Origin of the sequence: Isoptericola jiangsuensis, from assembly GCF_048320105.1 — a bacterium.
In the GTDB taxonomy this organism is placed as follows: domain Bacteria; phylum Actinomycetota; class Actinomycetes; order Actinomycetales; family Cellulomonadaceae; genus Isoptericola; species Isoptericola jiangsuensis_A.
Genome location: NZ_CP182942.1, coordinates 3295861 through 3353531, shown reverse-complemented (window position 1 = coordinate 3353531; position 57671 = coordinate 3295861). Strand labels below are relative to the sequence as shown.

The 57671-nt window shown below is 72.7% G+C and carries 44 protein-coding genes and 5 pseudogenes (2 of these 49 only partly in view); 24 read left to right on the top strand and 25 right to left on the bottom strand.

All coding sequences use genetic code 11. The features are described from left to right. The 3 genes in view from ACNHYB_RS15320 to mtrA are tightly spaced (each overlapping or abutting the next) and all read right to left on the bottom strand, a layout consistent with a single transcriptional unit that may run on beyond the window. On the bottom strand, window positions 1–1569 hold the 5' portion of the coding sequence (locus tag ACNHYB_RS15320) for an LpqB family beta-propeller domain-containing protein (RefSeq protein ID WP_418276219.1). It extends 210 nt beyond the left edge of the window; the window shows 1569 of its 1779 coding nt (coding positions 1–1569); its start codon is at window positions 1567–1569; its stop codon lies off the left edge, out of view. Beyond that, complete coding sequence (gene mtrB / locus ACNHYB_RS15315) at window positions 1566–3338, bottom strand: MtrAB system histidine kinase MtrB (RefSeq protein WP_418276218.1); 1773 nt, start codon at window positions 3336–3338, stop codon at window positions 1566–1568. The genes ACNHYB_RS15320 and mtrB overlap by 4 nt, the downstream gene beginning before the upstream one ends. After that, on the bottom strand, window positions 3325–4005 hold the full coding sequence (gene mtrA, locus ACNHYB_RS15310; RefSeq protein ID WP_418276217.1) for an MtrAB system response regulator MtrA: 681 nt from the start codon (window positions 4003–4005) through the stop codon (window positions 3325–3327). Before mtrA ends, mtrB begins: the two co-directional genes overlap by 14 nt. Window positions 4006–4131: 126 nt before the next feature. On the opposite strand from mtrA, the gene ACNHYB_RS15305 reads away from it, so the two are divergent. The 5 genes and pseudogenes from ACNHYB_RS15305 (at window position 4132) to ACNHYB_RS15285 (ending at window position 9669) form a co-directional block, all read left to right on the top strand. Next, window positions 4132–5349, top strand: a complete 1218-nt coding sequence (locus ACNHYB_RS15305; protein WP_418276215.1) for a hypothetical protein — start codon at window positions 4132–4134, stop codon at window positions 5347–5349. Continuing rightward, complete coding sequence (locus ACNHYB_RS15300; protein ID WP_418276214.1) at window positions 5346–5999, top strand: DUF4129 domain-containing protein; 654 nt, start codon at window positions 5346–5348, stop codon at window positions 5997–5999. Before ACNHYB_RS15305 ends, ACNHYB_RS15300 begins: the two co-directional genes overlap by 4 nt. Further along, window positions 5996–7201 carry a DUF4350 domain-containing protein gene (locus ACNHYB_RS15295; RefSeq protein WP_418276212.1) on the top strand — a complete coding sequence of 402 codons (1206 nt, stop codon included), beginning with the start codon at window positions 5996–5998 and terminating at the stop codon, window positions 7199–7201. The genes ACNHYB_RS15300 and ACNHYB_RS15295 overlap by 4 nt, the downstream gene beginning before the upstream one ends. A 149-nt stretch (window positions 7202–7350) precedes the next feature. Further along, window positions 7351–8297: pseudogene (locus ACNHYB_RS15290) on the top strand (AAA family ATPase). 1 nt (window position 8298) lies between these two features. Continuing rightward, window positions 8299–9669: a DUF58 domain-containing protein gene (locus tag ACNHYB_RS15285; RefSeq protein ID WP_418276210.1), complete on the top strand. Its 1371-nt coding sequence runs from the start codon at window positions 8299–8301 to the stop codon at window positions 9667–9669. Window positions 9670–9681: 12 nt separating this feature from the next. Here the strand turns inward: ACNHYB_RS15285 and ACNHYB_RS15280 are convergent, their stop codons facing one another. Beyond that, window positions 9682–10671 (bottom strand): stage II sporulation protein M, encoded by a 990-nt coding sequence (locus ACNHYB_RS15280; RefSeq protein WP_418276208.1) that lies wholly within the window; start codon window positions 10669–10671, stop codon window positions 9682–9684. A gap of 71 nt (window positions 10672–10742) precedes the next feature. Between ACNHYB_RS15280 and ACNHYB_RS15275 the strand changes: the two genes are divergently transcribed. Together ACNHYB_RS15275 and ACNHYB_RS15270 are read left to right on the top strand one after the other, a co-directional pair. After that, window positions 10743–11558, top strand: coding sequence for an RDD family protein (locus ACNHYB_RS15275; RefSeq protein ID WP_418276207.1), 816 nt, complete (start codon window positions 10743–10745; stop codon window positions 11556–11558). Window positions 11559–11648: 90 nt separating this feature from the next. Further along, entirely contained in the window at window positions 11649–12062 is a 414-nt protein-coding gene (locus ACNHYB_RS15270) for a hypothetical protein (protein WP_418276206.1), read from the top strand. Between the two features lie 124 nt (window positions 12063–12186). Here the strand turns inward: ACNHYB_RS15270 and ahcY are convergent, their stop codons facing one another. Then, on the bottom strand, window positions 12187–13716 hold the full coding sequence (ahcY, locus tag ACNHYB_RS15265; protein WP_418276205.1) for an adenosylhomocysteinase: 1530 nt from the start codon (window positions 13714–13716) through the stop codon (window positions 12187–12189). Window positions 13717–13909: 193 nt separating this feature from the next. Beyond that, window positions 13910–14542, bottom strand: coding sequence for a hypothetical protein (locus ACNHYB_RS15260; RefSeq protein WP_418276204.1), 633 nt, complete (start codon window positions 14540–14542; stop codon window positions 13910–13912). 248 nt (window positions 14543–14790) lie between these two features. On the opposite strand from ACNHYB_RS15260, the gene ACNHYB_RS15255 reads away from it, so the two are divergent. The 6 genes and pseudogenes from ACNHYB_RS15255 to ACNHYB_RS15230 all read left to right on the top strand — a co-directional run bounded on the left by ACNHYB_RS15255 (window position 14791) and on the right by ACNHYB_RS15230 (window position 20602). Beyond that, window positions 14791–16185 (top strand): acyltransferase family protein, encoded by a 1395-nt coding sequence (locus ACNHYB_RS15255; RefSeq protein WP_418276203.1) that lies wholly within the window; start codon window positions 14791–14793, stop codon window positions 16183–16185. Window positions 16186–16572: 387 nt separating this feature from the next. Then, the gene (locus tag ACNHYB_RS15250; RefSeq protein ID WP_418276201.1) at window positions 16573–17751 is read left to right on the top strand and encodes a quaternary amine ABC transporter ATP-binding protein; all 1179 of its coding nucleotides are present in this window, start codon (window positions 16573–16575) and stop codon (window positions 17749–17751) included. Then, entirely contained in the window at window positions 17748–18632 is an 885-nt protein-coding gene (locus ACNHYB_RS15245) for an ABC transporter permease (RefSeq protein WP_418276200.1), read from the top strand. Before ACNHYB_RS15250 ends, ACNHYB_RS15245 begins: the two co-directional genes overlap by 4 nt. A 95-nt stretch (window positions 18633–18727) precedes the next feature. After that, the gene (locus ACNHYB_RS15240) at window positions 18728–19654 is read left to right on the top strand and encodes a glycine betaine ABC transporter substrate-binding protein (RefSeq protein ID WP_418276199.1); all 927 of its coding nucleotides are present in this window, start codon (window positions 18728–18730) and stop codon (window positions 19652–19654) included. Window positions 19655–19925: 271 nt separating this feature from the next. Next, a pseudogene (locus tag ACNHYB_RS15235) lies at window positions 19926–20213 on the top strand (IS1380 family transposase); the annotation flags it as partial. Window positions 20214–20239: 26 nt separating this feature from the next. After that, window positions 20240–20602, top strand: coding sequence for an NAD-dependent epimerase/dehydratase family protein (locus ACNHYB_RS15230; protein ID WP_418276198.1), 363 nt, complete (start codon window positions 20240–20242; stop codon window positions 20600–20602). 395 nt (window positions 20603–20997) lie between these two features. Here the strand turns inward: ACNHYB_RS15230 and cysN are convergent, their stop codons facing one another. The 3 genes from cysN to ACNHYB_RS15215 are packed head-to-tail and all read right to left on the bottom strand — an operon-like array spanning window position 20998 to window position 24095. Next, complete coding sequence (gene cysN, locus ACNHYB_RS15225) at window positions 20998–22308, bottom strand: sulfate adenylyltransferase subunit CysN (protein ID WP_418276197.1); 1311 nt, start codon at window positions 22306–22308, stop codon at window positions 20998–21000. A gap of 3 nt (window positions 22309–22311) precedes the next feature. Next, window positions 22312–23214 carry a sulfate adenylyltransferase subunit CysD gene (cysD, locus tag ACNHYB_RS15220; RefSeq protein WP_418276195.1) on the bottom strand — a complete coding sequence of 301 codons (903 nt, stop codon included), beginning with the start codon at window positions 23212–23214 and terminating at the stop codon, window positions 22312–22314. Next, on the bottom strand, window positions 23211–24095 hold the full coding sequence (locus ACNHYB_RS15215; protein ID WP_418276194.1) for an inositol monophosphatase family protein: 885 nt from the start codon (window positions 24093–24095) through the stop codon (window positions 23211–23213). The genes cysD and ACNHYB_RS15215 overlap by 4 nt, the downstream gene beginning before the upstream one ends. 218 nt (window positions 24096–24313) lie before the next feature. Here ACNHYB_RS15215 and cysC point away from each other — a divergent pair, with 218 nt between their 5' ends. Then, window positions 24314–25558 carry an adenylyl-sulfate kinase gene (gene cysC / locus ACNHYB_RS15210; RefSeq protein WP_418276193.1) on the top strand — a complete coding sequence of 415 codons (1245 nt, stop codon included), beginning with the start codon at window positions 24314–24316 and terminating at the stop codon, window positions 25556–25558. Between the two features lie 20 nt (window positions 25559–25578). Here cysC and ACNHYB_RS15205 read toward each other — a convergent pair whose 3' ends face one another. Both ACNHYB_RS15205 and ACNHYB_RS15200 read right to left on the bottom strand, forming a co-directional pair. Beyond that, window positions 25579–26532, bottom strand: coding sequence for an ABC transporter ATP-binding protein (locus ACNHYB_RS15205; protein WP_418276191.1), 954 nt, complete (start codon window positions 26530–26532; stop codon window positions 25579–25581). Next, window positions 26525–27427 (bottom strand): ABC transporter permease, encoded by a 903-nt coding sequence (locus ACNHYB_RS15200; RefSeq protein WP_418276190.1) that lies wholly within the window; start codon window positions 27425–27427, stop codon window positions 26525–26527. Before ACNHYB_RS15200 ends, ACNHYB_RS15205 begins: the two co-directional genes overlap by 8 nt. A gap of 308 nt (window positions 27428–27735) precedes the next feature. Between ACNHYB_RS15200 and ACNHYB_RS15195 the strand changes: the two genes are divergently transcribed. Continuing rightward, window positions 27736–29064, top strand: a complete 1329-nt coding sequence (locus tag ACNHYB_RS15195; protein ID WP_418276189.1) for a CDP-glycerol glycerophosphotransferase family protein — start codon at window positions 27736–27738, stop codon at window positions 29062–29064. Here the strand turns inward: ACNHYB_RS15195 and ACNHYB_RS15190 are convergent. Further along, a complete protein-coding gene (locus tag ACNHYB_RS15190) occupies window positions 29061–30332 on the bottom strand; it encodes a CDP-glycerol glycerophosphotransferase family protein (RefSeq protein WP_418276188.1) in 1272 nt (423 codons plus the stop codon). The two genes, ACNHYB_RS15195 and ACNHYB_RS15190, sit on opposite strands and share 4 nt — an antisense overlap. Window positions 30333–30383: 51 nt before the next feature. Continuing rightward, entirely contained in the window at window positions 30384–31790 is a 1407-nt protein-coding gene (locus ACNHYB_RS15185) for a glycosyltransferase (RefSeq protein ID WP_418276187.1), read from the bottom strand. Window positions 31791–31914: 124 nt separating this feature from the next. Between ACNHYB_RS15185 and ACNHYB_RS15180 the strand changes: the two genes are divergently transcribed. Beyond that, on the top strand, window positions 31915–34371 hold the full coding sequence (locus ACNHYB_RS15180; protein ID WP_418276186.1) for a glycosyltransferase: 2457 nt from the start codon (window positions 31915–31917) through the stop codon (window positions 34369–34371). Between the two features lie 27 nt (window positions 34372–34398). Here ACNHYB_RS15180 and ACNHYB_RS15175 read toward each other — a convergent pair whose 3' ends face one another. Further along, window positions 34399–35220, bottom strand: a complete 822-nt coding sequence (locus ACNHYB_RS15175) for a TylF/MycF/NovP-related O-methyltransferase (protein WP_418276185.1) — start codon at window positions 35218–35220, stop codon at window positions 34399–34401. Window positions 35221–35357: 137 nt separating this feature from the next. Here ACNHYB_RS15175 and ACNHYB_RS15170 point away from each other — a divergent pair, with 137 nt between their 5' ends. Both ACNHYB_RS15170 and ACNHYB_RS15165 read left to right on the top strand, forming a co-directional pair. Beyond that, window positions 35358–36362 (top strand): hypothetical protein, encoded by a 1005-nt coding sequence (locus ACNHYB_RS15170; RefSeq protein ID WP_418276184.1) that lies wholly within the window; start codon window positions 35358–35360, stop codon window positions 36360–36362. Next, window positions 36359–37564, top strand: a complete 1206-nt coding sequence (locus ACNHYB_RS15165; RefSeq protein ID WP_418276183.1) for a DUF6716 putative glycosyltransferase — start codon at window positions 36359–36361, stop codon at window positions 37562–37564. Before ACNHYB_RS15170 ends, ACNHYB_RS15165 begins: the two co-directional genes overlap by 4 nt. A gap of 21 nt (window positions 37565–37585) precedes the next feature. On the opposite strand, the gene ACNHYB_RS15160 is transcribed toward ACNHYB_RS15165, so the two are convergent. The 5 genes and pseudogenes from ACNHYB_RS15160 to ACNHYB_RS15140 all read right to left on the bottom strand — a co-directional run. Then, window positions 37586–38662 carry a glycosyltransferase family 2 protein gene (locus ACNHYB_RS15160; protein ID WP_418276182.1) on the bottom strand — a complete coding sequence of 359 codons (1077 nt, stop codon included), beginning with the start codon at window positions 38660–38662 and terminating at the stop codon, window positions 37586–37588. Next, window positions 38655–40130: a polysialyltransferase family glycosyltransferase gene (locus tag ACNHYB_RS15155; protein ID WP_418276181.1), complete on the bottom strand. Its 1476-nt coding sequence runs from the start codon at window positions 40128–40130 to the stop codon at window positions 38655–38657. Before ACNHYB_RS15155 ends, ACNHYB_RS15160 begins: the two co-directional genes overlap by 8 nt. Then, complete coding sequence (locus ACNHYB_RS15150) at window positions 40127–41101, bottom strand: glycosyltransferase family 2 protein (protein ID WP_418276180.1); 975 nt, start codon at window positions 41099–41101, stop codon at window positions 40127–40129. Before ACNHYB_RS15150 ends, ACNHYB_RS15155 begins: the two co-directional genes overlap by 4 nt. Window positions 41102–41117: 16 nt before the next feature. Next, window positions 41118–42007 (bottom strand): annotated as a pseudogene (locus ACNHYB_RS15145) (N-acetylneuraminate synthase family protein). Between the two features lie 129 nt (window positions 42008–42136). Continuing rightward, a pseudogene (locus tag ACNHYB_RS15140) lies at window positions 42137–43201 on the bottom strand (cytidylyltransferase domain-containing protein); the annotation flags it as partial. Window positions 43202–43397: 196 nt separating this feature from the next. Between ACNHYB_RS15140 and ACNHYB_RS15135 the strand changes: the two are divergent. Both ACNHYB_RS15135 and ACNHYB_RS15130 read left to right on the top strand, forming a co-directional pair. Next, window positions 43398–44315: a hypothetical protein gene (locus ACNHYB_RS15135; RefSeq protein WP_418276179.1), complete on the top strand. Its 918-nt coding sequence runs from the start codon at window positions 43398–43400 to the stop codon at window positions 44313–44315. Continuing rightward, window positions 44312–45274 carry a hypothetical protein gene (locus ACNHYB_RS15130; RefSeq protein ID WP_418276178.1) on the top strand — a complete coding sequence of 321 codons (963 nt, stop codon included), beginning with the start codon at window positions 44312–44314 and terminating at the stop codon, window positions 45272–45274. Before ACNHYB_RS15135 ends, ACNHYB_RS15130 begins: the two co-directional genes overlap by 4 nt. Here ACNHYB_RS15130 and ACNHYB_RS15125 read toward each other — a convergent pair. Beyond that, the gene (locus ACNHYB_RS15125; protein ID WP_418276177.1) at window positions 45226–45999 is read right to left on the bottom strand and encodes a hypothetical protein; all 774 of its coding nucleotides are present in this window, start codon (window positions 45997–45999) and stop codon (window positions 45226–45228) included. The genes ACNHYB_RS15130 and ACNHYB_RS15125 overlap by 49 nt on opposite strands. Window positions 46000–46001: 2 nt before the next feature. Between ACNHYB_RS15125 and manA the strand changes: the two are divergent. Further along, window positions 46002–47180, top strand: a pseudogene (gene manA, locus ACNHYB_RS15120) (mannose-6-phosphate isomerase, class I); the annotation flags it as partial. 191 nt (window positions 47181–47371) lie between these two features. On the opposite strand, the gene glf reads toward manA, so the two are convergent. Genes glf through ACNHYB_RS15100 form a run of 4 tightly spaced genes read right to left on the bottom strand, consistent with a single transcriptional unit; the run spans window position 47372 to window position 53518 of the window. Further along, window positions 47372–48511 carry a UDP-galactopyranose mutase gene (gene glf, locus ACNHYB_RS15115; protein ID WP_418276176.1) on the bottom strand — a complete coding sequence of 380 codons (1140 nt, stop codon included), beginning with the start codon at window positions 48509–48511 and terminating at the stop codon, window positions 47372–47374. A 13-nt stretch (window positions 48512–48524) separates the two neighbouring features. After that, window positions 48525–50384 (bottom strand): glycosyltransferase, encoded by a 1860-nt coding sequence (locus tag ACNHYB_RS15110; RefSeq protein ID WP_418276175.1) that lies wholly within the window; start codon window positions 50382–50384, stop codon window positions 48525–48527. Window positions 50385–50394: 10 nt separating this feature from the next. Next, on the bottom strand, window positions 50395–52209 hold the full coding sequence (locus ACNHYB_RS15105; protein WP_418276174.1) for a glycosyltransferase: 1815 nt from the start codon (window positions 52207–52209) through the stop codon (window positions 50395–50397). Between the two features lie 10 nt (window positions 52210–52219). Then, window positions 52220–53518 (bottom strand): hypothetical protein, encoded by a 1299-nt coding sequence (locus ACNHYB_RS15100; protein ID WP_418276173.1) that lies wholly within the window; start codon window positions 53516–53518, stop codon window positions 52220–52222. A 150-nt stretch (window positions 53519–53668) separates the two neighbouring features. Here ACNHYB_RS15100 and ACNHYB_RS15095 point away from each other — a divergent pair, with 150 nt between their 5' ends. The 3 genes from ACNHYB_RS15095 (at window position 53669) to ACNHYB_RS15085 (ending at window position 57492) form a co-directional block, all read left to right on the top strand. After that, window positions 53669–54976 carry a SpoIID/LytB domain-containing protein gene (locus ACNHYB_RS15095; protein WP_418276172.1) on the top strand — a complete coding sequence of 436 codons (1308 nt, stop codon included), beginning with the start codon at window positions 53669–53671 and terminating at the stop codon, window positions 54974–54976. Between the two features lie 87 nt (window positions 54977–55063). Further along, complete coding sequence (locus ACNHYB_RS15090; protein WP_418276171.1) at window positions 55064–56119, top strand: glycosyltransferase family 2 protein; 1056 nt, start codon at window positions 55064–55066, stop codon at window positions 56117–56119. Next, on the top strand, window positions 56116–57492 hold the full coding sequence (locus tag ACNHYB_RS15085) for a polysialyltransferase family glycosyltransferase (protein ID WP_418276170.1): 1377 nt from the start codon (window positions 56116–56118) through the stop codon (window positions 57490–57492). Before ACNHYB_RS15090 ends, ACNHYB_RS15085 begins: the two co-directional genes overlap by 4 nt. A gap of 27 nt (window positions 57493–57519) precedes the next feature. Here the strand turns inward: ACNHYB_RS15085 and ACNHYB_RS15080 are convergent, their stop codons facing one another. Next, window positions 57520–57671: the 3' portion of a Trm112 family protein gene (locus ACNHYB_RS15080; RefSeq protein WP_418276169.1), read on the bottom strand. 46 nt of this gene lie beyond the right edge of the window; 152 of the gene's 198 nt are visible here — the last part of the coding sequence; its start codon lies off the right edge, out of view — the gene reads right to left on this strand; it ends in the stop codon at window positions 57520–57522.

Sequence of the window (57671 nt, the reverse complement as noted above, 5' to 3'; positions counted from 1 at the left end):
ACGGGCGCCGTCGACGTCCCGCCCGAGCAGCAGCAGCGCGGACTCCTCGTACCAGTCCGCCGACGTCACCGAGGCGACCGTGCCGCCGACCCGCAACGGCTCGGACAGGCCGGTCGGGACGTCGGCCGCGTCCCGCTCGATCCCGGCCACCCACACCTCGGCGCCGTCGGCGCCGTCCAGGACCACGGCGACCCTCGTCGCCTCCGGCGACACCCGCAGCGACAGCAACCGCTGCTCACCCACCCAGTCCGCCGGGACCTCGACCTGCGTCCCGTCGTCCAGGACGGCCCACAGGGCGTCGTCCACGGCCGTCCAGACCGCGCCGAACCGGTCGACCGACGGGGCCAGCACGTCCTGCCCGCGCAGCAGCTCCGACCGGGCGTCCGCGGACACCCGCACGAGCCGGTCCGCGCCGTCGCGCACCACGACCGTCGAGGAGTCGTCCGGACCCGTCGCGACCGCCGTCGGGTCCAGGCCCGCGAGGTCCACCGGCTCCGGCGTGTCGGTCAGCTCGCGCCCGACCACGCGGCGCAGGACCGGCTCGGTCTGCCCGTCCTGAGGCCCCAGGACGGCGACCGCGTCGCCCACGGTGAGCGGCCGGGACGGCTCCGACGCCGGGGTCACCGCGAGCGGCGAGGTGCCGTCCGACAGCGTGACGCTGCGCCCCTCGCCGTCCCGCAGCGTCTCCTCGAGCTGGGCGACGAACATCGCGCGCTCGTCCGCGGTCGCCCCGGTGATCGCGGACGTCACCGGGACCTCGATGACACCCTCGGCGTCCACGGTCACCGCGTCGATCGCGAGCGTCGTGCCGTCCGGGACCACGGACACCGCGGACTGCGCCAGGGCTTCCGGCGGCCCGGACAGCAGCTCGCGGGTCGCCTCGGTGCGCCACGACTGCGACGGGAACCAGCGCACGTCCGGCACCCACCAGTCGAAGTCCGGGGTGGGGTAGTACAGCGTGGTGCGGTGGAACGCGTCGCTGAGGAAGTTCGCCAGCACGAGCATGCCGTCGTCCATCCCGGAGATCCGCCACTGTCCGTCGGTGTCGCGTGCGAGGTCGTAGGACACGTCGACCTCGCTGGGCTCGGCGAGCTCGGTGTAGACGCCCCCCTCGTCGAGGGTCGCCACCACCTCCGCGCGGCCGCTGACCGTGGTCGTGGTGGTGCTGTCGTCGACCTCCGGCACCACCCACTCGGGGTACTGCGCGAGCACCAGCACCCGCGCGTACCGGTCCCACTGCGACCAGGTGTCCGGCTGCACGTACTCCCGGGCCACGTTCGCGGTGCTCACCGAGGCCGGACCGAGCTGCGCCACGGACACGAAGCCGCTGACGAGCTGCTCGGGCTCGGCGTCCGCCGCCGGGCCCTGGACGTTGAAGCCCACCTCGACGGCGGTGCTCACCTCGGCGTCGCCGTCCATGACCGGGCCCGACGTCGGCATGCTGGCGCACGACGTCGACAGGGCCACCACCAGGCAGGCCAGCGCGGCACCCGCCCCGCGCCCCGGACGGCCGTGCCCCGGGTCGCGGGGACGCGCGGCGCGGGAGGTCGGTCGGTCGGTGGTGCTCACGACAGCTCCTCCTGGGTCGAGGACAGGTCGGGGATCGCCGACGGCGTCGGACCCGTCGGCGGGTTGACGACGGGGACCTGCCCCGTGGGCACGTGGTGCCCACCGGCGCGCGACGGTCCCTCCAGGGGCAGCGGGGACGCCTCGACGACGATGCCCGCCCGGCGGGGCAGCGTCAGGCGGAAGCTCGCGCCGGCTCCGGGCCTGCCCCAGACCTCGAGCCGCCCGGCGTGCAGCCGCGCGTCCTCCTGCGAGATCGCCAGACCCAGACCGGTGCCACCGGTGGTGCGGGCCCGCGCCGGGTCGGCCCGCCAGAACCGGTCGAAGACGTGGTTCATCTCGTCCGGCGTCAGACCCACCCCGTGGTCGCGCACGACCACCGCGACCGCCCGGTCGTCCCCGTCGACGGTGACCTCCACCGGCTTGCCCTCGGCGTGCTCGATCGCGTTGACCACGAGGTTGCGCAGCACCCGCTCCACGCGCCGCGGGTCGATGTCCGCCTCGACCCGGTGGTCCGGCATCGACACGGACAGGAAGATCTCCTTGCGTTCCGCCAACGGCGCGGCGGTATCCACGACGGCCGTCACGACGTCGCGCACGTCGCGCGGCTCGACGTCGAGCACGGCCGCGCCGGCGTCGAACCGGCTGATCTCCAGCAGGTCGGTGAGCAGGTCCTCGAACCGGTCCAGCTGGGTCTGCATCAGCTCCGCGGACCGTCGGGGCGCGGGCGGCAGGTCGTCGCGGGAGCCGTGGATGACCTCCGCGGCCATGCGGATCGTCGTCAACGGGGTGCGCAGCTCGTGCGACACGTCGGAGACGAACCGTCGCTGCGCGGCGGACAGCTCCTCCATCCGCGCGATCTGGAGCTCCAGGCTGGCCGCCATTTCGTTGAACGTCCGGGCGAGCGTGGCCATCTCGTCCGCGCCGCGCGAACCGGGCACGCGCACGTCGAGACGCCCCTCCCCCAGTCGTGCGGCGGCGGTCGCCGCCCGACGCACCGGCACCACCGTCTGCCGGGTGAAGATCCAGGTGAGACCGCCCAGCATCGCCAGGATCGCGAGCGCGCCGAGCAGCAGGGTGCGCTGGACGAACCGGAGCGTCTCCTGCTGCGACGCCAACGAGTACAGCGAGTACAGCTCGAACGTGCCGGCCGACGGCACCTCCACCGTCGAGGCGACCACCACGCCGGGCTCGTCCTGCCCCGACTCCGTCGAGTCACCGGGCACCAGCACCGACTGCAGGACCTGACCGTCCGTCGCGAGCGTCGCGGCCCGCAGCTCGGGCGTCACGACGTCGTCCACCGACAGCGTGCGGCTGGACGCCGGGTCCACGAGCGTCAGGCTCTGCCCGGGCGCCTGCCGCAGGAAGTAGTCCTGGGCGCTCGACCCGACGGTGCTGAGGTTGAGGATGACGTCGCGCAGCAGCGACTGCTGGTCTCCGGGGCTCGTGGCCGCCGAGCCGGCGAGCGTGGTGCGCACCTGCTGGGTGAGGGCGGCGTTCTCCGTCTCGATCTGGTCGACGCGCTGCTCGAACAGCCCGTCCCGGATCGAGTACGAGAGGTAGACGCCCAGCACCGCGACGGCGACGAAGCCCAGAGCCAGCGCGGTGGTGACCACGCGCACCTGCATGGAGGAGCGCCAGCGCCGCGCGAGCGAGCGGAACCACGTCGCGAGCGTCTCGGTCAGCCCGCCGAGCGTCTGACCCCACCGGGCGGACGCCGTCGGCGGCGTCGCCGGAGCGCGCCCCGACGCGTCCGGCTCAGCGGGGGGCACCGGCCTTGTATCCGACGCCGCGTACCGTCTGGACGACCTCGGGGCTCTCCGGGTCCTTCTCGATCTTGGACCGCAGGCGCTGCACGTGGACGTTCACCAGGCGGGTGTCGGCACTGTGCCGGTAGCCCCAGACCTTCTCGAGCAGGACCTCCCGGGTGAACACCTGCCACGGCTTGCGGGCGAGCTCCACCAGCAGGTCGAACTCCAGCGGCGTCAGACTGATGCGTTCGCCGTCGCGGGTGACGGCGTGACCCGTCACGTCGATCTCCACGTCGCCGATCTTGAGGCGTTCCGGGCCGGGCTCGTCGGTACGGCGCAACCGGGCGCGCACGCGGGCGACGAGCTCCTTGGGCTTGAACGGCTTGGTCATGTAGTCGTCGGCGCCGGACTCGAGCCCCAGCACCACGTCCACGGTGTCCGTCTTGGCGGTGAGCATGATGATGGGGACGCCCGACTCCCCCCGGATCTCCCGGGCGATCTCGATGCCGTCCTTGCCGGGCAGCATGAGGTCGAGCAGGACGAGGTCGGGCTGGGTCGAGCGGAACGCGCCGACCGCGTCGTCACCGTCGGCGCAGAAGCTGGGCTCGAACCCTTCGGACTCGAGCACGATGCCGATCATCTCGGCCAGCGCAGTATCGTCGTCGACCACCAGAACTCGGGACTTCATGACCACAGTCTGCCAGCCGTCGCGCCCTCGGTGTCCCGGACGCGCCCGGGCCGCGCCGACGGGCCGGTGGAGGCTATAGGGTCGTGGCGGTCCCATGCCCGTCAGTCCGCGCCTCAGGGAGGCCGCATGAGCACGCCCGACCAGCCGACCCCGCCGTCCGGTTGGGGTGAGGCGCCGCGCCCGCCCGCCTACGGCCAGTACGGCGGCGGCCAGTACGGCGGCGGCCAGTACGGGGCGGGCCAGCACGGGCAGCCCACCGGCGCACCGCAGCAGCCAGGAGCACCCGGGCCCTACCCGCCCCACCCCTACGGCCCCGGCGCGCAGAAGCCGGGCGTGGTCCCCCTGCGACCGCTGTCCCTCGGCGAGATCTACGACGGCGCCTTCACCTCCGTGCGACACAACCCTCGCGTCATGCTCGGGCTGGTGACCGTCGTCGTCGCCGTGACCACCGTGCTCGCGACGGTCCTCGCCCAGTTCGTGGTGCCGCTGCTCACCCCCTTCATCAGCGACCTGCTGACCGCCGACCCGCTCGTCTCGGACGTCTACGGCTCCGACGCCGGCATCATCGCCCAGCTCTTCGCCGTGTCGGCCACGCTGAGCCTCACCCTGCTCGTCGCCCAGCCGATCTGCGAGGGCATCGTCACCGTCTCGGTGAGCCAGTCGGTCATCGGCCGCAAGCTCGCGCCGCGTGAGGTCTGGTCCCGGCTCCGCCCCCGGGTCTGGGTGCTCGTGGCGTGGATGCTGCTGCGGTCGCTGGCCGTCGCCGTCGGGACGTTCGTGCTGGCCGCGGGGTGGCTGCTGCTCATCGCGGGTGTCGTCCAGGGGACCGGGTCCGTGGGCCTGTCGATCCTCGTCGCGATCGTCGGGTTCCTCGGCTGCGCCGTCCTGGCGGGCTGGATCATCGTGCGCACGCTGCTCGTCACCCCGGCGCTCGCCCTGGAGAAGAAGGGCCTGGGGTCGACGATCGCGCGCGCCTGGCGACTGACCCGGGGGAACTTCTGGCGCGTGCTCGGCACCACGCTGCTGGCGGGGATCATCGCCTCCGTCGCCGGTCAGATCGTCGCCTATCCCCTGAGCTTCGTCGGGCTCGCGATCGACCGCGGCGCCATCGGCTGGGGCGTGGTCGTCATGTCGATGCTGGCCTCGATCATCGCGGTCCTCGTCCAGCTCGTGTTCGTCTCCGGCGTCGTCGCCCTCGTCTACACCGACGTGCGCATGCGACGCGAGGGCCTGGACGTCCGCCTGGCCGAGGCCGCAGCCCGCGCGGCCGCACCCGGCGCCGGGGCCGGCCCCGGCGCCGGCCCCGCACCGCAGCCCCCGACCACCGTCGGGCCCCAGTGGTGACGTCCGTCCACGGCGCGGTCCTGCTGGACGTGCCGGTCGAACCGGACCGTGACACGGCACGCGACTGGCTCGTCCAGGAGCTGTCCCGGCCGGAGTACTCCACCGACGAGTCCCTCCTCCTGCGTCTCCTGCGCTGGATCGGCGACCTGCTGGACGGGCTGAGCGACGTCACCGTGAACACGACACCCCTCCTCGTCGTCATCGTCGTCGCCGTCGTGGTCGTCGTCGCCCTCGCCTGGTGGCTGACGGGCCCGGTCCGGCTCCGCCGACGCGGCGCTGCCGGCTCCGTCGTCGTGCACGACGACGACCCGCGCACCGCCGCCGAGATGCGCGCGGCGGCCGACGACGCGGCCCGGGCCGGGGACTGGGCGCTCGCCGTCGTCGAACGCTTCCGCGCCGTGGTGCGCTCGCTCGAGGAACGGGCCGTGCTCGACGACCGCCCCGGCCGCACCGCCCGCGAGGCCGCCGACGACGCAGGCCTGCGCCTGCCCGGGCTCGCCGGCGCCCTCACCGAGTCGGCGCGGACCTTCGACGGGGTCTGCTACGGCCATCTGCCCGCCGGTCCCGAGGACGACGCCGCGCTGCGCGCCCTGGACGACCAGGTCGCCTCCACCCGGCCCACGGCACCCGCGACGGCGGGCACCGCATGAGCGCCCCGGCCACCGGGACCTGGACGTCCGCGCCGACGTCGGGCGACGGCACCACCCTCGCCGACCGGGCGGGACGGCGGTGGCGGCTGCTGCGGTGGTGGCTGATCGGCCTGGTCGCCCTCGCCCTGGCCATCGGCGCGCTGGCCGTGATGCGGCCTGCGGGATCGTCCGGGCCGCTCGACCCGGGGAGCACGCGGCCGGAGGGCTCCGGCGCCCTGGCAGCCGTGCTGGCGGACCAGGGCGTGCAGGTCCACCACGTCACCACGACCGCCGAGGCGGTCGCCGCCGCCGGTCCGGGGACGACCCTGCTCGTCGTCCCGGCGTCCTTCCTGCTGCCCGAGCAGGCCGACGCGCTCGCCGCCACACCGGGCGACGTCGTCCTCGCCGGTGCCGGCGACGAGCTGCTCCGCGCCGTCTCCGAGGACCAGGTCGGTCTGGGCACCTGGACGGCGACACCGCCTGCCGTCGCCGTCGAACCGCGCTGCGACCTGCCCGCCGCCACCGCCGCGGGCACGATGCTCCTGGCCCCGGGTCTGGAGGCGCTGGGACCGGACGCCACGACGTGCTGGCACGACGGCGACGGGTACGCTGCGCTCGCCGCGCTGACCGCGGGCGGACGCTCCGTCGTCGCGGTCGACGACACGACCTTCCTGCGCAACGACACCGTCACCGAGGAGGGCGACGCGGCGCTCGCGCTGCACCTGCTCGGCGCGCACGAGGATCTCGTGTGGTTCGTCCAGGATCCCGCCGACACGACCTCGTCCGCCGAGGAGCCGGCGATCGGTGTCGGCAGCCTGCCGCCCTGGGCGGGAGCCGCCGGATGGCTGGGCGTGCTCGTCGCGCTCGTCGCGGCCGTGTGGCGAGCCCGCCGGGTCGGACCGCTCGTCGCCGAGGACCTGCCCGTCGTCGTCCCCGCCGCCGAGTCCACCCGGGGCCGCGCACGCCTCTACCGCCGGTCGCGATCGCGCGGGCACGCCGCTGCCGCGCTGCGCGCCGCGACGGCGGAACACATCGCCCGTCGACTCGGGCTCGCCCGGTCGACCACCCCCGAGACCTTCGTCGACGCCGTCGTCCGTGCCACCGGGCACGACCCGCAGGCGGTCGCCGACGTCCTGTACGGACCACCACCCGCCGACGACGTCGCTCTGCGCGAGCTCGCCCGTCGACTCGACATCCTGGAGAGCGAGGTTCACCGACCGTGACCCACCCCGACGAGAACCAGCCGGCGTCGCCGGCCGAGCCCACGACCCCGGAGCCCGCTCCGGCGCCCGCGTCCGAGGAGACACCGGCATCGGCGCCGGCTCCCGCACCCGCACCGGCTGCGGCGCCGGCGCCGGCGCCGGAGCCCTCGATCGAGCTGCGTCGCGCCCTGGCGGCCGTGCGCACCGAGGTCGGCAAGGCCGTCGTCGGGCAGGACTCCGCCGTGACGAGCCTGCTCATCGCCCTGCTCTGCTCCGGGCACGTGCTGCTCGAGGGCGTGCCGGGCGTGGCCAAGACGCTCCTGGTCCGCACCCTGGCCGCGGCGCTGGACCTCGACTTCAAGCGCGTGCAGTTCACTCCCGACCTGATGCCCGGCGACGTGACCGGGTCGCTGGTGTACGACGCGCGCAGCGCCGAGTTCTCGTTCCGTCCCGGCCCGGTGTTCACCAACCTGCTGCTCGCGGACGAGATCAACCGCACGCCGCCCAAGACGCAGGCCTCCCTGCTGGAGTCGATGGAGGAGCGTCAGGTCTCGGTCGACGGCGAGGCCCGCCCCCTGCCCGCACCGTTCCTCGTCATCGCGACGCAGAACCCCGTGGAGCACGAGGGCACCTACCCCCTGCCCGAGGCGCAGCTCGACCGGTTCCTGCTCAAGGTGCTCCTGCCCCTGCCGGAGCGGGACGCGGAGGTCGAGGTCCTGGCACGGCACGCGTCGGGATTCGACCCGCGCGACCTGGCCGCCGCGGGGGTGCGCCCCGTGGCCGACGCCGCCACGCTGGCCGCCGCCCGCCACGAGGTCCGTCAGGTCGAGGTGGCTCCCGAGGTCCTCGGCTACGCGGTCGACCTCTGCCGCGCGACGCGGCAGTCCCCCTCGCTGCAGCTCGGCGTCTCCCCCGAGGGGCGACCGCGCTGCTGGCCGCCTCCCGCGCGTGGGCGTGGCTGTCCGGGCGGCTGTACGTGACGCCGGACGACGTCAAGGCGCTCGCCTACCCGACGCTGCGCCACCGCGTCCAGCTGCGACCCGAGGCCGAGCTGGAGGGGGTCACCGCCGAGTCCGTCCTGGGCACCGTGCTGGCCGCCGTGCCGGTCCCCCGCTGAGATGGTCCTGACCTGGCGCGCGGTGGTCCTCGCCGCGCTCGGCGTCGTCCCGGTGGTGCTGTGGCCCGTCCCGGGCACGGTCCTGCTCTGGGCGGTCCTCGTGCTGGTCTGCTGCGTGCTCGACGTCGTCCTGGCCGCCTCGCCGCGGCGCGTCACCCTGAGCCGGTCGGTGCCGACGTCGGTCCGCCTCGGCACGCCCGCCCGCTCGGAGCTGGTGGTGACCAACAGTGCCGGCCGGCGGCTGCGCGGGCTCGTGCGCGACGCGTGGCCCCCGTCGCTCGCCGCGGAACGGACCGACGGCACGCTGCGCTCCCACACGGACCCCACGACGGTGGTGGGCGACGCCCGCCACGGCGTGGACCTGCCCGCCGGGGAGTCGGTGCGGCTGCGGACCCCGCTGCTGCCCACCCGCCGGGGCGACCGGAACGCCGGCCCCGTCACCGTACGGACGCTGGGTCCGCTGCGGGTCGCCGGCCGGCAGGCGGCGATCCCCGTGGGCGGCCGGATCCGCGTGCTGCCGGAGTTCGCCTCCCGTCGCCACCTGCCGAGCCGGCTCGCCCGGCTGCGCGAGATGGACGGCCGGGCCGCGGTGCAGGTGCGCGGTGAGGGCACCGAGTTCGACTCGCTGCGGGAGTACGTGGTCGGCGACGACGTCCGGTCCATCGACTGGCGCGCGACCGCACGCCGGGGCGACGTCGTCGTGCGGACCTGGCGGCCCGAGCGGGACCGGCGCGTCGTCGTCGTCCTCGACACGGGACGCACGTCGGCCGCCCGGATCGGCACGACGCTGGACGGCTCGCTCAACACCGGTGGCACCCGGCTCGAGGCGAGCGTGGAGGCGATGCTGCTGCTCGGCGCCCTGGCGGACCGCGCGGGAGACCGCGTCCAGGTCCTCGCGTACGACCGCACGCTGCGGGCCCGGGTCGCCGGAGCCTCGGGGCCTCGGCTGCTCCCCGCGATGGCGGACGCGCTCGCCGGCGTCGAGCCGGTGCTGCTGGAGACGGACTGGCACGGGCTCGTGGCCCAGGTCCGCTCCCGGGTGTCCCAGCGCGCCCTCGTCGTGCTGCTGACGTCCCTGGACCCCGCAGCCGTGGAGACCGGGCTGCTGCCCGTGGTGGACCAGCTCACCGCCCACCACCAGGTCGTCGTCGCGGCGGTGTCCGACGCCGAGATCGCCACGCTGCGGGCCGGTCGGGAGACGGTCGAGGAGGTCTACGACGCGGCGGCGGCGGCGCGCGTCGACCTGGAGCGCTCCGCCGTGGCGGCGGTGCTGCGCCAGCACGGCGCCGAGGTGGTCGAGGCGCTCCCCGCGGACCTGGCACCACGCCTGGCGGACACCTACCTGGCGCTCAAGGCGGCCGGCCGGCTCTGAGTCGCAGGCGGTTCAGCCCACGGTGGGCAGGACGGCCCCGGCACGGTCGGCGTCGAGGTCGCCCGTCTCGCCCGCCCGGACGGCACGCCGGCCGAGCACGAGGAAGTACGTCAGGAAGGCCGCCAGGGCGAGCGCGCCGATGACGATCTTCAGCCACCACGGCAGGTTCGAGCCGGTGACGAATCCTTCGACCAGCCCGGACAGCGCCAGCGCACCGACGAGCCCCACGCCCACGGTGAACAGCGCCCGGCCCTCGGACGCGAGCGCCACGGAGCGGGGGCGGGGGCCGGGGTCGACCCAGGTCCAGAAGATGCGCAGCCCGGCCGCCCCGGCGACGAAGATGCTGGTGAGCTCGAGCAGCCCGTGCGGTGCGATGAGCTGCAGGAACAGGCCGAGCTCGCCGTGCGCGGCCATCATGCCGCCGGTCGCCCCGATGCCGATCGCGTTGGACACCAGGACGTACACGGGCCAGACCCCGCTGATGCCGAAGGCGATGGTCTGCAGCGCGATCCACGCGTTGTTGGTCCACACCATCGCGGCGAAGGACAGCTGCGGGTCGTAGTAGGACGCGAACGCCTCGGAGACGTACTCCTCCTGCTGGCTGGGCGTGCCCATGGCGGCCAGCGCCTCGGGCTCGACGGCGACCCACACCCCGGCCACGACGGACAGTGCGAGGAACGCGGCGGTCACGCCCGCGATCCAGAACCGGATCCGGAACAGCGCGGCGGGCACGGTGACCACGACATAGCGCACGACGTCGCTCCACGCCGGTTCGTGGGCGCCGGCGATCCGGGTGCGCGCGCGGGTCAGCAGCTCGGAGAGCCGGGTGACGGTCACGGGGTCCGGGGCTGCGGACCGCACGGTCGACAGGTGGGTGGCCACCGCCTGGTAGAGACGGACCAGCTCGTCCGACTCCGCGCCGTCGAGCCGACGCCGCTTGACGAGCGACTGGAGGCGGTCCCACTCCGGTCGGTGCACGGCGGTGAAGGCATCGAGGTCCACGGCCGATACCCTGCCACATGTGGCAGCGCCGTGGTGGCGCACCCGTGCAGCGACGACGAGACGGAGGAACGGTGCACGACGGAATCCTCATCGGCGAAGGTGTCGTGCTCGACGCCCGCCCGGCGTCGTTCGCGACGCGCGGCGTGGGTTCGCTCGTCGACGTCCTGGCCACCCTGACGCTCGGCGTGGCCGTCCTGCTCGCCACGCAGGGGGCTGCGTCCGCCGACCTGCGGTGGCAGCGGACCACGACGGTCGTCCTGATGGTGGTGCTCCTCGTCGGCGTGCCGGTGACGGTGGAGACGCTGTCGCGGGGGCGCTCGCTGGGCAAGCTCGTCATGGGCCTGCGCGTGGTGCGCGACGACGGTGGCCCGGTGCGGTTCCGGCACGCGCTGATCCGTGCACTGGTCGGCGTGTTCGAGATCTGGTTCACCTTCGGCGCGGTGGCGATCATCGCCTCGCTCAGCAACGCCAAGGGCAAACGTCTGGGCGACGTGCTGGCCGGCACCTACGCCGTGCGGGTGCGGGGTGCGCGCGGCTGGGAGCAGCCGCTCGTCATGGCTCCCGGGCTGGCTGCCTGGGCGCGGGACGCGGACATGCGGCGACTTCCCGACGGGCTCGCCCTGCAGGTCCGCCAGGTCCTGGACCGGGCGCCGCGGCTGGCGCCGGCCTCACGGGCCCAGCTCACCGACTCCCTGGCCGGACGTGTCGAGGCCTACGTCGCACCGGGACCGCCGCCCGGGGTCCCGGCCGAGGTGTTCCTGCACGCCGTGCTGCACGAGCGCCGCGATCGCGAGCTGGCCCGGGGCCACGTCGAGCAGGAGCGGGCCGTGGCCCAGGCAGCCCTGCTGCACCGGCTGCCGTTCGGCGTCGCCGACCCGCGGGACTGACCGGCGCGCTCCGAGGCGGTCGGTGCTGAAACGGTTCGGACGGCGTCGGCGGGGTGTTCGCCGCCCACCAGGATCGCTAGCCTCCCGGCCATGAGAGCCGCACCCGCTCGCCGCGCCGTCGTCGCCGTGGCAGCCATCACCCTCACCCTGACCGCCTGCTCGACGGAGGCGCCCACCGGCTTCTGCGACCAGTTCGCCTCGCTGGAGTCGCTGAACCAGGAGCTGTCCGCCGCGGGCACCGACGACCCGGACGACGTCACCCCTCGCCTCGAGGCGGTCGCGGCCGCGCTGGACGAGGTCGAGGCGCCCGCGGACGTCGCCGACTCGTTCACGGTGTACGCCACGGCGCTGCGGAACTACACCGACGCGGCGGGCGACGCGCTCGCCGACCTCGAGCACGTCGACCAGGAGGCGATCGCCGCCGCGACCGCCGCCATGACGAGCGAGGAGACCGCCGGGGCACGTGCCGAGCTGGCCGGCTACACCGCCCAGCACTGCGGCTGAGCCGCCATCCTGCCCAGCGGCGCAGCCGCCATCCTGCCCTGCGGCGCAACGCCCCGGGGACGGGCCAGGGCCTGCGCGGCGTGCTGCCCGCGCAGGCCCTGGTCGTCGTCCGGGCGCCGAGGCGTCAGTACCGGTAGTGCTCCGGCTTGTACGGACCCTCGACGGGCACGCCGAGGTAGCTCGCCTGCGACGGGCTCAGCTCGGTGAGCCGCACGCCCAGGGCGTCGAGGTGGAGCCGGGCGACCTTCTCGTCGAGCACCTTCGGCAGGCGGTACACCTGACGCTCGTACTGGCGGGACTGCGCGGGGCGAGCCATGTCGGCGAAGAGCTCGAGCTGGCCGATGACCTGGTTGGCGAACGAGTTCGACATGACGAACGACGGGTGGCCGGTCGCGTTGCCGAGGTTCAGCAGGCGTCCCTCGCTCAGCACGATGATGGAGCGCTCGTCGCGGGAGTCGGTGGCAGGCAGCGTCCACTCGTGGACCTGCGCCTTGATCTCCGTCTTGACGACGCCGTCGAGGCCCTCCAGCCCGGCCATGTCGATCTCGTTGTCGAAGTGGCCGATGTTGCCGACGACGGCCTTGTCCTTCATCGCGAGCATGTGCTCGACGGTGATGACGTCCTTGTTGCCCGTGGTGGTGATGAAGAAGTCGGCCTCCCCGACGACGTCCTCGATCCGTGCGACCTGGAACCCGTCCATCGCGGCCTGCAGGGCGCAGATCGGGTCGACCTCGGACACGACGACGCGCGCGCCCTGGCCGCGGAACGCCTCCGCGGCGCCCTTGCCGACGTCGCCGTAGCCGGCGACGAACGCGACCTTGCCGCCGATGAGGATGTCGGTGGCGCGGTTGATGCCGTCCGGCAGGGAGTGGCGGATGCCGTACTTGTTGTCGAACTTCGACTTGGTGACCGAGTCGTTGACGTTGATCGCCGCGAAGAGCAGCTCGCCGGCCTCGGCCAGGTGGTAGAGCCGGTGCACGCCGGTGGTGGTCTCCTCGGTGACGCCGCCGATCTGCTGGGCGATGCCCGTCCAGCGCAGCGGGTCGGCGTCGAGGCCGCGCCGCAGGACGCCGCGCACCACGTTCATCTCGTGCGTGTGGTCGGGCTCGCCCGGCAGGGTGTCGGGCGGGACGACGCCGGCGCGCTCGTACTGCAGGCCGAGGTGGACGAGCATCGTCGCGTCGCCGCCGTCGTCGAGGATGAGGTTCGGCCCTTCGCCGCCGGGCCACACGAGGATCTGCTCGGTGCAGTCCCAGTACTCCTCCAGCGACTCGCCCTTCCAGGCGAAGACGGGGACACCCTGCGGTGCGTCGGGGGTGCCGTCACGGCCGACGACGACGGCGGCCGCGGCCTCGTCCTGCGTGGAGAAGATGTTGCAGCTCGCCCAGCGCACCTCGGCGCCCAGCGCCGTGAGGGTCTCGATGAGCACCGCCGTCTGGACCGTCATGTGCAGCGAGCCGGCGATGCGGGCGCCGGCGAGCGGCTGGGCCGCGCCGTACTCCTCGCGCAGCGCCATCAGGCCGGGCATCTCGTGCTCCGCGAGGCGGATCTGGTGGCGGCCGGCCTCGGCGAGAGCGAGCGAACGGACCTTGTATCGGCCGAAGTCCTCGTCGAATGCTCCGGTGGCGGCAGGTGCCGCGGCGATGTCGGTCATGGGTGCCCTCCTGGGACGTCGTCGTGTCGGGTGTGCGCTGGGGGCTCCCGTGTGCGCGTCGGTGCCGCGCGCCGGCGCGGCCGCCTCCCACCCTAGCCCGACCGGCCGCCGTCCGGCCGCTCCGGCGACGCGCAGGGCCGGCACCCCGAGCGGGTGCCGGCCCTGTGTGCCCCACGGTCATGCCCTCTGGTGGTCAGCCGTTCTTCGAGGCGCGGTAGCCCGCCTTGCGGGCGGCCGCCTGGGTGCTGAAGCACTCCTCGGGCTTGGTCACCTTGTAGTAGCGCCCGCCGGGTACGTGATAGATCCAGTCGGACGTGTGCGACGTCGTCTGGTTGCCCTTGATCGGCGCCCAGCTCGGGCAGTTGCCCGCGCTCGTCGGAGTGGTCCGCGAAGGCTTCCTGCCCTCTGTGACCACGAGGGTCTGGGTGCGAGTCTTCGTCTTGGTCTTGCTCCACGACTTCGTGGTGGTCGTGGAGGTCTTGTACTTGACCTTGGAGGTCACGCGATAGGTGCCAGGCCGCAGCTTGACCGACTTCCGGTTCTTGGCCACGGTCTTGCCCGACTTCTTCACCGTCACGGTCTTCGACGAGACGGACACCGGGCCGGACGTCGTCACGTGGGGCTTGACGGTCGCCTTCTTGCCATAGGGAGCCTTCCTGGTCGCGATCTTCGTGATCGTCACCTTCGGCACGGCCGCCTTGGCGGCCACCACAGCGGAGGCCGGAGCGGCGGAGGCCGGAGCGGCGGACGCCGTCGTGGCGGTGACGGCGACGGTGCCGCCGGACAGGAGGGCGCCGATGGCGATCGCCGCGAGGAACTTGCGCATGGAGTGCTCCGGTTCATGCCGCCCAGCGGCCGTGAGAGGAGATCGAGGGCCGGTCCGAGCGACGGGCCAGGCCGATGCTAGGACGCACCCGGCCTGTGCCGGGGCGGATTGCTGGATCTCAGGAGGTGATTCTTGACGCCCTGGCGCAACTTCACCCGCGGGCCGTCCTCCCCCGGTGAGGTTTGCGCGGGATGCCAGGTTCGCACCCGTCGCGACCGTTATCGATCTGTGATCTAAGGTGGATCGGGATGGAGACGACACCGATGACGGCGACGAGCACCCCCGCAGCGCACGAAGCAGCGCACGAAGCAGCGCACGGCGGAGCCGCAGGCACCGCTGCGCCCCCGGTCACCGCATCCCGCACGACCGCGCCCGCCACCACCGCGCCGTGCACCAGCGCACCCCGCGCCGCTGTACCTCGCATGCACCTGCTGGACCTGCTGCGGTTCGGCGCCGCCGCCGCCGTGGTGATCTACCACTTCACCGCCACCCCGACCGCGTCGCAGTACTGGGGAACCGACGTCTCCGAGCTGTTCGGCCCGCTCAACCACGTCACCCGGTACGGCTGGCTCGCGGTCGAGGCGTTCTTCGTCATCAGCGGCTTCGCCATCCTCATCAGCACCCAGGGGCGCACGGTCGCCCAGTTCACCGGCTCCCGCATCGGTCGCCTCTATCCCGCGCTGTGGGCGTGCGTGCTGCTCACCGCCGTCCTGCAGACCTTCTGGGCCGGCGGGCGGGACCTCAGCCTCGCCGACACCGTCGCGAACCTCACGATGGCCCCGGACCTCTTCGGCGCCGAACTCTCCCAGGTCGTCTACTGGACGCTGCTCGTCGAGCTGAAGTTCTACGTGCTCGTCGGCGTCCTGCTGGCCTTCGGACCGATCACCCGCGGCCGCGCGATCGCCCTCGCCCTGGCGTGGCCGGCCGTCGGCATCACCGTCCGCGCGCTCGGCTACCCGATGCTCGCCGAGCACCTCGTCATCCGTCACTCCGTCTACTTCGGGATCGGCATGATGCTGTTCCTGCTCTGGAAGGACGCCACGGACCGCCGCCACGGCATGGCGGCCCCGGACGGCCGTCGCGGCTCGATCCTCACGCTCGGGGCGCTCGCGGCACTGCTCGTCCTGGCCACCGCGCGTGTGCGCGAGTCGGCCGACGGCGCCACCTCGCTGCAGGGCGTCGAGGTGTACGGCTGGGTCTCGGTCGGCATCTTCTTCGGTTCGGTCGCCGCGGTCTGGCTCGCCGGTCACCCGCGCGCGAGGATCAGCAGCCGCCCGCTCGCGACCCTGGCCGTGACCGCCGGCGCGCTCACCTATCCCCTGTACCTCGTGCACACCCAGTTCGGCTGGGCGGTCACCGAGGTCCTCACCGTCCGCGGAGCAGGCACCTGGTCCGTCCTCACCGCCGCGACCGTGGCGTCGCTGGTGCTGGCCGCCGTGATCCACCACGCCGTCGAGCGGCCGTTCTCGACCCGGCTGCGACGCGCGGTGACCACCGCCCTCGCGGCTCGCACGCCGGTGTGCCCGACGCCCGTCGCGCGCCCGCTGGACGAGTCCGGTCCGGATCACGCCGTGCCCGTGATGCTCGTCCAGGTGCCCGCCGCGGCGCAGCCGTGGATGCACCAGCACCACGCCCTGCGGTAGCGATGCCGGCCCGAGGTCGCGCACCTGCGCGCTCGGGTGCCGTGCACCGTGTGGCGCGTGGCGCGCGGCGCGCGGCGTGTGACCGAGGCCACACCAGGCCCTGACGATGTTGTGATCTGGACCACGTCGAGTGTCACGTCTTGGTAACAAAATCCTTCGGTATGGATGGTCCATCGACCGGGTAAAGCCGCAGCGCACAGCGTCGCAGCGCCCGTGTCGGGCGCCTCGACACCCGTTGGCTTTCCGTCGTCGAATCGATGCAGGGTGACGGAGCTTGCCCGACGTGCCCCCCGCTGCTGCCGCAGCGACCGGCGCCCGACCGGCGTCGCGGGGCACCGCACGGCGACCACCTGGCCATCGACACGGAAGGCGGCGAGTCCTGCCCACATGGCAGCCGAGACAGCCCCCCAGCCCGACCAGCACGCACCAGACCTCCCCGCAGTGTCCGTCCGCGGACTCCACAAGGTCTTCGGGCCGAAGCCCGCGGAGGTCCTGCGCCGGCTCCGCGCCGGCGAGCACCGCGACGACCTGAAGAAGCTCGGCACGGCCGCCGTGATCGACGCGACCTTCGATGTCGCTCCCGGCGAGATCTTCGTCGTCATGGGCCTGTCCGGATCCGGCAAGTCGACGCTCATCCGCATGCTCAACGGCCTGTGGTCCCCCACCGCCGGCGAGGTGCGGATCGGCGACGCCAACCTCTCCGAGGTCGGCGCCGCACAGCTCCGGGCGGTACGGCGCGAGCACGTCTCCATGGTCTTCCAGCACTTCGCCCTGCTCCCCCACCGCACGGTCCTCGACAACGCCGCCTACCCGCTGGAGATCCAGGGCCTCGGCAAGGCGGAACGCCGCGAGAAGGCGCGCGCCGCCCTCGACCTCGTCGGCCTGTCGGGGTGGCAGGACTCGGTGCCCGGGCAGCTCTCCGGCGGGATGCAGCAGCGCGTCGGCCTCGCACGGGCCCTGGCCGCCGACACCGACGTCCTCCTCATGGACGAGGCGTTCAGCGCCCTCGACCCGCTGATCCGCACCGAGATGCAGGACCAGCTCGGCAAGACCGTCGTCTTCATCACCCACGACCTCAACGAGGCCATGCACCTCGGCGACCGGATCGCCATCATGCGTGACGGCCGCATCGACCAGATCGGCACTCCGCACCGGATCCTCGACGACCCGGCCAACGAGTACGTGTCCACGTTCATCGCCGACGTCGACAGGTCCCGCGTCATCACCGCGGCGTCCGCCATGACGTCCCTCGCGGACGGCGCCCAGCCCGCCGGGATCGACGCCACGTCGACCGTCCCGCAGGACGCCCCGCTCTCCGAGGTCCTCGCACCCCTCGTCGACGTCGACGGCCCCGTGCGCGTCGTCGGCGACGACGGCGCCACCATCGGCGTCCTGGACGCCGACGGCGTCGTGGCCGCGATGGTCCACCCCGACGGTCCGACGTCGGACACGACGTCGGACACGGCATCGGACACCGCATCGGGCGACGTGCCGGACGACTCCGACGACGACGGCGCAGCCACCCGCGACCGGGCCGAGGCCACGACCGAAGGAGGCCTCGCATGATCCGCGCCGCCACCGACACCGGCACGTTCGTCCCCCGCATCCCGCTCGGCGAGTGGGTCGACACGGCGGTCGACTGGGTCACCGCGACCTTCGACCCGCTCTTCGACGGCGTCAAGGCCGTGTTCGAGACGCTCTACGACGGTCTCGACTGGGCGCTCGCCACCCCGCCGTTCGCCGTCGTCGCGCTCGTCCTCGCCGCCCTCGCCCTCTGGGTCAAGGGCTGGAAGCTCGGCCTCGGCACCCTCGTCGGGTTCGTCGTCATCGCCGGCGTGGACCAGTGGGCGAACGCGATGGACACCCTCGCCCTGGTGCTGCTCGCCACCCTGGTCGCGCTCGTACTCGGCATCCCCCTCGGGATCTGGGCCGCCCGCGACGACCGCGTCTCGCGCGTCCTGCGCCCGATCCTCGACTTCATGCAGACGATGCCCGCCTTCGTCTACCTCATCCCCACCGTCGTCATCTTCCTCACCGGGCCCGTGCCCGGCCTCGTGGCGACCGTCGCGTTCGCCATCGCACCCGGCGTCCGACTCACCGAGCTGGGGATCCGCCAGGTCGACGCCGAGGTCGTCGAGGCGAGCCGTGCGTTCGGAGCGACCGACAGCCGCGTGCTGCGCCAGATCCAGCTCCCGCTCGCGCTGCCCACCATCATGGCCGGGATCAACCAGGTCATCCTGCTCTCGCTGTCCATGGTCGTCGTCGCCGGACTCGTCGGCGCACCCGGGCTGGGCGCCGAGGTCGTGGCCAGCTTCCAGCGCATCGACGTCGCGCTCGGGGCCGAGGCCGGCCTGTCCGTCGTGCTCCTGGCCATCTACCTCGACCGCGTGAGCTCCGCGCTGGCCGAGCGGGCCCCCGTCGCCCGCGCACTGGCCGCCGCCCGCTGACACCGGACCACCACCCGAACCAGACCACCCGCCGAACGCGACCGACACCGGCCGCGGCCTCGGCAACCCGTCCGACCCACAAGGAAGGCACACTGATGAACATCCGTCGACACACCCTGCGCCGCACCATCGCCGTCAGCTCAGCCGTCGCCCTCGGCGCCACGCTCGCCGCCTGTTCCACCGACGAGGCCGACGAGACCGCCGCCGGCAGCGGCGAGGACGAGCAGGAGATCTCGATCGGCATCCCGTCCGGCTGGGACGAGGGCATCGCCGTCTCCCACCTGTGGACCGCGATCCTCGAGGACAACGGCTACGACGTCGAGTCCCAGACCGCCGACGTCGGCGTCATCTACACCGGCCTCGCCGGCGGCGACTTCGACGTCACCTTCGACGTCTGGCTGCCCTACACGCACGCCACCTACGAGGAGGAGTACGGCGACCAGGTCTCCGACCTCGGCGTCTGGTACGACCAGGCCAAGCTGACCATCGCGGTCAACGAGGACTCCCCCGCCCAGACCGTCGCGGACCTCGCCGAGATGTCCGACGAGTACGGCAACAAGCTCGTGGGCATCGAGGCGGGCGCCGGCCTGACCGAGATCACCCAGGAGCAGGTCATCCCGACCTACGGCCTGGAAGCGATGGACTACTCCATCTCCTCCACCCCGGCGATGCTCGCCGAGCTCAAGAGCGCCACCGACGCCGGCGAGAACGTCGCCGTCACCCTGTGGCGCCCCCACTGGGCCTACGACGAGTTCCCCGTCCGCGACCTCGAAGACCCCGAGGGCACCCTCGGCGAGGCCGAGGAGATCCACATGTGGGGCACCGCGGACTTCGGCGACCGCTACCCGCAGCTCACCGAGTGGCTCGCGAACTTCTCCCTCAGCGACGAGCAGCTGTTCTCGCTCGAGAACATGATGTTCAACGACGAGGAGTACACGGACGACCCCGAGGCCGCCGTGGACGCCTGGCTCGAGGCGAACCCGGAGTTCGCCGACCAGGTCACCGGTGGCATGGAAGGCTGACGCCCGCTCCCCACGCACCGCGTCATCGACGGGCGGTTCCTCGGCAACCCGTGCCGAGGGGCCGCCCGATCGGTTGTGCGGGAATCGTGGACCGCCAGCCATCTTGCTCAGATCTCGGAGACCTGCGAGGAACACCTACCTCCAGTCCGACCTTTCAACGGTGAAGGGCGTCCGAGGCGTGACCGGCTGTGAGGAAGGTGCTATGACCTGGGAAGATACGGCCTGTCGAGAGCCGTGCCACCCAGGGTGGGGAGCGCCTCTCAGGTGAAATCTGAGCGGATTCTTCCCCCTGCTGAGGACGGACGTCCCCGCCTCGGGCGCGGTCGGGCAGGCGGGCGGGGTGCTGCTGACCGAGACGGCCCGCGCCACCGGCCTCGACCAGTTGAGCGCGACGCTGTGGTCGTGGCGAAAGCCGCTCGCGACGCATGATGCGGCCAGTGTGCTCACAGATCTCGCCACCGCGCTGGCCCTGCGCGGGAACCGCCTCGCTGACGTCGGGCTACTGCGCACCGAGCCGGGCGTCTATGGGAGGGGCGCTTCCGACCCGACGGTCTGGCGCGTCCGGTCCTCCACGCGTCTGAGCCGGTGAGCTCCGTCAGGGCGAACATCCTCGGCAGCTTCAACTGCTCGATCTGGCGGTGGAGAAGGGCGTCCGACAGCTCGAGCTCATCCCCCAAGATCTATGGAAGCCAGCCCGAGGACGTGCGACTGATCGCCGAAGGAGCGTACGGCCGATTCGACATCCTCAACTCGAGGGCCTGCTACTCCGAAGGAAAGCGCGCGGTAGAGACCATTGCGAGCGTGTATGCGGCACAGCACGGCCTCGACGCCCGAATCGTGCAGTTCGGGCACGTGTACGGTCCCCGGGACGGCGCTCGACGACGGACGGGTCCGAGCGGACTTCGCCGCGAACGTCGTGTGTGGCGAGAACATCGTGCTGAACAGTGACGGCCGTGCGATGCGGTCCTACACCTACGTCGCCGACGGCCGTAGCAGGAAGGTTCGTCGCCACTCCGTCGGCACCGACCGCGCGAACAACGTGGCCGACGCGCGAGGAATGATCAACTTCCGGGATCTCGCGTAGCACTTCACCCGCTCACGCCCCGAGAATCCGCCCGAACGAGTCTTCTCGCGGGGCAGAAGACGCCGAGGAGCGTTTGTACACGACGAGCCAGTACCTGGGGCTCGACTCCAGCGCCCGGAGAGCCTGGGCTGGAACGCCGTCGTCGACCTCGACACAGGGATCGACCGGATGCTTCCCAGCTACGACGAGAACTGAAAACCGCCGGGCGAGACCGAATCGCTCGATCTCGCCCGGCGGCTCCGCCAGGCCGACGAATCGGTCAGGACTGGTGCGGCAACCCGCCGACCATACCGGCAGCGACGGTCTTGTTCGTCGACTCGTCGACGAGGATGAACGCCCCGGTCTGCCGGTTCTGGAGGTACGGGTCGACGAAGAGCGGCTGGGTCACCCGCAGGCGGATGCGACCGATCTCGTTGAGCCTGATCTCGGTGGCGGTCTCGTCACGGTGCAGCGTGTTGACGTCGACGCGGTAGCTGATCTCCTTGACCATCGCCCGCGCCCACCGCGTGGTGTGCTTGATCGCGTACTTCTTGCCCTGGACCAGCGGCGCGGACTCGTCCATCCAGCAGATCTGGGCGTCGATGTCCTGCAGCGCCGCCGGGGTGTTGTTGGGCCGGGCGATCATGTCGCCGCGGGAGATGTCGATCTCGTCGGCGAGGCGCACGGTGACGGACATCGGCGGGTAGGCCTCGGTGACCGGACCGTCGGCGGTGTCGATCGACTCGATCGTCGTCTCGAGGCCGGCGGGCAGCGCGACCACGCGGTCACCCGGCTTCATGACCCCGGACGCGACGGTGCCGGCGTAACCGCGGTAGTCGCGGGCGTCGTGGGACTGCGGCCGGATCACGTACTGCACGGGGAACCGGACGTCCATCAGGTTGCGGTCCGAGGCGACGTGCAGCCGTTCGAGGTGGCTGAGCAGCGGGGAGCCGTCGTACCACGGCGTGTTCTCCGACCGGTTGACGACGTTGTCGCCCTCCAGCGCGGAGATGGGGATGAAGGTCATGTCCGGCACGCGCAGCCGGGAGGCGAACTGCGTGAAGTCCGCCCGGATGGACTCGAAGATCTCCTCGGAGTAGTCGACGAGGTCCATCTTGTTCACGCACACCACGATGTGCGGCACGCCGAGCAGCGTCGCCAGGAACGTGTGGCGGCGCGACTGCTCGATGACGCCCTTGCGCGCGTCCACGAGGATCAGCGCGACGTCGGCGGTCGAGGCCCCGGTGACCATGTTCCGCGTGTACTGGATGTGGCCGGGGGTGTCGGCGATGATGAACTTGCGCTTCGGCGTCGCGAAGTAGCGGTAGGCGACGTCGATCGTGATGCCCTGCTCGCGCTCGGCCCGCAGGCCGTCGGTGAGGAGCGCCAGGTCGGTGTAGTCGTTGCCGCGGTCCTTGGAGACCTGCTCGACGGAGTCGAGCTGGTCCTCGAAGATCGTCTTCGAGTCGAACAGCAGACGCCCGATGAGGGTCGACTTGCCGTCGTCGACGGATCCGGCCGTCGCGAAGCGCAGCAGGTCCGTCGAGCCGTCGGTCAGTGCCTCGGCCATGGTCTCGGTCGTGGTGCTCATGGCTTAGAAGTAGCCCTCTCGCTTGCGGTCCTCCATGGCGGCCTCGCTCACCTTGTCGTCGCCGCGCGTCGCACCGCGTTCGGTGACGCGCACGGCGGCGATCTCCTCCACGATGTCGTGCAGGGTCGCGGCGTCGGACGCCACGGCGGCGGTCAGGTTGGCGTCGCCGACGGTGCGGTAGCGCACCGAACGCTTCTCGGAGGTCTCGCCCTCCTTGAGCGGCGTGAACTCGTTGACGGCGAAGAGCATGCCGCCGCGGTCGACGACCTCCCGCTCTGCGGCGAGGTACAGGTCGGGGATGTCGATGTCCTCGGCGGCGATGTAGGCCCAGATGTCCAGCTCGGTCCAGTTCGACAGAGGGAAGACACGGATCGACTCGCCCTGGTGGACGCGACCGTTGTAGATGCTCCAGATCTCGGGACGCTGGTTCTTCGGGTCCCACTGGCCGAAGTCGTCGCGGAACGAGAAGACCCGCTCCTTGGCGCGCGCCTTCTCCTCGTCGCGGCGACCTCCACCGAAGGCGGCGTCGAAGCCGTTCTTCTCCATCGCCTCGAGCAGCACCGGCGTCTGGATGCGGTTGCGCGACCCGTTGGGCTCCTCGGCGACCAGGCCGCGGTCGATCGCGTCCTGCACCGAGGCGACCACGAGCTGGATCCCGAGGCGGTCCACCCAGCGGTCCCGGCAGTCCAGGACGGTCTGGAAGTTCAGGCCGGTGTCGACGTGCATGATCGGGAACGGGATCCGCGCGGGAGCGAACGCCTTGGCCGCGAGGTGCAGCATGACGATCGAGTCCTTGCCGCCGGAGAAGAGCAGCACGGGGCGCTCCATCTCCGCGACGACCTCGCGAATGATGTGGATGCTCTCCGCCTCGAGGCTGCGGAGCTGACTCAGGACTCGTGACGTCACGAGATGACACCTTCCTCGGCCCGCACGCCGACGCTCGCCAGTGCCGCACGCAGGTGCGGGGCGAGAGCCGGGTGGGACACGAACAGATCGGGGAGCCAGGGATCCTGGCGGTTGTACTCGAGAGGGGTTCCGTCCAGGCGGGTGCAGACGTGCCCGGCGGCGAGCGCGACGGCCACCGGGGCGGCGGAGTCCCACTCGTACTGTCCACCACCGTGGACGTAGGCGTCGACGGTGCCGTCGACGACCGAGACCACCTTGACGCCCGCCGAACCCATCGGCACCAGCTCGACGTCGTCGCGCTGGGCGAGCTCGGCGACGAAGGCGGGCGGGCGCGACCGGCTCGCCGCGATGCGCAGCGGCCGGGTCCCGGCCAGCACGGCAGCCGCGGCGTCGTCGTGCGTGCGGGACGACGCCGGCCGGTGAGTGGCGTGCACCACGTCACGGGCGGGGAGTGCCACGGCCCCGGCCACCAGGCCACCAGGGCCGGTGGTGGCGTCGTCGACGCCGCGCTCCCACAGGGCGACGTGGACCGCGAAGTCGTCGCGCCAGCCGCCGTCGGGCGCACGCTCGGCGAACTCCCGGGTGCCGTCGAGCGGGTCGATGATCCAGACCCGCTCGGCCCCGGTACGTGCGGCGTCGTCCTTGGCCTCCTCGGACAGCACGGCGTCGTCCGGACGCACCGCGGCGAGCGCGGCGGCGAGCCATGCCTGGGCCGCGGCGTCGCCGGCGTCCTTGAGCGCGCGTGCCTCGAACGAGCCACCGGCTGCGTCGACGTCGGCGCGCAGGCCGAGCAGGACCGCCCCGGCACCCTGCGCCAGCGCAGCCGCGAGCGCGCCGTCGGTCAGGGCGGCGTCGGGCACGGGCGGAAGCGGGGTGGGCATCGAGCTCCTCGGGTCTCGGCTGGTGGCACACGGGTGTCCACGAACGCGGCTGACGTTACCATTCCGACCATGCTCGTCACGCTCCTCATCCGACGACCGGGACGCGGATCGCGGGCGAGAGCGGAGGCACTGCGGAGGCGGCGCGCGGTGCCGATGTGACAGCGTCCGTCCCCGCACAGACACTCGCTCCCACCTCCCCCGGACGGCGAAGGACCCCCATGACCCAGATCGACCAGACCCTCGTGGTGTCCGACGACGAGCTCGACCTGCTCGAGCTCCACCTCGGCGGCGGAACCCCCACGTTCCGTGGAGCTGCCACGTCGGACGCCGAGAAGTTCACCCGAGCGGGAGTGGAACTCACCCTCACCGACGCCGAGAACACGCCGTTGGCGGCCTTGCGTGACGGCGTGGCCACCGCGCTGCGCCCCTTCGCGCGCGCCGCCGGGCCCCACTGGGACCCCGAGGTCCGCCGCGACGCCCGGACCGTGTCGTCGCTGGTGCGGCGCGCCGTCGGGCCGCAGGCGGACGTCCTCGCCGTCGTCGTCGACGAGGCGCCGACCCGCGACGAGCTCGCCGCGGTCACGGACGTCGTCGCCGGCGCGGCCGCCGTCGTCGTCCTCGTGCCGGTCGCGCGCCGCTCCCCCGCCCCGGGCGTGCTCGGGGCTCCGGCACTGACCCGTGCCGCCCGCGCCGTCCAGGACGCCGTGCGGGACGCCGGGACGGCGCTGGTCGAGCTCGCCGCCGTGCCCTGGCCCGCCACGGGAGGGCCGGACGTCGCGGAGGTGGCGCGCGCCTACGGCGCCGATCGCACCCGCCGGCTTCTCGACGTGCGCCCGCGAACCACCGCCGACCGGGTCCGCGCGCTGGACGACCTGTGGTCCGACGCCGTGCACGACCTGTACCCGCCCGACGTCGCCGCCGAGGTCGTGCGCGCGGCCCGCACCGCCCGACGGGCCGGCACCGTCGTGTTCTTCACCGGGCTGTCCGGGTCGGGGAAGTCGACCGTCGCCCGAGCGCTGGCCGCCGAGCTCGACGACGAAGGCCTGCACACGACGCTGCTGGACGGCGACGAGGTGCGTCAGCACCTGTCCAAGGGGCTCGGCTTCGACAAGGCCTCCCGCGAGCTCAACGTCGAACGGATCGGGTACGTGGCCTCCCTGGTGGCGCACCACGGCGGTGTCGCCGTGGCCGCGCCCATCGCCCCGTTCGCGTCCGGGCGCGCCCGGGTGCGCGAGCTCGTCGAGGCGTCCGGCAGGTTCGTGCTCGTGCACGTGTCCACCCCGCTGGAGGTGTGCGAGGCCCGCGACCGCAAGGGCTTCTACGCCAAGGCCCGCCGGGGGGAGATCGCCGAGTTCACCGGCATCTCCTCGCCCTACGAGGTCCCCGAGGACGCCGACCTGACCATCGACACCTCGGTCACGTCGGTCGCGGACGCCGTCGCGCAGGTGCGCAACCTGCTCTAGACCGGCCGGACCCGGCTCGGTCAGGCGTTCTTCCGGTCCCGCGCCCGACGCTTGCCACCGGCACCGCCGGCGTTGCGGGCCTCGCGGTTCGCCCGCACGAACTTCTTGTACTCGGCGGTCACCTCGTCGACCGGGCCGTCCATGACGAGCTGGCCCTTGTGCATCCACAGCACACGGGTGCACATCGCCTCGATCGTCGAGATCGAGTGGCTCACCAGGAAGATCGTCCCGGCGTCGCGGCGCACCTCGTCGATGCGCTCCTTCGAGCGCGCCTTGAAGGCCGCGTCCCCGGTGGCCAACGCCTCGTCGACCATGAGGATGTCCGGCGTCGCGGCAGAGCTGATGGCGAACCGCAGCCGGGCGGCCATGCCGGACGAGTACGTCTTCATCGGCAGGTCGACGAAGTCGCCGATGTCCGCGAAGTCGACCACGTCGTCGAACTTCTCGTCGATCTCCTTCGGTGTCATGCCCAGCGCGAGGCCGCCGATCTCGATGTTCTTGGCACCGGTCATCTGCGGCATCAGGGCGGCGTTGACGCCGAGCAGCGCCGGCTCGCCGTCCACCCAGACCGAGCCGGACCGGGGCGGGATCAGGCCCGTGACCGCACGCAGCAACGTGGACTTGCCCGACCCGTTGATCCCGACGATGCCGATCGCCTCTCCGTGACGGGCCACGAACGAGACTCCGCGCACGGCGTGCACCTCGCTGACCGCACCCACGTGCTGGCGGCCCGCGTTCAGGAGCTTCTTGACCATGCCTCGCCGCTGCGGCCTCACCTTGCGGACCGCGACGTCCTCGGTCTCGGCGCGCTGGCGGTGCCGACCCCCGAAGACACGGAACACGATGTGCAGGTCGTCCACGACGAGGCACGGGTCCCCGAGCGGGATCGACGAGGCCCGCTGTCCGGCGTCGTCGTCCTCCGACTCCAGGTCGAAGTCCAGGTGGGCGTCCGCCTCGGCGACGTCGTCAGTCACGTCCGTACCTCTCCTCACCGCGCCAGAAGATGATGAACCCGGCCACGAAGAACACCAGCGCCCAGATGACGCCGAACACCCACATCCACGGGTCCTGCACGAACGCTTCCTCGTTCATCAGGCAGGAGCGACCGAGGTACAGGTAGACCGCGACCGGCTGGTACTCCATGATCGGGGTCAGCCAGGCCGAGACCGAATCCGGCAGGCTCTCGACGTAGTGCGTGACCGGGAAGATCACTCCGGAGCCGTACATCAGGAGCCGGAGGAAGAACCCGATGAGGTTGTCGAGGTCCGGGGTGACCACGACCATGCGGGCCATGATGAACGCGAGGCCCATGTTGAAGACCCAGAGCAGCGCCACCGCGACGGGCAGCAGCAGCCACTGCCAGGTGATCGGCACCGGATCGTACTCGGGCAGCAGCCCCGAGGCGAGCACGATGAGGCACATCACCAGCAGGGCGGGGAGCAGGGTCGCCAGGTGGGACATCACGCTCGACAGGGGCAGCACCGCACGGGGGAAGTGCAGGGACCGCAGCAGGTTGGTGCGCTTGGCGATCGACTGGGCGCCTCCGTGCACCGACTGCTCGACGAACCGGAAGAGGAAGACCCCGATCACGATGAAGGCGATCGTGTTGTCGACACCGCGAGACGTGTTGAGGATCAGGCCGAAGATGAGGACGTAGATCGCCGCGTTGAGGATCGGGTTGAACACCGCCCAGAGCTGGCCCAGGTACGTGTTCTGGTTGCGCGCGTACGCCTCCGAGGTGCCCAGCACCCCGATGAAGTGGCGTCGCCCGACCACGCTCTTGACGTATGTCCACAAGGGCGGACGCACGCCCATGCGCTGCAGCCCGTGCTGCTGGGCCAGCGCCACGCGTTCGGCCGACGTACCCACGACGACGAGGGGATCCGGTGGCCGCGGCGCCTGGGGTGCACGGGGATCCGTCCCCGCCACGTCAGCTGCGGTGGTGCTCTCGGTGGTCACGTGTCGCGAAAACCCGTCTTCCGACTCGACGGCCGGCTGAGTCCGGCCATATCGATAGTACTCGTGACCCGGCTAGGTCCGGGACCAGGTCCACGGCTCGCCGCGACGTACTCTGGTGCACCCGACCCCGCCCGAGCGGAGCGTGCGATACTCCCTGCCGAACACGCCGTGCCGGTCGTCGACGAACGACCTGCCCCACACCCTGAGGAAAGGCTCGGATGACGACCCCGCTCCCCCTCCCCTCCCGCACCGCTCGGGTTCGCCGCTACGTCGGCAAGTCGCTCCTGCGCACCGGTGCTCGCATCAAGCGACTGATCGTCGCGGTGACCAAGGACCCGACAGAGCCTCGTCCTGCCATCGATCCCCCCCTGGACGAGACCGGCCACCACCCGGTGGTCGCCTACTTCGCCGAGACCCCGGTGCGGTACTACCAGCTCCGTCAATGGCTTCCCGTGCTGGAGAAGGTCGCGACCGAGCGCCCCGTCCTGATCGTGACCCGGAGCTGGGCCACGACAAAGCGACTCCGGGAACAGACGCACCTTCCGGTGACCTACACGAAGACGCTCGACGGCCTCCTGACGACATACACGGCGGTGGACGCCAAGGTGGTCGTCTACGTCAACAACGGCATGCGCAACTTCCAGTCGTTGATCTACCGGCGCGCGCTGCACGTGCACCTGAACCACGGCGAGTCGGACAAGGTCTCGATGGTCTCGAACCAGGCAAAGTCCTACGACCACGTGGTCGTGGCAGGCCAGGCCGCCATCGAGCGTCACCGGCGCACGCTCATCAACTTCGACCTCGACACCCTGGTGGTGTGCGGCCGCCCTCAGCTGGATCTCGATGTCGAGAGCACGATCTCGCCCGTACCCGGAAAGCGCACCGTCTTCTACGCCCCGACCTGGTCCGGGGAGGACGACGCCAACAACTACACCTCTTTGGACCACTACGGCGTCGCCATCGCCCAGGGCCTGCTGGCCATCCCGGACGTCCGGGTCGTCTACAAGCCGCACCCCCGCGTGCTCACCTCTACCGAGCCCGCCGTCGCCGCAGCCCACGAGGAGATCGTCCGGCTGATCACCGAGGCGAACGACGGCCGGGACGAGCCGCACCTGCTCCCCTTCGAGGAGGACATCCTCGGGCTGTTCGACACCGTCGACCTGCTGGTCACCGACATCTCCTCGGTCGGCCTCGACTTCCTCTACCTGCGGCCCGACGTCCCCATCGTGCTCACGGACCGCCGGACCGACCGGGCTCGCCTGCTCCGGGACGCCCCGATCGCGGGCGCCACCGACGTCGTCGACGCCGAGTCGGTGCACGACGTCGCCGGCATCCTGTCGCGCAACCTGGAGGACGACCCGCGTCACGAGGTCCGGACGTCCCTGCGCGACCACTACTTCGGCTTCGCGCGCGGGGAGAGCAGCGTACGTTTCCGCATGTTCCTCGAGGAGTGCATCGACCGCCGGGACGCCGAGGTCGGGTCGGTCGTCGGCGCGCAACCGGGCGCCACGGACGCCGGGGACTCCGAGGCGGGCGACGAGATCTAGGCCTGCGGCGGAAGTCGCCCCTCCGACACCCGAGCCACCTCGCGATCCCGGATCTCCATGAGCCGTTCGCACGCGTCGATGAACCGGCGGGTCGACGCCCCGGGCGCCGTGTCGCCGAGGTAGCGCTCACGCAAGGCCAGACGGGCGCTGCGTCCGGGGTCCTCGTCGAGCTCCCGGTCCACGAGCGCCGCGACGTCGGCCGCGGCGGAGGCGGGCAGCGAGGGCGCCAGGTCCAGCAGCGGGCTCGACGCGATCACCGCGTCACCCGTCGGGCGCGTGATGACGAGGGGCTCACCGGTGGCGAGCCAGTCCATGGCCACCCCCGACACGTCGCAGACCAGCAGATCGGCGGCGGCAAAGGCGGGGCCGACGTCCCGGTGGGTGTCGGTGCCGTGGGGAGCTCCCGTCGTCGGTGCCGGCGCCCTGTCCAGGTACTCGCGGATCGCGGCGTCCGCGTCACCGTACGACCCCACCCGGACCCCGGTGAGCGGGTGCGGACGGTAGAGCACCCGATAGCGGCCCGACTCGACGAGCGACCGCACGATCTGCGGACCGTGGGACGCCAGCGACCCGTACTCGGCAGAGGGCTGACCGCCCTCCCACGTCGGGGCGTAGAGCACCGTCGGGATCGGTCCCCGCTCGGTGCCGGCGCGCAGGAGGAGCTGGCCGTCGAGCTGGGGACGTCCCACGGGCACGCACCGGGCGGGCGCGTCGTAGAGCGTGGAGAAGCGCGCCATCCTCTCCACGGCGACCTCGCCGGCGACGAAGGAGAAGTCGTACGCCTTGGTCTGGTTGGAGACGCTGACCAGCTTGTCGCTGTCCCCGTGCATGAGCGAGGCGTGCACGAGCGTGCCGAACCGCAGGCACGTGAAGTTCTCCGGATTGTGGTTGACGTAGAGCGCGAGCTTCGTGGCCGACCGGGAGAGCACGTCGTCCAGGGTCGTGTAGTGCGCCACCGTCCGGACCGCCAGGCCGCTGTCGCGCCGGATCACCCGAGCCGTGCGCGAGTCGCGGGTGACCACGACGACGGGGTGCTGCGCGTCGAGAGCCCGGAACGTGTCGTACCACTGCTCGATCTGGTAGAGGGCCTCAGGTGTGTCCGCGAAGTACACGAGCACCTCGTACGGCCACGACGAACCCAGCAGCGCGGCGTCCTCACCCAGCCCGTCGGGAGTCCCCGCCGGGAGCAGGTTGAACCGCCGGACCACCTTCCCCCCGAGCGACCGGATCCGGCGACGCAGCGTGGCTCGTCGAGGCGTGGTTGTCATGCTTCTCCTGACGGACGGTGGTGGTGCCGCCGAAGCATATGCCGTCCCCCGTCATGCAGGAAGCCGTCTCGCTGCCGCCACGTCACGGAAGAGCTCGGCCCACCGCTCCGTCACCGAGACGTCGGCGAAGCGCTGTGCCGTGGCCGTCGCCGCCTCGCGCATGCGGACCACCTCGTCCTCGTCCATCTCGAGGAGCCGGGTGATCGTGGCGGCCAGGGTCTCGATGTCACCGGAGGGCACCAGGAACCCGTTGACCCCGTGGTCGACGATGTCCGCCGGTCCGTACCGGATGTCGTACGCGATCGGCAGGCAGCCCCGCGCCATCGCCTCGGCGAACACCAGGGGGAAGCCCTCGGACCGGCTGGTGAGGAGCATGAAGGAGGCCTGCGCGAACCTGGCCGACGCCTTCGGCTCGTAGCCCCGCAGGACCACGCCGGGCACCTGAGCAGCGCGGGCGGCGAGCGTGGCCTGCTCCGGGCCTGTCCCGTACACGTCGAGCCGCAACGATCCCGCGGCAGGTCCGGACCGGGCGCGGTCGATCCCCGCGATGGCGTCGCCGATGCGTTTGCGGTCGCTGAGACCGGCCAGCATCACCCCGTGACCGCGGTCCCGGCCGGTCAGCGTGAAGTTCGTGGGTATCTCGGTGCTGTTCGGGACGACGGCGGTGCGGCCGACGTCACCCACCCGTCCGATCACGTCCCGTCGCTGGGCCTCGGTGAGGAGGACGACGGCATCGAAGTCCTCGACGTGCCTGAGCATCGCCCCTCGCCCCGGCACGATCGGCCCGTGCTCGTCCTTCGCAGCCGACGACAGGTGCGCTCCGTGCACCAGGTGGATCGTGTAGATCCGCCGGCGGGGATGCTGCGTGAAGAAGCGGACCAGCGACTTGCTGTCGACCACGACGGTCGTCAGCCTGTCCGGCAGGACGTGACGCATCCAGTACCGGTAGAACACCCACAGGGTCTTCCACGTCCTCGCCGGGTAGCCGCGCCGGGTGACGGCCACGACCTGCCGCTGCCCGTCGCGCCGTTCGTCGATCGCCGCGAGCGTGCGGTCTGCCCGGAACACCAGGCGGCGGTCCGACCCCGCCGCGTCGGTCTCGTGGCGGTACCGCTCCCCGGGCAGCCCCTTGCGCTCCCGCCGCGGCAACCGACGCCCCGATCGCGTCCCGAGCTCGGCGTCAGGCGCGGCCCGCAGAGCCTCCCAGACGTTGTGGATCGTGAGCCCCGGCACGAGCTCGTCGCGATCCTCGAGGCGACCGACAGCCGCGCGGACGTCGAGGGCGGGATCGAACGTCAGGACCCGCACCGGCACCCCGGCGTGCTCCACGAACGCCCTCGACCGCCGCAGCAGCGCCGACGTCATCCCCCCGTACTCCTCCGGGATCGTCCAGGTCGCCGCCGCGTACCCGCCCGCAGGAAACTGCACGTCCGGCGTGCTCGCCGTAGTTCCGTTCATGCCCGCATCGTAGGCGGACGGGGCTTCTTCGCGGCCCGCACGATCCCGTGTCGGTGTGAGCTCGTCGGGCCCGGACAGGTCTAGGATCAGCGCATCCCAGGTCCACCAGCCGGAGGTCGAACGCATGTCCCGTACCGCTGACCGCATCGGGTCGCTCTGGCGCAGGCTGCGCCGCAGCGCCCAGCCGCCATCCCGTCCCGCAGCCCCCGCCCGGCGACCGCACGCCCTGGTGCGCCGCGTCCGTCGCCAGCTCAACGCCGACAAGCTCGTCGAGGCGCAGAGCGTCGTCGACCTGGAGCTGGCAGCACCGGAACCGTCCACCGACGCGCACCTCGCCGCCGGGCTCGTGGCGCACCGGCGCCGGCTCTTCGACCTGGCCCTGCACCACTTCGAGCGTGGGGGCCCGCAGGCTGCGTGGATCACGCCGTTGCCGTACCTGGAGTCGCTGTTCGCCGTGGACCCGGACCGCGGTCTCGATCTCGTGCGCGAGTGGGTCGCCGACGAGCAGCCCCGGGTCAAGGCCCGCACCTGGCACACGGCCCTGCGCTACGTGCTCGTGCACGGCGACAGCGACCTGCGTCGCAGCGTCCACGACCGGCTGCTCGCGTCGTACACCGGCGACGACGCCGCGGAGTGGCCCGCCGGCGAGACGGAGATCGCCTGGCTCGACCGCTGGCTGGACAGCCGGCGAAACGCCGTCGCGCCGAGCAACCCGGGCCGTGTCCCGTTCGCCGTCATGGACTACGTCCAGCCGGGCCGCGGCAAGACGTCGCAGAACATCGGCGACCACATCCAGACCCTGTCCTCGCTCGGGCACCTGGTGCGGCGTCCGGACCTGCGGTTCCACGGCGACGACGACCTGACGACGTTCGTCTCCGAGCTCCAGGGCCGGGTGCGGCCGGAGCTGCGTCTCGACGGGCCCGCCACCGACGTGCAGCTGTACCGGGTCGATCGCGACGCCTCGACGTTCCAGGCCTTCCCCGAGGGCACCTGGTTGCTGGAGTTCGGGTGGCACATGCACGACCTCGCGGGGGTCGGGGTGTGGGACCTGCCCCTGCACCCGGCCCTGCGACCGATCTTCGTGTCGTTCCACTGCAACAAGCGGGGACTGCTCACCGACGAGGTCGTGGACTACCTGCGCTCGCACGGGCCGGTCGGGTGCCGCGACTGGACCACCGTCGACCTGCTGCTGTCCCTGGACGTGCCGGCGTTCTTCTCCGGCTGCCTGACCACCACGGTGAGCACCGTCTTCCCGGACCTGGAGCAGGGACCGACCGAGGACGCGACCGTCTACGTGGACGCCGTCCGTGAACCGGTACCGGCCGGTGCGGTCACGGTGAAGCAGAGCTACCGAAGGGTCAAGGACCGCACCTTCGTGGAGAACATGCGCGAGGCGGTCCGTCTGCTCGAGTGGTACCGCCACGAGTTCACGCACGTCGTCACCAAGCGTCTGCACTGCTACCTGCCGACGACGTCCCTCGGCATGCAGGTGGACTTCCAGCCCGCGAACAACGCCGACGTCCGGTTCAACGGCCTGTTCCGGCTGGACCACGACGCGTTCGAGGCGATCCGCACGGGCATGCTCGCCCGCCTCGAGCCCGTGCTCAGCGCGATCCTCGCCGGAGCCGGTGAGGACGAGGTCTACGCCCTGTGGCGGTCCACCGTCGCCGCGGAGGTCGAGCACGCCCGTGCGCGGCACCGTGCGCCCCTGACGATCGAGCCGCCGGCCGTCGCACCCGCCGAGCTCACGGCGGCCCTGGCGGTCAGGACCGGGACCGACGACGCCGTGGACGTCGTGTTCCTGCCCGGCCGCGCCGACGTCCAGCGGCTGGGACCGGCCGTCGCCGCGGTGGACGAGGGCACCGCGGGTCCGCTCCGGGTCTGGATCGTCCTCGCCGAGCAGGCCGACGTCGAGCTGCCGCCGGTGTCGTCGACGACGCAGGTCCGCGTCGTCGACGCGGGCCCGCTGGACCTCGGGTCGATCGGCGTCAACGCCACGCAGCGCCCGCACAGCGTGCTCCTCGCCCACCTGCTGCCCGACGTCGCCCGCGCGGTGATCCTGCCCGTCGACGGGGTCGTGCTCGGCGACGTGGCAGAGCTGGCGGCGACCGACCTGGACGGCCGTGCCGTCGCCGGTCGCGTCACGTCCGGGTCGGACCCCAGCGGTTTCGGGGTCCTCTACCGTGCGGCACGTCGGCTCGACGACGCACCGGACGTCGCGTACGAGTTCTACCGGCACATCCACGCACGGCACGTGTTCGACTTCGACGCCTTCGACACCGGTGTACTGGTCATGGACCTCGACCTCATGAGGTCGAGCGGGTTCGCCGACGAGGCGCTGGCGCTCATGCGCGACTACCGCCTCACCGCTCGCGAGGCGTTGCACCTGATCACCGGTCCGCACCGCGCCGAGATCGATCCGTCGTGGGACCACGTCCCGACGCGCGACCTCCCGGTCGCCGCACCCAAGCTCGTGCACTGGGTCGACGCCACCAAGCCCTGGCACGACTCCTACGTCGCGCTGCAGGAGACGTGGCCGGGTGTCGAGGACCGCGAGACCGTCGGTCAGGTCGTGGCCTGAGCACCGACCGGACCGGAGCGGGAGGTGTCAGCGGCGCACCAGGTGCAGCCGTGAGTGCATCTCCCGCTCCAGGCCCGGGTCGCGGGCCAGGTACTCGTCCACCGCGCTGCGGCAGCCGGACCACGCCTGGTAGTCGTCGACGACGAGCCGTCCACCGGTGACGAGCCGCGGCGCGATGCGCTCCAGGCACGTCCGGGTCGACTCGTACCAGTCACCGTCCAGGTGTGCGAGCGCCACGGGCTCCTCACCGAGGATCGTGTCCTGGAACAGACCGCGCACCAGGTGCACGTTCGAGGCGGCGGGCGGGAAACCCTGACGGACGAACGACTCCGTCACCTCGTCGTAGAGCTCGTCCCGGTACCCGTAGTACGTCTCGCCCCCGTGCCCCTCCGCCCGCCCCGCGACGATGGTCGCGTAGCGCTCGTGGACGTCGTCCCCGTCCCGGTCGGTGGGGGGCGGGATCAGGCCGAAGACGTCGTGGACGAAGAGGGGCCGGTCGGGTGACTTCGCGGCGGCGAGCACGATCGCCGAGCCACCCCGCGCCGTCCCGCACTCCATGACGATGCCGGGCCGTCGCGCGTCCTCCACCTCGAGCGCGGCACGTGCCAGCTCGGCCAGAGGCCCCGCACCGAGGAGCGTCAGGTGCTCGGCGCGCACCGCACGCGCGACGTCCGCCACGTGCTGCGGGAGGTTCTCCAGCTGCTCGGCCTCCAGGCTGCGGACCCTGCGTCGCAGACGCCGGACGACGGCCCTGCTCGACTCCAGCTCCACGCGGACCTCGACGAGCTCCCGCTGCAGGCGAGCGGCATCCTGCACGAGATCGGCCTCTCGCCGGCGCTTGGCGAACATGAGCCCATGGAACACCAGCACCGGCGCCGACACCAGCACCTGTGGCACGTGGGGGCGCCCTCGGCCGGCACCGGCCGTTCACCGGCAGGCCACCCGGCGTCTCCCGGCCCGTCGTACGGCGGTGCCACGCTGACGACGTGACTGCCCTCGTCGAGTCCCCGCTCCAGCTGCTCTGCGCCGTGGAGGCGCACGCCGCAGGCCACGCCGGCACCACGACGCAGGTCGTGGCGAGGTCGGACGTGCCCACCCTCGCCACGGCGACCGGCGCCGTGCGGGCCCTGGGTCTGCCGCCGGGTCTGGAGGTGGCCGTCGGTCCGGCGCGCGACGCCCTCGGCGCGGGCGACGTGCGGATCGTCGGCGACGTGTTCTCCGGTGCGTTCCAGTCCTCGCTGGTCCGAGGCGCCCCGACGGGCCGTCTCGTCGTCGTGGACGACGGTCTCGCGACGGTGGACGCCGCCCGGCGGCTGGTCGCGGGCGAGCCGCTCGTGCGCCTGGTCGCGCCGGGCGGTCCCCTGCGCGGCACGCTCGGCGCGATGGCCACCCGCCGGTTGCGCCGTCTGGCCCGTGAGGGCCGGGTCACCCTGGTCACGATGCTGCCGCCGGACACCGTGCTGGCGGACGACCTGCGCTCGCTCGGGTTCGGTGTGGAGCAGCACGGCTTCGAGTGGCTCGGCTCGCGCCCGGCGGACGGCGTCGGCGGCGGAGCGCAGATCGAGGAGTCCACGGTGGTGGTCGGCTCGGGCCTGGTCGCGGACCGGCTGGTCCACGCCGACGCGTATGCGGCGTGGCTGCGCGGCCTGGCGGCCGACGGCCCGGTCCGCTACCTGCCGCACCGCCGCCACGACGCCCTCGTGACGGCGCTCTTCGAGTCGGTCCCGGGGGTGAGCGTCGACGCGCCGGGCGCCCCGGTGGAGCTCCGGCTGCGCTCGCTGCCGGCCGGGCGCCGGGTGGTGACGCTGCCGTCGACGTCGGCGATCACGCTGACGCGTCTGCTCGGCCCCCGTGGGGTCGACGTCGTCGGGCAGCACGTGCCGGACGCGTGGTGGACGGACCGGGCGTCGGGTCGGCTCCGCGAGCACCTGGGCACGGTCGCCGACATCGCGGCGCAGGTGGCGGCACCCGGCCCGCGCAAGGTCGCATGACGGACCTGCGCGTCCTGGCGGTCGCCGACTCCGACTCCTACCTCAAGTGGGCGGCCTGGACGCTCGCGCGGCTGCGCGACGACGCGGGCGGCGGGGCGGTCCGGGTGGGGGCCGTCGTGGTCCGTTCCCCCCTCGCACCGACGCCGGACCAGGCACGCGCGGCGGTGGCGGGCTCCGGTCTGCCGGTCCCCCGGGTGCTGTCGCCGCGCGGGGTGGCGCGCCTCGTGCGCGACGGCGGGGCGGACGTCGTCCTGGTCGCGGCCACGGGGCCCGTCGCCGAGCTGACGGCCCGCGCGATCGTGGCCGGGACGCGCCGCGGTGCGCGGCGTCCGGCACTCGTGACGGGGCTGCCGGGCATGGCGCTGCCGGCCACCGCGCACGGCACGGGCTGGCGGCGCTGGGCCGACGCCTTCGTGGTTCACGCCCCCGGTGAGGCGGGCCCGTACGAGGACGCGTTCGCCGCGCACGGCGCCGCTCCGGTGCTGCCGGTCGCGCGGCTGCCGTTCCTCGACGTCGCCCCGGTCGGCCCGACGTCGGTGCAGGGCTCGCCGGGGGCGCCGCACCGTGTCGTCGTGGCCGCCCAGGCGAAGGTGCCCGCCACCCGCGAGGACCGGGTCCTCCTGCTGGACGGGCTGGCCCGGCTGAGCGACGACGGCCTGGAGGTGGTGGTCAAGCTGCGGGCGCGCGCCGGCGAACGCCAGACCCACAACGAGCCGTACCCGCTGGACGTGCTCTGGGACGCCGAGCACCGCCGTCTGGGGCGGTCCGCGCACGACGTGGTCTTCGCCGTCGGGCCGATGGCGGACCACCTCACCCCGGGCTCGGCGCTGCTCACGGTGAGCTCCACGGCGGCGCTGGAGGCGCTGGCCCGAGGCCTGCCGACGGTCTTCCTGGCGGACTTCGGCATCGGTGCGGAGCAGCTCAACGAGCAGTACGCCGGGTCGGGCTGCGTGCGCCGCCTCGACGAGGTCGCCGCGACGCTGCGCGCGGGCGGGCCGGCCCCGGACCCTGACTGGTGTGCGGACGGCTACCTGCACCCGCGGGACGAGCTCGGCGACGTCGTGCGCGACCTCGGCGGACGGGCCCGCGAGGGCGGCCTCACGCCGCTGGACGACGTCGTGCCCTGGTCGTGGCCACGACACCTGTGGTCGCGGGTGCGCTCGGCGCTGCCCGTCACTGTGTCCGCCCGCCTGACCCGCTAGTCCCGGCGGGACGGCGACGCGTCAGGCGCGGTGGTCCACCGCGGCCCGTGCGGTCAGCCCCCGCACGAACCCCGCCCCCCATGCCAGGTGCATGACGGCCAGGACGACCGGCAGCACCGCAGCGGCCGAGACCGACAGCCGCGGACGCCGTCGGGCCGCGAACGCGGCGGCGACGACCACGCCGAGCAGGTAGGCGCCCGGCACGGCCAGGGCGGCCACGACCAGCGGCGTCGACCCGGCGACGGCTCCCACCACCACCGTGACGACCGCCAGCGTGAGCCCGAGCACGAGCGTCGGCGGCGCGAGGTAGCGCAGGTTGGCGGTCCGCGGGTCACGTCGCACGACCTCGCGGCGCCACATCCCGGTGCGCCAGAACTGCTTGGCGACGGCCCCCAGGGTCCGGCGCGGGCGGTACTCCACCACGAGCGCCGGATCGAACCACAGGGTGCCACCGGCCCGGCGCAGGCGCAGGCACAGCTCCCAGTCCTCCGCGCGGAACAGCGACGGGTCGTAGCCGCCGACGGCGATCACGGCGGCCCGCCGGAACGCCCCCAGGTAGACGGTCTCGGCCGGCCCGGCGCTGCCACCGGTGTGGAACGACGCCGGCCCGATCCCGACCGGGTGGCTCATCGCCCGGGCCGCGGCCTCCTGCACGGCACCCTCGCCGCGCGGCGTCATGACCCCGCCGACGCCGACCGCACCGGTGCGCCGCAGCAGGTCCAGGCAGCGGCGCACGTAGTCCACGGGCAGCCGCGTGTGACCGTCGACGCGCACCACGACGTCGTCCGTCGTACCGTCGGCGCGGGCCTGCCCGATCGCCAGGTTCAGGCCGATCGAGCGCGACCCGGTGGGGTTGTCGACGACGGTCACGCGCTCGTCGGTGGCGAGCCGGGCGGCGATGTCGGCGGTCGCGTCGTGCGACGGTCCCACGGCGATCACGAGCCGCAGCTCTCCGTCGTAGTCCTGGTCCAGCACCGACGCGGCGGCCGCGGCGAGGTAGTCCTCCTCGTCGCGCACGCAGGCGACCACCGTGACCGCGCACCGCGCGGGGAGCTCGTCGAGCTCCCGCCCGTCGAGCGAGGCGAGCCGTTCAGTCATCGCCGTCCACCTGGGTCCGGGCGGCACCGAGCGCGGCACGCAGGTCGTCGCCGCCGCCGGCGAACCGGCGGCGCGCCAGCCGTCGCAGCCTGCCGCCGAGGAGCCGGCGGTCCAGGGAGTCCGCCCACCGCAGCAGGCGGGTCGTGCGCGGCACGGGCAGGCCGCCGGGCAGCCCCAGCGTCGTCAGCCGCCGCCGGCGGAACCAGCGGCGCAGCCGGGCGTCGTCCAGCGTGCCCTCCTGAGCGTCCCGGGCGGTCAACAGCTCGACGGTCTGCTCACGGAGGTCCCCGAGCAGGGCAGGCTGCTGGCAGTAGGACACCCCGCGCACGAGCAGTTCCAGGCGGCCCGGGTCGGTGGTCCACGGCCCGTCCGGCCCCCACAGGGCGTCCACGACGACGGCGGGGACGCGGTTGGAGTTGGGGTACGGCTCGAGCCGGTCCAGCAGGAGGTCGGTGCCGACGGCCGCGACCTCGATGTCGTACACCGAGCGTGCCGTGGCCAGCGCCGTCGAGAAGCAGGACACGACCAGGCCGGGCGCGGACTCGCCGTACAGCGACTCCGCGAGGACGGCGGCGGGCGCGACCTCGAGGTCGACCCCGACGGTGCGGGCGTGGGCCACGAGCTCCTCGGTGCCCTGGCGGGGTGCGGACGGGTGCGGCTTGAGCAGCACGGTGCGGTAGCCGCGCTCGGCGGCCAGGCTCACCATGCGTCGGTGCAGCGCGGACTCCTCCGCCTCGCTGATCAGACCGATGGCGGCCATGTACTGGCCGAGCACCAGCGCGTAGTCGCCCGCGGCGGGCAGGTGGTCGGCGAGCCGTACCCCGGCGCGCTCCTGGCACAGGGTCGACGGCGCGTCGCCGCACGCCAGCGCATGCTCCGTGAGCGAGCCCACGATCTTGCGGAAAGACTCCGCGGGCACCACGACCCCCGGCACGTCCCACTCCGCGAGGAGGGTCGGTCGCACCCCGGGCAGCAGGTCGAGGTGCAGCACCCTGTCGACGCGACCGCCGGTGGCGTGGTCGAGCGGGAACCGCGTGGGCCCGTAGACCATGAGGCCGTCGGCGTACACCGTGACGGCCGCCGAGCCGAAGATCCGGGTGAGGGCCGCCGTCGGCGAGGTCGCCACCGACTCCCCCACGAGCTCCAGCGGCCCGTCGCCCAGCTCCCAGCGCACCCGCAGCAGACGCTCCCACAGCGGTGCGTCGTCGTCGCGCGGGCTCCACTCCTTGGGGTGGTACGGCGCGACGACGTCGTTCCAGGCCACCACCGCGTCGAAACGGTCCGCGAGCGCCGCGAAGGCGGGCCCGTGGGTGAAGTCGTCCGACGCCTCGGGGACGGTGACGTTGTGCTGGACCACCAGGACGGTGCGTTCGCGCCGCGGGAGCGCCCCGGAGTCCCAGGCGGCGGCGACGGTCGCGGCGCCGAACAGGGTCGAGGCGGTCACGACCTGGCAGCTCACCTCGGTCATACGGTCACTCCTTGCCGGCGGATCGCCCGCGCGCGTTCCGGGCCGATCGCGGTGCGCTGCGCGGCGCGGTCGGCGGGCTCGAACCGGTCGAGGAGCCGGCGGGCCCGGGTGCTCATGACGTCCCAGACGTCGTCGGGGTAGACGGCGCGGCGGGCGACGTGGTGGTGGAGCACGGCGAGGACGTCGCGCAGCACCTTGGGTTCGTAGCGGGCCAGTCCGGCCTCGCCGCGCAGCCGGTCCAGGACGACGCCGTAGGCGTCGAGGAAGCCCACCTGGCGGACGTCGCCGATGTCGGTGAGCGACCCGCCGACCTGGCGGCGGTAGACGTAGCCGGGGGCGTCGACGACGGCGTACCGCTCGGTGCCGAGCAGCAGCCGCCACGCCCATTCGCGGTCCTCGGCGGTGGGCAGGTCCTCGTCGAAGGCGACCAGGCCGGCGTCGACCACCCGCCGGGACACGAAGCGGGACGACACCTGCACGTAGTTGACCATGGTCGACCGGGAGGTCGGCAGGATGCCGGTGCGGGGGTCGAGGCGCACGTACCGGCGGGGTTCGGGGGCGCGCACCCGGCGCCGTTCGCCGCCGTAGGCCTGCACCTGGTCGCAGACGAGGAAGTCGGCGTCGGTGCTGCGGGCGGCGTCGAGCATGGCCGCGAGGTGGCCGGGCAGGTACCAGTCGTCCGGGTCGAGGAAGGTGACCCAGCGGCCCCGCGCCTCCCGGACGCCCCGGTTGCGGGCGGCGGACACGCCGCGCGGGGTGCGGTGGTGCACCCAGCGCAGGGCCGGCATCCGGTCGGAGGCCTCCTCGAGCACCCGCTGGGTGTCGTCCGTCGAGCCGTCGTCGACGACGACGACCTCCAGGTCGCGGGGGTCGAGTCCTTGCCGGCGCAGGCTGCCGAGGGCGTCGGGCAGGTGCCCGCCGGCGTCCCGGGCAGGGACGACGACGGACACCTGTGGTCGTGCGTCTGTCATGCGTCGTGCGCCCCGGTCAGCCGATGCGGCGCAGGCGGGACATGGGGGCGAGCTCGCCCGGCATGACCTTCTTCTCGCCGTCACCGAGGGCGTCCTGGAGGATGCGGATGTCGCGCACGAGGTTCGTCAGGCCCTTCGGCTCGAGCGACGCGGCGTGGTCGGACCCCCACATGGCGCGGTCGAGGGTGATGTGCCGCTCGACGGCGACGGCGCCGAGGGCGACGGCCGCCAGGGAGATCTGCAGGCCGGTCTCGTGGCCCGAGTAGCCGACGGGGACGCCGTAGCGCTCCGACAGGGTGGTGATGGTGCGCAGGTTCGCCTCCTCGGGGGAAGCGGGTAGGTGGACGTGGCGTGCAGGAGCACGAGCCCGTCGGTGCCGAGGATCTCCACGGCCTCGTCGATCTGCTCCAGCGTCGACATGCCGGTGGACAGGATCATCGGCTTGCCGGTGTCGGCGAGCGCGCGCAGCAGGTCGTGGTCGGTCACGGACGCCGAGGCGATCTTGTGCGTCGGCACGCCGAACTCCTCGAGGAAGCCCACCGAGGGCACGTCCCACGGGGAGGCGAACCACTGCACGCCCTGGGCCTTGGCGTACTGGTCGATCTCGGCGTACTGCTCGTGCTCGAACTCGACCTTGTACTTGTACTCCAGGTAGGTCATCTCGCCCCAGGGCGTCTGACGGATCTTGTCCCGCTGGTCCTTGGGGGTGGAGATCTCGGGGGTGCGCTTCTGGAACTTCACCGCCTGGCAGCCGGCGGCGACGGCGACGTCGATGAGCTGCTTGGCGATCTCGACGTCACCGTTGTGGTTGATGCCGATCTCTCCGATGACGTAGACGGGCTCGCCGGCGCCGACGACGTGCTCGCCGATCTGCACCGGGCGGGGGGCGGTCGTGGTGGCGGTCATGGCGGGGTCCTTCCGATGGGTGGTGATGATGCGGTCGCAGACCTCGCGGACGGCTCCGTGGCCGCCGCGGGCTGTGGTGACGGCCCGCGCGGCGGCGAGCACGTCGGGGTGGGCGTCGGCGACGGCCACGGGCCAGCCGACGACGCGCAGTGCGGGCAGGTCGTTGACGTCGTTGCCGACGTAGGCGACCCGGTCCGGGTCGAGGCGGCGTGCGGCGATCCAGTCGCGCAGCGCCGTCTCCTTGTCGTCGATGCCCTGCAGGACGTCGACGCCGAGCTTGCGGGCCCGGGCCGAGACGACGGGGTTGGTCTCCTTGGACAGGATGAGCAGGGGCACGCCGGCGTCGCGCAGCAGGCCGATGCCGAGTCCGTCGCCGCGGTGGACGCGGACGCTCTCCGTGCCGTCCTGGCCGACGTGGACGGCGTCGTCGGTGTGCACGCCGTCGAAGTCGGTGACGAGGGCGTCGACGTCGATCGGTCCGGGCGCGGTCGCCGCGGCCCCGAGGTCGCCGTCGGCGGGCTGGTCCAGCAGCGTGCGGGCCAGCCAGAGGTCGCGCGGCTCGTCGATCTCCACGGCCCACTCGGGTGCCACGGGCTGCAGGCCGACCGAGCCGAAGAACCGCGTGCCGTGCTCCCGCAGGCCGGCGGTGCGCATGACGTAGAAGCCGCCCGTCTCGCGGAAGTGCGGGGCGCGCTCCTGACGGCGGGGACGGCGTTCGGTGGTGTGCCCGACGGGCACGGGGCCGTCGGCGTCGAGCCGCCACTGGAAGTCGTGGGTGGGTGCCACGGCGACGACGACGTCGTGGGTGCCGTCGAGCACCTGGCGCACCGCCGCGTCGAGGTCGGCGGGGTCGACGAACGGGCTCGTCGCCTGCAGCAGCACCGTCACCACGGGGTCCTGGCCGTCGGCGGCGGCGAGCTCGTCGAGGACGTGCAGCACCGCGGACTCCGAGCTGGCGGTCGACCCGGCGATCTCGGTGGGCCGTGCCACGACGCGTGCGCCGTGCCGCCCGGCCTCCTGGGCGATCTCCGCGTGGTCCGTCGAGACGACGACGTGGGTCACGGTGCCGGCGGCCTGGGCGGACCGGACGGCGCGGGCCACGAGGGACCCGCCGCCGACCTGCTGGAGGTTCTTCAGCGGCACGCCCACCGAGCCCCCACGGGCCGGGACGACGACGAGCACGGATTCGTTCATGGCGGCGACACTAGAAGGCCGATGCGGCGAGATCGGCCACTTCTCGCTAACTGTCACCGAACATCGAGTGACCCGATGGTGAACATTGATCGATCACCCCCGTGATGAGCAGTGTCCGGCCACACGGACGTCATTTTTTCAATGGTCCGTGCACTAACGTCTCGACGAAGAAGATCCGATCGACGAAGGAGAATCCATGACGTCCGAGGCGACCGTGCAGCGCACCGCGTGCACCGTCGCGGTCCACCTGGGCGCGCACCGCGGCACCGCGGAGGCGGTCGGGCGCTGGTGCGACGCGCGTCGCGACGTGCTCGCCGACGCCCAGGTCCGCACCCGCACCTCCGACGCCGCGCTGCGGCAGGCGGTCCCGGGATTCGACTGGCGGTCCGACCGTGGCCGCGCCCAGCTGCGCGCCCATCTCACGTCGCCCGGCACGACGCTGTTCTCCACGGCACGGATCCTCGGCCCCGCCTACCGGCACACCGGCGGGCCGCTGCACCCGGACGCCGGCGCCGGCGTCGACGCGCTGTCGACCGCGCTGCAGCCCCTCGCCTCGCGGGTGCACCTGAGCATCGGTGACCACGCCGGCACGGTCGTGCTCGCGTGGGTCGAGGCCGTCCGCCAGGGTCACCTGGTGGAGTTCGAGACGTTCGCGCAGCAGGTCGTGGACCCCACCTGGGTCCCCCTGGTCGAGCGTCTGGTCGCCGCGCTCGGCGACGACCGCGTCGTCGTGCACGACGCCACGGCCGCCCGCCCGGGCGGCGCACCCGCCGCGACCCGTGCCGTCGCGCGCGACGTCGTGACCGCACTGCTCGACGACCTGGACGTCGGCGTGCGCCCGGACGACGTGGCCACCGACGGACGCACGGACGACTTCGAACCCGCCGGACGCGACGTGACGCACTGGTCGCAGCGGCAGACCCAGGTGGCGCTCGCGATCCTGCCCCACCTGCGCTCCTGGGACGACCGGGCCGCCCTGCGCGACTTCGTCACCGCGAAGATCGACGCCGACGGCCCGCCAGCGTGGCCCGTCACCCCTGCGCTCGCCGAGCGCCTCGCCGTGCAGGACGCCACCGACCTGGCCCGGCTCCGAGACATCGTGGAGGTCCGATGAGCGCGCCGTCCGTCTTCGTCCGCCGCCTGGCGGCCCGCACCGCCAGGCGGCTGGGCCTGCGCCGTCCGATGCCGCGAGGCCGACGCCTCGTGCTGCACCTCGGCTCGCAGAAGACCGGCACCACGGCCGTCCAGGCGTGGTGCCGGCAGAACGCCGCGGTGCTGGCCGCCGCCGGGGTGACGGCGCGCACCGACCAGGGCGAGATCCGCAAGACGCTGGGCGGCTGGTACGAGGCGGCCCGGCCGGGTTCGGCCGAACGGCTCGAGGCCTACCTGACGCAGTCCTGGCACGACACACGCCGTCCCGGCCTGTACTACTCGTGCGAGTCGAACGTCGGCGCGGCGTTCCTCGACAGCTCCCCCGCCCTGTACCCGCGCCTCGCCGACAACCTCGCGGCGCTGGAGAGCGCCACGGCCGGGGTCCCCCGGCACGTCCAGTTCTCCGTGCGCAGCTATCGCGACTTCCTGGAGTCCGCCTACCAGCAGCAGCTCAAGGCCGGCCGCTCCAGGCCGTTCGAGGCGCTGGCCGACCGGGTGCTGGACGACCTGTCGTGGCGCCCGGTCGTCTCCACGCTGATCGAGACGTTCGGCGCCGAGAACGTCACGGTCTACGACTACGACCGCGCGCGCCCCGAGGGCTCCGGCCTGGTGCGCCAGATCATCCTCGACGCCGTGCACCGCCTCGGTGGCGCTCCGGTCGACGTGACCGTGGACGAGTCGCACCGGGTGAACGTCCGCTACTCGCAGCGGATGGCGGACCTCAGCATGGCGACGCTCCCGCTGCTGCGCACCCCGCAGGAGCGGGCCGCCCTGCACCAGTTCTCCGTGCAGACCCTGGGACGCCACCCCGTCCCCGACGACGCGCCGGCCAGGTTCCTGACCGGCGACGCCGTCGAGGCGCTCGCCGCTCGCTACGCGGCGGACATCGACTGGGTCGCCGAACGGGTGGAGGTCCGGTGAGCGCCGTAGCCGAGCACCTCCGTCAGCAGCCTCTCGCGCGCCGCCACGCGGTCCCGGGCGTCCTGCGGGACGGCGAACCCGGCCTCGGAGTCCAGGCGGGCGCTGGTGTTGAGCCGTTCGGCGGCCGCCAGCGCCGCCAGGGCGGCGTCGCGGCTCGGGCGCCACGCCAGGTCCTCGCGGCGCACCAGCGCCGCGAGGTCCTGCGTGAGGGTCTCGTTGTGCAGCACCACGTCGACGACGCTGTGCTCACGGTAGGCCTGCAGGAACTCGTCGGTCGAGGTCACGGCACGCATCCAGCGCAGCGGTCGCGGGCTGGACAGCCGCGCCACGCGGAACGACAGCAGGCCGACGTGCTCGGCGACACCGCAGCGCGCGTACGAGCGCGGGTTGAGCGCCTCGGCGCGCGCCGGGTCCAGGACGACGTCGAGCCAGCGGTCGAAGCCCTGCGGCGTCGCGTCGTACAGGTGCCCGAGCCCGGCCTGACGGATCGTGCCGGACAGACCACCCTTACCCTGGCATCCGTAGGAGTACAGCGACAGGTACGTGTCCAGGGGATCACGGACGGAGATGACGTGCAGGCGACCAGCCGGGGGACGGTCCTCGAGCTCGACGTGCTTGCGGAACGCGACTTCGTCGTCGTCGAGGAAATCGCGGAGGAACCGCGAGACATAGGTCGAGCCCGACTTCTCGACGTCCATGTAGGCCAGCGAATGGAAAGCGTGCACGAATGCTCCGGAATTCTGAAGGGACCGCCGTGGCGGATATCGACCGACCAGTCGATCACGCCGAGACTCCGAATGTCGACGGCGCGACGGTGAACTCTCACCGAACGCTCGGTGTCGACGCGACGGGCCTGCACCGTCTCGACAACACGGTGCAGCCGTACGACTGGGGTTCCCTGGAGCACATCCAGCACCTCGTCGGCCGGCCGGTCGACGGCAGCCCGGCCGCCGAGCTGTGGCTCGGTGCGCACCCCTCGGCCCCGTCGCTGCTCGGGCGCGGCACCTCGCTCACCGACCTGGTGTCCGCCGCGCCGCACGAGGTCCTGGGCCGCCGGGTGGCCGACCGCTTCGGTCCGCGCCTGCCCTACCTGCTCAAGGTGCTGGCAGCCCGGCGCGCCCTGTCCCTGCAGGTCCACCCGCGCCCGCACATGGCGCGGGCCGGTTTCCAGCGCGAGAACCGCACGGGGGTCGCCGCCGGCTCGGCGCAGCGGTCGTTCCACGACGAGCAGCACAAGCCGGAGATGCTCGTGGCGCTCACCGCGTTCGAAGGGCTGGCGGGCTTCCGCAGCCCGCGCGCGGTGCTCGAGCTCCTCGACGGGCTCGACGGCAAGCTGGTCGCCCAGGTGCGCGACGCGCTCGGGCGGGCGAGGTCGTCCGTCGGCCTGCGGGCCGCGCTCGAGGTGCTGCTGGCCGCTCGGGGCGCCGCCTGGTGCGCCGACGACGTCGCCACCACGGTCGCGGCCGTGCACGCCCGGGCCGCCGCGTCGCCGTCGGCCCGCGCCGACGCCACCGTGCTGACGCTCGCCGAGCAGCACCCCGGCGACCCCGGCGCCGTCGCGTCGCTGCTGCTCAACCGGGTCTCGCTGGAGCCCGGGGAGGCGATCTTCATCCCGGCGGGCGAGGTGCACGCCTACCTGTCGGGGCTGGGCGTGGAGATCATGGCGGCATCGGACAACGTCCTGCGCGCCGGCCTGACCAGCAAGCACGTCGACTCCGAGGCGCTGGTCGAGTGCGCGGCGTTCGCCCCGCGTCCGCCCGTGCGGCCCGACACCAGCGTGACCGGGACCCACAGCCTGGTGACCCACTACCGGGCGCCGGTGACGGAGTTCGCGCTGACGACCGTCGACGTCGACCCTGCCGAGCCGGTGCGGATCGCGGCCGACGGACCGCGGATCGTGCTCGCGCTGGACGGCCGGGTCACCCTGTCCACGACGGCCGGGGAGCTCACCCTGGGCCGGGGGAGGCGTGCCTGGTGCCGGACGCGGCCGGAGCAGCCGTCGTCACGGGCGACGGACACCTGGTCTGCGCCTGGGTTCCCTGACCCCTGCGGCAACCGGGACGGTCGCCCCGGCCGGCGAGCCGAGGTGCGGACGGGTCAGGGCAGGAGGTGGTTGTCCACCATGGACAGCGCCGCACCGATCGCCATGTGCATGTCCAGGTACTGGTACGTGCCGAGCCGACCGCCGAAGTGGACCTCGCGCTCGCCGCCCATGAGCTCGCGGTACCGCAGCAGACGCGCCCGGTCCTCGGGGGTGTTCACCGGGTAGTACGGCTCGTCGGAGCGCGAGGCGAACCGCGAGAACTCCCGCATGATGACGGTGCGGTCGCTCGGGTAGTCCCGCTCGGGGTGGAAGTGGCGGAACTCGTGGATGCGGGTGAACGGCACGTCCGCGTCGGCGTAGTTCATCACCGACGTGCCCTGGAAGTCCCCGACGTCGAGCACCTCGGACTCGAAGTCCAGCGTGCGCCACGACAGCTCGCCCTCGGCATACCCGAAGTAGCGGTCCACCGGCCCGGTGTACACCACCGGCACCTGCCCGACGACGGCCTCCCGGTGCACCGGCTGAGAGGTGTCGAAGAAGTCGACCCCGAGCCGCACCTCGATGTTCGGGTGGTCGGCCATCCGCTCCAGCCAGGCGGTGTACCCGTCGACGGGCAGGCCCTGGTGGGTGTCGTTGAAGTAGCGGTTGTCGTACGTGTACCGCACGGGCAGCCGCGAGATCACCGACGCCGGCAGGTCGCGAGGGTCCGTCTGCCACTGCTTGGCCGTGTACTCCCGGATGAACGCCTCGTACAGGGGACGTCCGATGAGCCGCACGCCCTGCTCGTCGAGGTTCGCGGGCTCCTTGCCGTCGAGCTCGGCGGCCTGCTCGGCGAGGAGCGCCCGCGCCGCGGCCGGGCCGTGCGCCGACCGGAAGAACTGGTTGATCGTGCCGAGGTTGATCGGCATCGGGTACACCTCGCCACGGTGCGTGGTGTACACCCGGTGGGTGTAGTCCGTGAACGACGTGAACCGGTTGACGTACTCCCACACCCGCTCGTTGGACGTGTGGAACAGGTGCGCGCCGTAGCGGTGCACCTCGATGCCCGTGGTGGGCTCCGCCTCGGAGTAGGCGTTGCCGCCGAGGTGGTCCCGGCGGTCGATCATCAGCACCCGGCGGCCCGCGTCGGCCAGGCGTTCCGCCACGGTCAGGCCGAAGAACCCGGTCCCGACGACGACGAGGTCGGCATTCATGTGTCTTGAGCTCCTACAGGTCGTCGGGCAGGTATCCACCGCGGTTGCGCGTGTACCGCCGGTAGCCGGCGCGACGCAGCCCCTGCGGCACGAGCCGGTAGCCGGCCCGGACGACGACGTTGCGCACCATCTGCGGCGTCGACACGAATCCCTCGGTGTGCAGGGTCCGCTGCAGGGCGAGCTCGGAGGCGAGCAGACGCCGTCCGCCACGCCGTGCGTACGCCCCCGCGCCGACGCGGTAGAGCACCAGCGGTTCGGTGATGTTCTCGGCGTGCGCCCCGGCGGCGAGCATCCGGGCGAACAGCAGGTAGTCCTCCATGAGGTCGAGGTGCTCGTAGCCCCCGACGGCGGCCACGGCGGACCGGCGGTACACCACGGACGGGTGGTTGAACGGGTCGCGGAAGCGCGCGGCCTCGGCGATCCCGGCCCCGGTGGGCGGTACCCGGACCATGCCACGCACGGTCTCGTCGTCCTCGAACTCGCAGATCGCCGACCCGACGATGTCGTGACCGGACGTGATCAGCGGCACCTGCGTCGCGAAGCGCTGCGGCAGCGAGATGTCGTCGGCGTCGGCACGTGCCACGATCTCGTGCCGGCACGCGACCAGGCCGTCCTCCAGCGCCCGCGCGAGACCGAGGTTGTGCGGCAGCCGCACCACCCGGACGGGGACGTCGGTGATCTGGTCCAGGCGGTCCAGCACCGCGGCGACGTCGTCGCCGACGGGCCCGTCGCGCACGACGACGACCTCGTCGGGACGCAGCGTCTGGTCGACGGTCACCGACCGGAACCCGCGCTCCAGGTGGGCGGCGTCGTCACCGGCGTACACGGGCAGGAGCACCGAGAACCGCGCGTCCGCCAGCGGCTCGCCGGAGACGAACGACCCCGGGGCCGCGGCGATGCGGGTGACGTGCACGGGGGCGGGCAGCGAGGCTCCCGCCTCGAGGCGGGCGACGGTGAGGGCTGCGGGCCCGACGCCGGACAGCACCTCGGTGTCCGGCCGGGGCGGGCGCGTGATCCCGTGCCACAGCCCGCGCGCGCCGGCACCGGCGAGGGTGCGGCGGTCACCGGAGCGCACGAAGGTCCGCAGCCACCGACGCACGGTGGAGCCGCCGTACAGGACGCGCTCGGTGAACGTCAGCCCGCCGGAGCGGGAGAACATCCAGATCTTGTTGCGCACCTCGTAGTAGAAGCGCGGCCCCGGGTCGGCGTCCGTCGCGCCGAGCTTCTTGGTGCGGTGCTCGACGACGCTGCCCGGCACGTACAGCCCGACCCGGTCGCGCAGCAGCCGGGTGGAGTACTCGAAGTCGTCGTTCCAGATGAAGTAGTCGGTGACGGGCAGGCCGGAGCGGCGCACGGCCCGCGCGTCGATGAGCATCGACACGAACGACATCGACCGCACCGGCATCGCGCCGGCCCGGTCGGCCCGCTCGGCGTCGGCGGCGGACACCCGCGGACGCCGGCGCGGGGTGTTCATCGGGTGGTCGGTGCCGTCGACCCACACGACCCGGCTCGCGAGCGCGGTCACCTCGCCGTCGTAGGCGTCCCGGGCGGCGAGCAGCTCGGCGAGCGCCGTGGGGGTCGGGATCGTGTCGTCGTCCATCACCCACACGAGGTCGGCGCCGAGGTCCGCCACGGCCGTGGCGAGCCCGGCGGCGAAACCGCCCGCTCCCCCGGTGTTGCGCGACAGCGCCACGACGTGGGGTGCGCTGGGGTGCCCCTGCGCCACGGCGAGGGCGTCGTCGGTGGAGGCGTTGTCGACGACGACGATCCGGTCGACGTCTCGCGTCTGCGCGCCCAGGGCGTCGAGCGCGGCACCGAGCAGCTCGGCTCGGTTGTACGACACGACGACGGCGACGACTACGGGGGTGGACATCCTGAGCATCCTAGTGGGCGCGCCGGGCACCGAAGGACGCCCGCCACGTCGCCGGGGCGACCAGCGCCGGTGCCGCGTCCCGCCAGGTCCGTGCGACCGAGCGCCACCGCACCGCGAGGCGCACGTAACCGGTGGTCACCCCGACCGCCAGGCGCCAGAAGGATCGTCGGTCCCGCCGCAGCCAGGCGCCGGAGGTCGCGTCCGCGTCGAGCACCAGCACCGAGTCGTGCCGCGGCAGCTCCCACCAGCGTGCGGCGTCCCTGGTCAGCGCCGAGGTCGGTGCCCGCCGGGCCTGCGCCGGGACCGGTCGCAGGGTGCGCAACGCCCCGCGCGCCGCGAAGAGCGCCAGTCCCAGCGGGCCGGACGGCCGCTCCGCGACCGGCTCCGTGGCGCGCTCGTCGACGATCCCGTCGAAGACAGGGTCCCCGGGGACGTGCCGCACCGTCTCGGGACGGCCGGCGCCGAGCTCGCGCAGGCGGGGCACCAGGGTGCCGAGCTCGGCGTGCAGACGCCCGGGACCCGCCAGCACCTCGCCCAGGGCACGCACGTGCAGGTCCACGGCGTAGTAGCGCATCGCCAGCAGGAGCTTCAGATCGGTGGCCAGCAGCGCCGCGGGCAGCAGACCGGGCCCCGAGGCGTGCAACAGGGCCGCGACCACCCGGTTGCGCACGTGCAGGTAGGCCTGCCAGTCGATCGAGTCGTCCTTCTCGGTCCACGCCATGTGCCACAGGCAGGCGCCCGGCATCGAGACCGTCGCGACGCCGGCGTCCGCCGCCCGCAGGCAGAACTCCGCGTCGTCCCAGCGCAGGAACAACGGCAGGCTCAGCCCCACCTTGCGCAGCACGTCGGCGGGGATGAGGCACATCCACCAGCCGTTGAACTCCGACTCGGCCCGCTCGTGCAACCAATCCGTCGCGCGCAGCCCGCCCGACAGGTCGTACCACTGGCGGTCCATGACGGGCGGTCCCCAGTTGAACGTGCGGCGGTGGACGACCTCGCTGAACGAGTTGAGCACCGTGGGACGCGCCAGGTCGAGCATGTGCCCGCCGACGACGACCGGCGTGGTCGCCGCGCGGTGCAGCCGCACCGCGCGCAGCAACGACTCCGGCTCGACCTCCACGTCGTCGTCGCAGATCAGCACCGCGTCGGCTCCGGCGTCGAGCGTCTCGACCATCCCCCGGGAGAAGCCGCCCGACCCGCCCAGGTTCGCCTGGTCGACGACCCGCAGCCGGTCACCGAAGGCGGCGGCCACCGCGGCGAAGCCCTCCTGGTCGGCCACCTTGCGCCGGCCCTGGTCGACGACCTGGACGCGCACCCCCGTGGTGGCGAGCTCCGGCTCGGCGGCCAGCGCCGTGAGCGTCGCCAGGCAGTAGTCCGGCTTGTCCATGGTGGTGATCGACACGACCACGTCCCCGGACCGCCGGGGTGCGACGTCGACGGACCAGGTGCCGGCGGACACGGTCACCGCGGTGGTCGCCTCGATCTCGCACCACAGCCAGCCCCCGTCGGCCATCGCGGCGACGTCGGCCTCCAGGGGCTCGCCGAGCGGACCGGACGCCACCTGCTCGACGCGCCCCGCGGCGTCGGACCGCAGCAGTCGCACCCGACCGGCGCCGGTGGACTCCAGCCGCAGCGACACCCTGGTGACCCCGGCCCACCGCACCCAGTACGACGCCGGGAAGCCGTTGAGATAGGTCCCCAGCCCCTGCAGGCCCGACGCCGGGACACGCAGGCTCCCGCCGTCGACGGCACCAGGACCGTCCTCGACGCACAGCGGGTGCCGGGCCGGGTCCGCGGAGAAGATCAGGCGTTGGGCGAGATGCACGCCGCAGAGCCTACGCGGAGTCGACGGAGCCGCGGTTCGACGACGGCGCCTGCGCATCCGTCGCCGCCAGGTCGCCGCCCTCGTCAGGTCCCGGGGCCGCCAGCCGACCCGTCAGGCGATCCCGTACCCGCCGTGCCAGGGCGCCCGCGAGCTCGCGGCCCGACGCCTTGCCCAGCCGCGGCCCGTAGGTGCGGCCGGACTCTCCCCACGCGCCCAGGCGCTCGCGGTAGTACTCGGCGCGCTCCGCCTCCGCGCGTCCCTGGGCGATGGCGCCGAGGACCGCCTGCGCGGCCGCGTCGAGCGGGATCGAGGTCGGGGACGGCGGCGTCGTGTCGCAGGTCTTGACCGGGGCCTGCAGCAGGTCGAGGTCGCCCACCACCCGCACACCCGACTCCCTGATCCGACCGACGTGCTTCGCCGCCCGGGTCTCGGCGATCTCGGCCGCCCACGCGGGAAGGACGATCGCGGTGTCGTGCGACCCGATCCCGCGCCCGCCCAGCATGGTCGACGCGACCGAGGCGCGGACCCAGGTGAGGTACTCGCTCCACGAGAGCTCCTGGCGGAGCGTCGCGTTGAGCGTCCGCAGCAGCTCGGCCTCCTCGGCGCTCATGCCGCGGTTGGCCGCAGCCCCGTCGATCTCCGCCGTGCTCAGCAGACCGGACTCGAGCCCCAGCATGGACTCGAACGCGTCGAAGAGCAGCGTGGGCGTGGACTTGTCGACGACCACGACGGTGACGTTCTGCGGGCCGAACACCTCGGCCCACCGCGACACGACGGCTCCCTGGTCGAGACGGCCCGCCTCCAGGCGCGCCCGCGGCTGCTTCGGCGAGTCCGCCAGGATCGCGCGCAACCAGGCGTCGAAGGTCTGGACCCGGCCGCCCTTCATCATCTGCTGCCACGCCGACGGCAGGATCGAGCCGTAGCTGCGCAGCGTGACCACGACGTGGGTGTTCCCACCGAGCACCTCACGGAAGCGGCGCACCTGGTCCCCGTCGGCCTCGGAGAGCAGCTCGTGGCCGAGCCACAACCGGCGGGAGCTCTCGGCCTGGATCTCCGCCTGCAGCCTGGCCCAGGCTTCCGGGGACGGTGAGGTGCCCCAGCCCCAGCCCCGGCCCATGAGCGACAGCAGGGCCGTCCGGTGGTTGAGACCCTCCCCCGGGTAACGGACACCCTGGGAGAGCAGCTCCGGGCGAAGCGCCGAGGCGGCGTTCTGCAGGCTGGTCGTGCCGGTCTTCATCAGCCCGATGTGCAGCAGGCGCGCACCCTCGGGAAGCAGCAGACCAGCATCGTTGCGATCGTTCGCGGGCATCGTGCTCCTGGACGGCGAGTCTTCGTGGTCGCCAGACACCCTACCCGCGCGCACGCACGTCCAGGCCCCCCGACGGCCGCTCCCAGGAACGGCCCGGATGCCGACGGCCGGTGCCTGAGGCACAGTTGACGTGACGAGGGGGGTTCCACCGTGAGAAACCTGACCATGCGACGCTGCCTGGCGGGCGCCGTCGCGCTGCTCATCGCCGCCACCGGAGGGCTCGTGGCCGCCGCACCGGCCACGGCCGCCGACGTCCCGGACGAGTTCACCATCTCCGGGTCGGGCTACGGCCACGGCGTCGGGATGAGTCAGTACGGCGCCTACCAGCTGGCCCGCGAGGGACGCTCCGCCGTCAAGATCCTCCAGCACTACTACGCCGGGTCGACGGCGCCCTACACCTCGACCGCCTCCCGCGTCCGCGTGCAGGTGCACGGCCCCGACCCGTACGGCTACTCCGGCTACGGCGACTCCGGCCGCAACACGTGGGTGACGATCCGTGGCGGCGACTGGCGGGTCCGCAAGGACGGCGTCGGCACCGTCGCGCAGGGCAGCGGCACCACCACCATGAAGGTCCGCATCGGGACCAAGGGCGCGGTGCGCATCAAGGTCGGCGGCAAGGTCTACAAGGGCGACACGATGCGGATCCAGTGGTCGGGCACCACCTACTGGCGATCGACCGGGAAGAAGGCCGTCGCCACGATCGACGGCACCCACGGCTCGTACCGGCACGGACGCCTCACCGTGGTGAACCGCAAGAACGTCCCCAACATCACCAACGACCTCCTGCTCAACACGGAGTACCTCTACGGGATCGCGGAGATGCCGTCCTCCTGGGGCCTCAACAGCGGGGCGCGCGCCCTGCGCGCCCAGGCCATCACCGCCCGCTCCTACGCCCTGTCCAAGCTCACCGGCAAGTCGGCGTGCCGGTGCCACGTCGTCGACGACGTCCGCGACCAGAACTACACCGGCTGGAACAAGGAGAACGAAGGGTCCGGGAGGTACGGGGCCGTCTGGACCAAGGCCGTCGACGCCACGGTGCGGAGCAGCACCAGCGCACGCGTCCTGCAGGTCGCCGGGCGGCCGGTGGCCGCCCACTACTTCTCCTCCAGCGGCGGCCGGACCGCCAACTCCGAGGACGTGTGGTCCTCCGCCCTGTCGTACGAGCGCAGCGAGTCCGACCCGTACAGCCTGCGAGCGCCCGGCAACTCGTACCGTTCCTGGACGCGCACGCTCACCCAGTCCAAGGCCCGTCAGCTCTTCGGGCTCAACAACGTCAGCTCGATCAAGGTCACGCGCACCTGGTCGAGCGGCCAGGTCCGCACGCTGACCGCCACCCAGCCGAACGGGAAGACGGCGTCCATCAGCGGCAAGGCCGACCAGGTGCGGTCCTGGGTGGGCCGGGCGACGACCCGCGGCAGCATGCCGGCGGCGTGGATCACGGGTGTGCGCGCCGGCTGAGCGCCCGCACTCGGTTCACGAACCATTCATGCCTGGTTCATGCCTCCGTGGTGACGGGGCAGCCCATGCCCTCTACCGTCGGCGACCATGACCAGACACCCACGGTTCACCGTGGTCGTTCCAGCCAAGGACGCCGGGGAGTTCCTCGCGGACGCACTGACCAGCCTGACCCGGCAGGTGGACGATCCTGACGACCTGCAGGTCGTCGTCGTGGATGACGGGTCGAGCGACGACACCGCTCAGGTCGCGGGACGGTTCACCTCCTCGCTGCGCCACCTGGACGTCATCACCAACCCTGAGGCCGTGGGACTGGCCAGCGCCCGCAACCAGGGTCTCGGCATCGCCCGCGGGCGGTGGATCGCCTACCTCGACGCGGACGACTGGATGGCGCCCGGCCGGCTGCCGGCCCTCGCCCGTGCCGCAACCGGTCTGGGCTGCGCCTGGGTACGCACCGACCACGTCGCAGTGGCCGGTCGCGAGCGTCGCCTCGTTCGCGCGCACGAGCCACGTCGCGCCCGGCGCCTGGACCCCACCGACTCGATCCTGCCCGCGGACATCGCCACCATGGTGGACTATCCGTTCGCCTGGGCCGGGCTGTTCGACCTCGCGATGGCGAGCGACGGCATGCTCACCTTCGAGGACGGTCTGCGCACCGCCGAGGACCGTCCGTGGATCTGGAACCTGCACCTCAACGGGCCGTCCTACGCCGTCGTCGACGCTCCGGCCCTGTGCTACCGCAGGGGCGTCTCGTCGTCGCTGACCCAGGTCTTCGACGAGCGACAGCTCGATTTCGCGCGAGCCTTCCACACCGCCAGGCAGACCCTTGACGCGCACCCGGCCCACGACCTCTACCTGGGCAAGTACGTGCGAACGGTGCTGGCCATCACCGCGCACCACCTGATCCGGGTAGGCCGCGCGATCCAGGAGGGGTCCGACGAGGGGCGCGGGCCGAGCTACGAGGGAGCGTGCCGGCTCGAGCCGGCCCTGCTGGCGACGGCGGCAGAGCTCTTGGCCACGCTTCCGGCGGAGCAGGTCGAGATCCAGCTGCAGGGGACCAGCGACGAGCGGCAGGCTGCCCTGGCTCCGCTCCTTCACCGCGGCGCCGTGGGCGCCGCCGATGCGCGCCGAGGAGTTCTCCGATGACGGACGACGTCACCCAGATCGTGGTCGCCTCCACCCTCTTCGCCGCGGTGGGTGCGGCCGCAGCCGTGGACGAGGGGATGCTCGGCACGCCCCGCCGGCGGCTCTGGCTCAGCGTCAACAACGCCACCATGCCGGAGCTGACTGCCGCCCCTCATGAGATCGACGGCGCTGCCGCCGTGGCCCGACGGTTCGACGAGGTGATCACCCTCACCGACGTCCTGGCGCCGACCCACCCGTCCCAGTGGTCGCCACGCGAGCAGGACCTGCCGATGCTGGAGAGGCTGCTCCGAGGACACTGGAGAATCGGTGCCGGGCCGGTCCAGCTCGTCCTGGAGTCCATCGCCGTCAACCCGGCGAGGTCGCTCGCGCGGGTCTTCGACAGCGCGTCGGTCATCGTCCATTCCGAAGGGCTGATGAGCTACGGCCCGACGCGGGATCCCCTGCCCTGGCGCACGGCCCGGCGGATCGACGGCATGCTGCACGTCGACCTGGTCCCGGGCCTCGTTCCTCGACTGCTCGCCGAGCACGGCGTCCGTAGCGAGCCCGTCCCGGCCGCTGCCCTGCGTACCGTGTTCTCCGAGGTCGCGCACGGTCCACGCACCGACGGGTCGACCACGGCGGCACGGTCCGCCCCGGTCGGTCGATCCGCACTGATCGTCGGTCAGTACCTCGCGGCGGCCAAGATCCTGGAACGTGACCAGGAGTCACGGCTCGGCGTGCACATGGTCGAGCGCGCAGTGGAGCACGGCGTCGGCCACGTCGTCTTCAAGCCGCACCCTTCCGCCCCACCCGTGCTCACGGAGGTGATGGCGCAGTCGGCGCACGACCACGGCGTGACGTTCGAGGTCCTCGCGGACGGTCGCCCTGTCGAGACGCTCTTCGAGTCGCTGGAACCGGACGTGGTGGTCGGCTGTTTCTCCACCGCACTCGTCACCGCGTCCGGCATCTACGGGATCCCCGTCCTGGCCGTCGACACCGCCACCGTGCTCAAGCAGCTGGTGCCCATGCAGAACAGCAACCGGGTGCCCCTGACCATCATCGACGCACTGTTCGCCGAAGACGTACCACGACGGTCGCCACAGAGCCTGCAGCAGCTCGTGGACGGTGTCGCATACACGATGCAGCCGGAGCACCTGGCACACCTGCGCCCCTCCGTGTCGGACTTCCTCTCCCGGACGTCGCCCGAGGATGTGCATCGGTATCACCGCCTGTACCGCCTGCGGGACCTCGGACTGCCCGGAGCGCCGCCCGAGGCCCCGTCCACGACACCGAGGGCCGCACGGCCGACGGGGCGTCCACGCGCCGTCGTGCGCAGGATGATGGGACGGGCGTGGCGCCAGGCCCGTGCGCGGGCGACCCCAGGGGGCGGCTGACGTCCGAGGCGGCCGCAGGCCGACCCGTCAGAGAGGGCGCGCCTCGCCCTCGAGCAGCACCGGGATGCCGTCCCGCACCGGGTAGGCCAGGGGCCGGGCTGCGTCGGTGGAACGCAGCTCGGGGGCTCCGTCCGGCCCGACCGCGTCGACCAGCTCGGCGCCCGTGACGGGGCATCGCA

Excerpts from the sequence above, each read along its gene's own strand:
- mtrA (WP_418276217.1), bottom strand. The coding sequence starts at position 4,005 with ATGAAGTCCCGAGTTCTGGTGGTCGACGACGATACTGCGCTGGCCGAG.
- ACNHYB_RS15305 (WP_418276215.1), top strand. The coding sequence starts at position 4,132 with ATGAGCACGCCCGACCAGCCGACCCCGCCGTCCGGTTGGGGTGAGGCG.
- ACNHYB_RS15295 (WP_418276212.1), top strand. The coding sequence starts at position 5,996 with ATGAGCGCCCCGGCCACCGGGACCTGGACGTCCGCGCCGACGTCGGGC.
- ACNHYB_RS15285 (WP_418276210.1), top strand. The coding sequence starts at position 8,299 with ATGGTCCTGACCTGGCGCGCGGTGGTCCTCGCCGCGCTCGGCGTCGTC.
- ACNHYB_RS15270 (WP_418276206.1), top strand. The coding sequence starts at position 11,649 with ATGAGAGCCGCACCCGCTCGCCGCGCCGTCGTCGCCGTGGCAGCCATC.
- ahcY (WP_418276205.1), bottom strand. The coding sequence starts at position 13,716 with ATGACCGACATCGCCGCGGCACCTGCCGCCACCGGAGCATTCGACGAG.
- ACNHYB_RS15260 (WP_418276204.1), bottom strand. The coding sequence starts at position 14,542 with ATGCGCAAGTTCCTCGCGGCGATCGCCATCGGCGCCCTCCTGTCCGGC.
- ACNHYB_RS15255 (WP_418276203.1), top strand. The coding sequence starts at position 14,791 with ATGGAGACGACACCGATGACGGCGACGAGCACCCCCGCAGCGCACGAA.
- ACNHYB_RS15250 (WP_418276201.1), top strand. The coding sequence starts at position 16,573 with ATGGCAGCCGAGACAGCCCCCCAGCCCGACCAGCACGCACCAGACCTC.
- ACNHYB_RS15245 (WP_418276200.1), top strand. The coding sequence starts at position 17,748 with ATGATCCGCGCCGCCACCGACACCGGCACGTTCGTCCCCCGCATCCCG.
- ACNHYB_RS15240 (WP_418276199.1), top strand. The coding sequence starts at position 18,728 with ATGAACATCCGTCGACACACCCTGCGCCGCACCATCGCCGTCAGCTCA.
- cysN (WP_418276197.1), bottom strand. The coding sequence starts at position 22,308 with ATGAGCACCACGACCGAGACCATGGCCGAGGCACTGACCGACGGCTCG.
- ACNHYB_RS15215 (WP_418276194.1), bottom strand. The coding sequence starts at position 24,095 with ATGCCCACCCCGCTTCCGCCCGTGCCCGACGCCGCCCTGACCGACGGC.
- cysC (WP_418276193.1), top strand. The coding sequence starts at position 24,314 with ATGACCCAGATCGACCAGACCCTCGTGGTGTCCGACGACGAGCTCGAC.
- ACNHYB_RS15195 (WP_418276189.1), top strand. The coding sequence starts at position 27,736 with ATGACGACCCCGCTCCCCCTCCCCTCCCGCACCGCTCGGGTTCGCCGC.
- ACNHYB_RS15190 (WP_418276188.1), bottom strand. The coding sequence starts at position 30,332 with ATGACAACCACGCCTCGACGAGCCACGCTGCGTCGCCGGATCCGGTCG.
- ACNHYB_RS15185 (WP_418276187.1), bottom strand. The coding sequence starts at position 31,790 with ATGAACGGAACTACGGCGAGCACGCCGGACGTGCAGTTTCCTGCGGGC.
- ACNHYB_RS15180 (WP_418276186.1), top strand. The coding sequence starts at position 31,915 with ATGTCCCGTACCGCTGACCGCATCGGGTCGCTCTGGCGCAGGCTGCGC.
- ACNHYB_RS15175 (WP_418276185.1), bottom strand. The coding sequence starts at position 35,220 with ATGTTCGCCAAGCGCCGGCGAGAGGCCGATCTCGTGCAGGATGCCGCT.
- ACNHYB_RS15165 (WP_418276183.1), top strand. The coding sequence starts at position 36,359 with ATGACGGACCTGCGCGTCCTGGCGGTCGCCGACTCCGACTCCTACCTC.
- ACNHYB_RS15160 (WP_418276182.1), bottom strand. The coding sequence starts at position 38,662 with ATGACTGAACGGCTCGCCTCGCTCGACGGGCGGGAGCTCGACGAGCTC.
- ACNHYB_RS15155 (WP_418276181.1), bottom strand. The coding sequence starts at position 40,130 with ATGACCGAGGTGAGCTGCCAGGTCGTGACCGCCTCGACCCTGTTCGGC.
- ACNHYB_RS15150 (WP_418276180.1), bottom strand. The coding sequence starts at position 41,101 with ATGACAGACGCACGACCACAGGTGTCCGTCGTCGTCCCTGCCCGGGAC.
- ACNHYB_RS15135 (WP_418276179.1), top strand. The coding sequence starts at position 43,398 with ATGACGTCCGAGGCGACCGTGCAGCGCACCGCGTGCACCGTCGCGGTC.
- ACNHYB_RS15130 (WP_418276178.1), top strand. The coding sequence starts at position 44,312 with ATGAGCGCGCCGTCCGTCTTCGTCCGCCGCCTGGCGGCCCGCACCGCC.
- glf (WP_418276176.1), bottom strand. The coding sequence starts at position 48,511 with ATGAATGCCGACCTCGTCGTCGTCGGGACCGGGTTCTTCGGCCTGACC.
- ACNHYB_RS15110 (WP_418276175.1), bottom strand. The coding sequence starts at position 50,384 with ATGTCCACCCCCGTAGTCGTCGCCGTCGTCGTGTCGTACAACCGAGCC.
- ACNHYB_RS15100 (WP_418276173.1), bottom strand. The coding sequence starts at position 53,518 with ATGCCCGCGAACGATCGCAACGATGCTGGTCTGCTGCTTCCCGAGGGT.
- ACNHYB_RS15090 (WP_418276171.1), top strand. The coding sequence starts at position 55,064 with ATGACCAGACACCCACGGTTCACCGTGGTCGTTCCAGCCAAGGACGCC.
- ACNHYB_RS15085 (WP_418276170.1), top strand. The coding sequence starts at position 56,116 with ATGACGGACGACGTCACCCAGATCGTGGTCGCCTCCACCCTCTTCGCC.